This window comes from uncultured Holdemanella sp., from assembly GCF_958348295.1.
Taxonomy (GTDB): domain Bacteria; phylum Bacillota_I; class Bacilli_A; order Erysipelotrichales; family Erysipelotrichaceae; genus Holdemanella.
Genome location: NZ_CATVYQ010000004.1, coordinates 1 through 57,671, shown reverse-complemented (window position 1 = coordinate 57,671; position 57,671 = coordinate 1). Strand labels below are relative to the sequence as shown.

At 33.3% G+C, this 57,671-nt stretch carries 62 protein-coding genes, 2 tRNA genes, 1 pseudogene, 2 riboswitches and 1 other annotated feature (1 of these 68 running past the window's edge); of the genes and pseudogenes, 14 read left to right on the top strand and 51 right to left on the bottom strand.

What is annotated here, in order from left to right; genetic code table 11:
- Together rsmD and Q3907_RS01565 are read right to left on the bottom strand one after the other, a co-directional pair.
- A protein-coding gene (rsmD, locus tag Q3907_RS01570; RefSeq protein ID WP_301896898.1) for a 16S rRNA (guanine(966)-N(2))-methyltransferase RsmD crosses the window boundary here: on the bottom strand, positions 1-128 show its beginning. 424 nt of this gene lie to the left of the window's left edge; only the first 128 of its 552 coding nucleotides appear in the window; the start codon lies at positions 126-128; the stop codon falls past the left edge of the window.
- The gene (locus Q3907_RS01565; protein WP_295644425.1) at positions 125-1,333 is read right to left on the bottom strand and encodes an FtsW/RodA/SpoVE family cell cycle protein; all 1,209 of its coding nucleotides are present in this window, start codon (positions 1,331-1,333) and stop codon (positions 125-127) included. The genes rsmD and Q3907_RS01565 overlap by 4 nt, the downstream gene beginning before the upstream one ends.
- 97 nt (positions 1,334-1,430) lie before the next feature.
- On the opposite strand from Q3907_RS01565, the gene def reads away from it, so the two are divergent.
- From def to Q3907_RS01550, 3 genes are all read left to right on the top strand, one after another.
- Positions 1,431-1,982: a peptide deformylase gene (def, locus tag Q3907_RS01560; RefSeq protein WP_301896897.1), complete on the top strand. Its 552-nt coding sequence runs from the start codon at positions 1,431-1,433 to the stop codon at positions 1,980-1,982.
- A 74-nt stretch (positions 1,983-2,056) separates the two neighbouring features.
- Positions 2,057-3,865, top strand: coding sequence for a ribonuclease J (locus tag Q3907_RS01555; RefSeq protein ID WP_301896896.1), 1,809 nt, complete (start codon positions 2,057-2,059; stop codon positions 3,863-3,865).
- Between the two features lie 34 nt (positions 3,866-3,899).
- Complete coding sequence (locus Q3907_RS01550) at positions 3,900-4,739, top strand: metallophosphoesterase (RefSeq protein WP_295644423.1); 840 nt, start codon at positions 3,900-3,902, stop codon at positions 4,737-4,739.
- Positions 4,740-4,764: 25 nt separating this feature from the next.
- On the opposite strand, the gene codA is transcribed toward Q3907_RS01550, so the two are convergent.
- From codA to Q3907_RS01520, 6 genes are all read right to left on the bottom strand, one after another.
- Positions 4,765-6,000: a cytosine deaminase gene (gene codA / locus Q3907_RS01545; RefSeq protein ID WP_301896894.1), complete on the bottom strand. Its 1,236-nt coding sequence runs from the start codon at positions 5,998-6,000 to the stop codon at positions 4,765-4,767.
- A gap of 1 nt (position 6,001) precedes the next feature.
- Positions 6,002-7,219 carry a cytosine permease gene (gene codB / locus Q3907_RS01540; RefSeq protein WP_301896892.1) on the bottom strand — a complete coding sequence of 406 codons (1,218 nt, stop codon included), beginning with the start codon at positions 7,217-7,219 and terminating at the stop codon, positions 6,002-6,004.
- A 70-nt stretch (positions 7,220-7,289) separates the two neighbouring features.
- On the bottom strand, positions 7,290-7,817 hold the full coding sequence (locus Q3907_RS01535) for a class I SAM-dependent methyltransferase (protein WP_301896891.1): 528 nt from the start codon (positions 7,815-7,817) through the stop codon (positions 7,290-7,292).
- Positions 7,814-8,341, bottom strand: coding sequence for a macro domain-containing protein (locus tag Q3907_RS01530; RefSeq protein ID WP_295644415.1), 528 nt, complete (start codon positions 8,339-8,341; stop codon positions 7,814-7,816). Before Q3907_RS01530 ends, Q3907_RS01535 begins: the two co-directional genes overlap by 4 nt.
- Positions 8,338-9,219: a DNA recombination protein RmuC gene (gene rmuC / locus Q3907_RS01525; protein ID WP_301896890.1), complete on the bottom strand. Its 882-nt coding sequence runs from the start codon at positions 9,217-9,219 to the stop codon at positions 8,338-8,340. Before rmuC ends, Q3907_RS01530 begins: the two co-directional genes overlap by 4 nt.
- An 85-nt stretch (positions 9,220-9,304) precedes the next feature.
- The gene (locus tag Q3907_RS01520; RefSeq protein ID WP_301896889.1) at positions 9,305-10,054 is read right to left on the bottom strand and encodes a creatininase family protein; all 750 of its coding nucleotides are present in this window, start codon (positions 10,052-10,054) and stop codon (positions 9,305-9,307) included.
- 56 nt (positions 10,055-10,110) lie between these two features.
- On the opposite strand from Q3907_RS01520, the gene Q3907_RS01515 reads away from it, so the two are divergent.
- The 5 genes from Q3907_RS01515 (at position 10,111) to Q3907_RS01495 (ending at position 14,026) form a co-directional block, all read left to right on the top strand.
- On the top strand, positions 10,111-10,617 hold the full coding sequence (locus tag Q3907_RS01515; protein ID WP_295644408.1) for a phosphatase PAP2 family protein: 507 nt from the start codon (positions 10,111-10,113) through the stop codon (positions 10,615-10,617).
- Between the two features lie 78 nt (positions 10,618-10,695).
- Positions 10,696-11,619: an alpha/beta fold hydrolase gene (locus tag Q3907_RS01510; protein WP_301896888.1), complete on the top strand. Its 924-nt coding sequence runs from the start codon at positions 10,696-10,698 to the stop codon at positions 11,617-11,619.
- A gap of 44 nt (positions 11,620-11,663) precedes the next feature.
- Positions 11,664-12,140 carry a pyridoxamine 5'-phosphate oxidase family protein gene (locus tag Q3907_RS01505; RefSeq protein WP_301896887.1) on the top strand — a complete coding sequence of 159 codons (477 nt, stop codon included), beginning with the start codon at positions 11,664-11,666 and terminating at the stop codon, positions 12,138-12,140.
- A gap of 55 nt (positions 12,141-12,195) precedes the next feature.
- Positions 12,196-13,200, top strand: coding sequence for a hypothetical protein (locus Q3907_RS01500; RefSeq protein ID WP_301896885.1), 1,005 nt, complete (start codon positions 12,196-12,198; stop codon positions 13,198-13,200).
- 4 nt (positions 13,201-13,204) lie between these two features.
- Positions 13,205-14,026 (top strand): hypothetical protein, encoded by an 822-nt coding sequence (locus Q3907_RS01495; protein WP_301896884.1) that lies wholly within the window; start codon positions 13,205-13,207, stop codon positions 14,024-14,026.
- A gap of 84 nt (positions 14,027-14,110) precedes the next feature.
- On the opposite strand, the gene Q3907_RS01490 is transcribed toward Q3907_RS01495, so the two are convergent.
- Complete coding sequence (locus Q3907_RS01490) at positions 14,111-14,233, bottom strand: P-II family nitrogen regulator (RefSeq protein WP_366558665.1); 123 nt, start codon at positions 14,231-14,233, stop codon at positions 14,111-14,113.
- Between the two features lie 92 nt (positions 14,234-14,325).
- Positions 14,326-15,672, bottom strand: coding sequence for an MATE family efflux transporter (locus tag Q3907_RS01485; RefSeq protein WP_301896883.1), 1,347 nt, complete (start codon positions 15,670-15,672; stop codon positions 14,326-14,328).
- A gap of 133 nt (positions 15,673-15,805) precedes the next feature.
- Here Q3907_RS01485 and nrdI point away from each other — a divergent pair, with 133 nt between their 5' ends.
- Both nrdI and Q3907_RS01475 read left to right on the top strand, forming a co-directional pair.
- Positions 15,806-16,156 carry a class Ib ribonucleoside-diphosphate reductase assembly flavoprotein NrdI gene (nrdI, locus tag Q3907_RS01480; protein WP_003865572.1) on the top strand — a complete coding sequence of 117 codons (351 nt, stop codon included), beginning with the start codon at positions 15,806-15,808 and terminating at the stop codon, positions 16,154-16,156.
- A 2-nt stretch (positions 16,157-16,158) separates the two neighbouring features.
- Positions 16,159-16,692: a DUF3793 family protein gene (locus Q3907_RS01475; protein ID WP_003865573.1), complete on the top strand. Its 534-nt coding sequence runs from the start codon at positions 16,159-16,161 to the stop codon at positions 16,690-16,692.
- Positions 16,693-16,838: 146 nt separating this feature from the next.
- Here Q3907_RS01475 and Q3907_RS01470 read toward each other — a convergent pair whose 3' ends face one another.
- Entirely contained in the window at positions 16,839-17,870 is a 1,032-nt protein-coding gene (locus Q3907_RS01470) for a M20/M25/M40 family metallo-hydrolase (RefSeq protein ID WP_295645620.1), read from the bottom strand.
- Positions 17,871-17,913: 43 nt separating this feature from the next.
- Here Q3907_RS01470 and yaaA point away from each other — a divergent pair, with 43 nt between their 5' ends.
- A complete protein-coding gene (gene yaaA, locus Q3907_RS01465) occupies positions 17,914-18,624 on the top strand; it encodes a peroxide stress protein YaaA (protein ID WP_301896881.1) in 711 nt (236 codons plus the stop codon).
- On the opposite strand, the gene Q3907_RS01460 is transcribed toward yaaA, so the two are convergent.
- The 24 genes from Q3907_RS01460 to Q3907_RS01345 all read right to left on the bottom strand — a co-directional run bounded on the left by Q3907_RS01460 (position 18,619) and on the right by Q3907_RS01345 (position 42,363).
- Positions 18,619-19,596 (bottom strand): Gfo/Idh/MocA family protein, encoded by a 978-nt coding sequence (locus tag Q3907_RS01460; protein ID WP_301896880.1) that lies wholly within the window; start codon positions 19,594-19,596, stop codon positions 18,619-18,621. The genes yaaA and Q3907_RS01460 overlap by 6 nt on opposite strands.
- A complete protein-coding gene (locus tag Q3907_RS01455; protein ID WP_301896879.1) occupies positions 19,596-21,011 on the bottom strand; it encodes a HAMP domain-containing sensor histidine kinase in 1,416 nt (471 codons plus the stop codon). Before Q3907_RS01455 ends, Q3907_RS01460 begins: the two co-directional genes overlap by 1 nt.
- A gap of 61 nt (positions 21,012-21,072) precedes the next feature.
- Positions 21,073-21,732 (bottom strand): response regulator transcription factor, encoded by a 660-nt coding sequence (locus tag Q3907_RS01450; RefSeq protein ID WP_003865578.1) that lies wholly within the window; start codon positions 21,730-21,732, stop codon positions 21,073-21,075.
- Positions 21,733-21,747: 15 nt separating this feature from the next.
- Positions 21,748-23,082 (bottom strand): phosphoglucosamine mutase, encoded by a 1,335-nt coding sequence (gene glmM, locus Q3907_RS01445; protein ID WP_301896876.1) that lies wholly within the window; start codon positions 23,080-23,082, stop codon positions 21,748-21,750.
- A complete protein-coding gene (locus Q3907_RS01440) occupies positions 23,082-23,873 on the bottom strand; it encodes a YbbR-like domain-containing protein (protein ID WP_295563272.1) in 792 nt (263 codons plus the stop codon). Before Q3907_RS01440 ends, glmM begins: the two co-directional genes overlap by 1 nt.
- Complete coding sequence (gene cdaA, locus Q3907_RS01435) at positions 23,857-24,795, bottom strand: diadenylate cyclase CdaA (RefSeq protein WP_301896875.1); 939 nt, start codon at positions 24,793-24,795, stop codon at positions 23,857-23,859. The genes Q3907_RS01440 and cdaA overlap by 17 nt, the downstream gene beginning before the upstream one ends.
- Before the next feature lie 22 nt (positions 24,796-24,817).
- A complete protein-coding gene (locus Q3907_RS01430; protein ID WP_295645640.1) occupies positions 24,818-25,585 on the bottom strand; it encodes an HAD family hydrolase in 768 nt (255 codons plus the stop codon).
- A gap of 47 nt (positions 25,586-25,632) precedes the next feature.
- Complete coding sequence (gene ggt, locus Q3907_RS01425; protein ID WP_301896873.1) at positions 25,633-27,207, bottom strand: gamma-glutamyltransferase; 1,575 nt, start codon at positions 27,205-27,207, stop codon at positions 25,633-25,635.
- A gap of 545 nt (positions 27,208-27,752) precedes the next feature.
- Positions 27,753-28,415, bottom strand: coding sequence for a LytTR family DNA-binding domain-containing protein (locus Q3907_RS01420; protein WP_295645425.1), 663 nt, complete (start codon positions 28,413-28,415; stop codon positions 27,753-27,755).
- A 56-nt stretch (positions 28,416-28,471) separates the two neighbouring features.
- Positions 28,472-29,233, bottom strand: a complete 762-nt coding sequence (locus Q3907_RS01415) for a creatininase family protein (RefSeq protein ID WP_295563262.1) — start codon at positions 29,231-29,233, stop codon at positions 28,472-28,474.
- 2 nt (positions 29,234-29,235) lie between these two features.
- Positions 29,236-29,853, bottom strand: coding sequence for an ECF transporter S component (locus Q3907_RS01410; RefSeq protein ID WP_295645419.1), 618 nt, complete (start codon positions 29,851-29,853; stop codon positions 29,236-29,238).
- Between the two features lie 92 nt (positions 29,854-29,945).
- Positions 29,946-30,064, bottom strand: a riboswitch (FMN riboswitch).
- 58 nt (positions 30,065-30,122) lie between these two features.
- Positions 30,123-31,061: a PfkB family carbohydrate kinase gene (locus Q3907_RS01405; RefSeq protein WP_301896871.1), complete on the bottom strand. Its 939-nt coding sequence runs from the start codon at positions 31,059-31,061 to the stop codon at positions 30,123-30,125.
- 1 nt (position 31,062) lies between these two features.
- A complete protein-coding gene (gene uvrB, locus Q3907_RS01400; protein WP_301896870.1) occupies positions 31,063-33,036 on the bottom strand; it encodes an excinuclease ABC subunit UvrB in 1,974 nt (657 codons plus the stop codon).
- A gap of 47 nt (positions 33,037-33,083) precedes the next feature.
- Positions 33,084-34,499: a S41 family peptidase gene (locus tag Q3907_RS01395; RefSeq protein WP_301896868.1), complete on the bottom strand. Its 1,416-nt coding sequence runs from the start codon at positions 34,497-34,499 to the stop codon at positions 33,084-33,086.
- Positions 34,500-34,594: 95 nt separating this feature from the next.
- Complete coding sequence (gene ftsX / locus Q3907_RS01390; protein ID WP_295645408.1) at positions 34,595-35,497, bottom strand: permease-like cell division protein FtsX; 903 nt, start codon at positions 35,495-35,497, stop codon at positions 34,595-34,597.
- The gene (gene ftsE / locus Q3907_RS01385) at positions 35,494-36,180 is read right to left on the bottom strand and encodes a cell division ATP-binding protein FtsE (RefSeq protein ID WP_295645405.1); all 687 of its coding nucleotides are present in this window, start codon (positions 36,178-36,180) and stop codon (positions 35,494-35,496) included. Before ftsE ends, ftsX (Q3907_RS01390) begins: the two co-directional genes overlap by 4 nt.
- Before the next feature lie 17 nt (positions 36,181-36,197).
- Positions 36,198-37,559, bottom strand: a complete 1,362-nt coding sequence (locus tag Q3907_RS01380) for a murein hydrolase activator EnvC (protein ID WP_295645402.1) — start codon at positions 37,557-37,559, stop codon at positions 36,198-36,200.
- Positions 37,556-38,458 (bottom strand): permease-like cell division protein FtsX, encoded by a 903-nt coding sequence (gene ftsX, locus Q3907_RS01375; protein ID WP_301896866.1) that lies wholly within the window; start codon positions 38,456-38,458, stop codon positions 37,556-37,558. Before ftsX (Q3907_RS01375) ends, Q3907_RS01380 begins: the two co-directional genes overlap by 4 nt.
- A 117-nt stretch (positions 38,459-38,575) precedes the next feature.
- Positions 38,576-39,658, bottom strand: coding sequence for an iron-containing alcohol dehydrogenase family protein (locus tag Q3907_RS01370; protein ID WP_301896865.1), 1,083 nt, complete (start codon positions 39,656-39,658; stop codon positions 38,576-38,578).
- Positions 39,645-40,796 (bottom strand): hypothetical protein, encoded by a 1,152-nt coding sequence (locus Q3907_RS01365; protein WP_301896863.1) that lies wholly within the window; start codon positions 40,794-40,796, stop codon positions 39,645-39,647. Before Q3907_RS01365 ends, Q3907_RS01370 begins: the two co-directional genes overlap by 14 nt.
- Positions 40,797-40,864: 68 nt before the next feature.
- Positions 40,865-41,103: a binding site (T-box leader), on the bottom strand.
- 355 nt (positions 41,104-41,458) lie between these two features.
- Positions 41,459-41,581: a hypothetical protein gene (locus Q3907_RS01360; RefSeq protein WP_278737052.1), complete on the bottom strand. Its 123-nt coding sequence runs from the start codon at positions 41,579-41,581 to the stop codon at positions 41,459-41,461.
- A gap of 79 nt (positions 41,582-41,660) precedes the next feature.
- Entirely contained in the window at positions 41,661-42,140 is a 480-nt protein-coding gene (locus Q3907_RS01355) for a methylated-DNA--[protein]-cysteine S-methyltransferase (protein ID WP_366558660.1), read from the bottom strand.
- 56 nt (positions 42,141-42,196) lie between these two features.
- Positions 42,197-42,272: transfer RNA gene (locus Q3907_RS01350), tRNA-Ala, on the bottom strand.
- Positions 42,273-42,286: 14 nt separating this feature from the next.
- Positions 42,287-42,363 (bottom strand) — tRNA-Ile (locus Q3907_RS01345).
- Positions 42,364-42,510: 147 nt separating this feature from the next.
- Between Q3907_RS01345 and Q3907_RS01340 the strand changes: the two genes are divergently transcribed.
- Positions 42,511-44,052 (top strand): DUF2130 domain-containing protein, encoded by a 1,542-nt coding sequence (locus Q3907_RS01340; protein ID WP_301896861.1) that lies wholly within the window; start codon positions 42,511-42,513, stop codon positions 44,050-44,052.
- Between the two features lie 33 nt (positions 44,053-44,085).
- On the opposite strand, the gene Q3907_RS01335 is transcribed toward Q3907_RS01340, so the two are convergent.
- From Q3907_RS01335 to Q3907_RS01275, 13 genes are all read right to left on the bottom strand, one after another.
- On the bottom strand, positions 44,086-44,982 hold the full coding sequence (locus Q3907_RS01335; RefSeq protein ID WP_295645705.1) for a CPBP family intramembrane glutamic endopeptidase: 897 nt from the start codon (positions 44,980-44,982) through the stop codon (positions 44,086-44,088).
- 44 nt (positions 44,983-45,026) lie between these two features.
- Positions 45,027-45,533, bottom strand: coding sequence for a transcription repressor NadR (locus Q3907_RS01330; protein ID WP_301896860.1), 507 nt, complete (start codon positions 45,531-45,533; stop codon positions 45,027-45,029).
- The gene (gene nadC / locus Q3907_RS01325; protein WP_295645709.1) at positions 45,534-46,385 is read right to left on the bottom strand and encodes a carboxylating nicotinate-nucleotide diphosphorylase; all 852 of its coding nucleotides are present in this window, start codon (positions 46,383-46,385) and stop codon (positions 45,534-45,536) included.
- Entirely contained in the window at positions 46,378-47,670 is a 1,293-nt protein-coding gene (locus tag Q3907_RS01320; RefSeq protein WP_301896858.1) for an L-aspartate oxidase, read from the bottom strand. The genes nadC and Q3907_RS01320 overlap by 8 nt, the downstream gene beginning before the upstream one ends.
- Before the next feature lies 1 nt (position 47,671).
- A complete protein-coding gene (gene nadA / locus Q3907_RS01315) occupies positions 47,672-48,577 on the bottom strand; it encodes a quinolinate synthase NadA (RefSeq protein WP_301896856.1) in 906 nt (301 codons plus the stop codon).
- A gap of 159 nt (positions 48,578-48,736) precedes the next feature.
- Positions 48,737-49,246, bottom strand: coding sequence for a ferritin (locus tag Q3907_RS01310; RefSeq protein ID WP_301896855.1), 510 nt, complete (start codon positions 49,244-49,246; stop codon positions 48,737-48,739).
- Positions 49,247-49,310: 64 nt separating this feature from the next.
- Positions 49,311-49,772 (bottom strand): flavodoxin family protein BilS, encoded by a 462-nt coding sequence (gene bilS / locus Q3907_RS01305; RefSeq protein ID WP_301896854.1) that lies wholly within the window; start codon positions 49,770-49,772, stop codon positions 49,311-49,313.
- Positions 49,773-49,786: 14 nt separating this feature from the next.
- Positions 49,787-50,035: a hypothetical protein gene (locus tag Q3907_RS01300; protein ID WP_295561437.1), complete on the bottom strand. Its 249-nt coding sequence runs from the start codon at positions 50,033-50,035 to the stop codon at positions 49,787-49,789.
- Positions 50,036-50,098: 63 nt separating this feature from the next.
- Positions 50,099-50,641: a rubrerythrin gene (rbr, locus tag Q3907_RS01295; RefSeq protein ID WP_301896853.1), complete on the bottom strand. Its 543-nt coding sequence runs from the start codon at positions 50,639-50,641 to the stop codon at positions 50,099-50,101.
- A gap of 101 nt (positions 50,642-50,742) precedes the next feature.
- Positions 50,743-51,132, bottom strand: a complete 390-nt coding sequence (locus Q3907_RS01290) for an Inorganic pyrophosphatase (protein WP_295561439.1) — start codon at positions 51,130-51,132, stop codon at positions 50,743-50,745.
- A 76-nt stretch (positions 51,133-51,208) separates the two neighbouring features.
- On the bottom strand, positions 51,209-52,192 hold the full coding sequence (locus tag Q3907_RS01285; protein ID WP_295645719.1) for an asparaginase: 984 nt from the start codon (positions 52,190-52,192) through the stop codon (positions 51,209-51,211).
- Positions 52,185-52,694 (bottom strand): hypothetical protein, encoded by a 510-nt coding sequence (locus Q3907_RS01280; RefSeq protein ID WP_295561443.1) that lies wholly within the window; start codon positions 52,692-52,694, stop codon positions 52,185-52,187. Before Q3907_RS01280 ends, Q3907_RS01285 begins: the two co-directional genes overlap by 8 nt.
- A gap of 8 nt (positions 52,695-52,702) precedes the next feature.
- On the bottom strand, positions 52,703-53,836 hold the full coding sequence (locus tag Q3907_RS01275; protein ID WP_301896852.1) for a glycerate kinase: 1,134 nt from the start codon (positions 53,834-53,836) through the stop codon (positions 52,703-52,705).
- 175 nt (positions 53,837-54,011) lie between these two features.
- On the opposite strand from Q3907_RS01275, the gene coaBC reads away from it, so the two are divergent.
- Both coaBC and Q3907_RS01265 read left to right on the top strand, forming a co-directional pair.
- The gene (gene coaBC, locus Q3907_RS01270; RefSeq protein WP_295645725.1) at positions 54,012-55,208 is read left to right on the top strand and encodes a bifunctional phosphopantothenoylcysteine decarboxylase/phosphopantothenate--cysteine ligase CoaBC; all 1,197 of its coding nucleotides are present in this window, start codon (positions 54,012-54,014) and stop codon (positions 55,206-55,208) included.
- A 1-nt stretch (position 55,209) separates the two neighbouring features.
- Positions 55,210-55,977 (top strand): type III pantothenate kinase, encoded by a 768-nt coding sequence (locus tag Q3907_RS01265; RefSeq protein ID WP_295561447.1) that lies wholly within the window; start codon positions 55,210-55,212, stop codon positions 55,975-55,977.
- On the opposite strand, the gene Q3907_RS01260 is transcribed toward Q3907_RS01265, so the two are convergent.
- The 3 genes and pseudogenes from Q3907_RS01260 to Q3907_RS01250 all read right to left on the bottom strand — a co-directional run.
- The gene (locus Q3907_RS01260) at positions 55,974-57,158 is read right to left on the bottom strand and encodes a sodium:proton antiporter (protein WP_301896851.1); all 1,185 of its coding nucleotides are present in this window, start codon (positions 57,156-57,158) and stop codon (positions 55,974-55,976) included. The genes Q3907_RS01265 and Q3907_RS01260 overlap by 4 nt on opposite strands.
- A 48-nt stretch (positions 57,159-57,206) precedes the next feature.
- Positions 57,207-57,283, bottom strand: a riboswitch (Fluoride riboswitch).
- A 13-nt stretch (positions 57,284-57,296) separates the two neighbouring features.
- Positions 57,297-57,485, bottom strand: coding sequence for a hypothetical protein (locus tag Q3907_RS01255; RefSeq protein WP_301896850.1), 189 nt, complete (start codon positions 57,483-57,485; stop codon positions 57,297-57,299).
- Positions 57,482-57,671, bottom strand: a pseudogene (locus tag Q3907_RS01250) (hypothetical protein); the annotation flags it as partial. The gene Q3907_RS01255 and the pseudogene Q3907_RS01250, both read right to left, overlap by 4 nt.

Below are 57,671 nucleotides of genomic sequence, written 5' to 3'. Positions count from 1 at the left end.
CCACCATCAAATAAATTTCCTAAACTCGAAAAAATTGCACCTTTAATTTTATCTTGTGTCGGTCTAGTCGCATCATTTTTAGGACTTTTTAATGATCTAGAACCATATTTTCCTGCCACTATTCTCATGATAAACGATCCATCTCCTTTCGTCTGATTGAACAAATACAATTTTGTGCCAACCCCATCGTTAGCATAATAGATATCACGCTGGTTCCTCCACTACTAATAAATAATAATGGAACACCTGTAAAAGGAATCAGACAAGCAACTCCCCCTGCATTTAAGAAAAAATGCATAAATAAGTAAACTCCAGTTCCTCCTAATATAACCTTATACATATCTTCACTCGTTTTGAATGCATAATAAAACAAGCGATATTCAATAATTCCATATAAAATAACAATTCCTAACAAGCCAAAAACGCCTGTTTCTTCTATCAATACAGCCAAGATATAATCGTTGTCTGCCTGCGTTAAATATCCATATTTACGTGCTGAGTTTCCAATACCTTTTCCAACAATATTTGAACTTGCGATTCCATATAAAGAATTGGCAGGCTGATATCCATCTCCATATACATCAGTATATGGATCTTTAAAGTTCTCAACTCGTACTGCAATATGTGCAAACGGTGTACTTTTTAAGACTTCAGATCCAATATTTGTGAATCCAAATAAAGCAACAACTGCGATAATTACTGCATACACTAGGAATTTAAGTCTACGTTGCATATGTTGCAAAACAGGATATTTAGGAATCATAATACAAGACAAAAAAGTAAAGCTAATAATAACTAATGTTCCTATATCTTTTTGACAAAATATAATAATACAGATACAAATAAATACGATCCATGCTCTTTTAAAAAGTTTACCCTTATCTTTTAACATAGATGTTTTCTTCTTTGCACGATATAGACATGTAGCACATATAATAATAATGAATGGTTTTGCGAATTCACTTGGCTGCAAAGATATACTCCCAATCTGTATCCATGCATGACTTCCCCCAATTTCCGGAAATGCGAACGGAAGCACCATTATAAACAAACAAATTGGAATAATAAGTATTTCTAGCGCTGAATACCAACCAAAGCGAAACATTTTATTCATAAATAACATCGCAATATATCCACAAATCATAAATACACACTGCTTAAAAACTACTGTTTTTACAATATCCGGCGCATATGTAGTTTTACCAACATTAGTTGAAACTATTGTGAATGTACCAATCAACAAAAGAAGCATAACCGCCCAATTGATATATTTATCACACTTTGGATCTAATGCCAAAAGCGATGATTTTTCCCTCTTTTTTTGTTTGGACATGAAAATCCCCCTATCATAAATTCTATTTTATCATATTTTCAAAAATCATTTGTCAATAATTCGAAAATGCTATAGAATACATTCGAGGATGATTACTATGAAAATAACAAGCAAAGATATTATTTTAGATACAGATGAAAGAATTCGCATGCGCAGTGAACCTGTTACATTACCTTTGTCTAATGAAGATAGAGAACTTTTACAGGCTATGCTAGATTATGTACGCAATTCACAAGATGATAAACTTTCACAAGAAGAAGGACTACAACCTGCTGTTGGTATTGCAGCTGTTCAAGTTGGTGTTTTAAAACAAATGATTGCAGTTGTGGTTCCATATGAAGATGGTGTAGATGAAGTTGCATTAGCCAATCCAAAAATCATTTCTGAATCTGTACAAAATGCATATTTAGATAACGGAGAAGGTTGTTTATCTGTAAAAGGCGAACATCCAGGTCATGTTTTCCGTCATGCAAGAATCAAAGTTCGTGGTTATGATTTAATTCAAGATAAAAATGTTACTATATCTGCAGAAGGCTATTTTGCGATTTGCCTTCAACACGAAATCGATCACTTGTCAGGTACACTTTTCTATGATCATATTGATGCCAATAATCCTTGGAAAAGCGATGATGAGGCAGAAGTCATTTAAGCTTCTGCTTTTTTAAATTGCATAGCTTTGCTATAATAAAAATAGAGTCATTAATTTATAGAAAGAGGTCGAATATGCCAAAAACACAAGAACATACGTTTGGGCATGCATCGAACAAAAAACCATATCATGCAAAAAATCACGTTGAAAAAGGTGATACTTTGATCTATGCCTTAGGAGGCTTAGGTGAAGTTGGTAAAAATATGTATTGCTACGAACACGAAAATGAAATCTGTATCGTAGATTGTGGCGTTTTGTTTCCAGGTGATGACTTACTAGGTGTAGATTATGTTATTCCTGATTATCATCATTTGATTCGCATGAACAAAAAAAGAAAGTTTTTAGTAATTACCCATGGTCACGAGGACCATATTGGAGGAATTCCATTTTTATTAAAACAAGTCCAAATTGATGCAATCTATGCACCTCGTTTCGCAAAGGCTTTGATTCTTAAAAAGTTAAGTGAACATAAAGGACTAGAAAAAACAAAAATTATAGAAATCGATGAAAACTCAAGCATTACCACAAAATATTTTAAAGTTGGTTTTTTCAATACCATCCACTCAATCCCAGATTCTTTAGGTGTACATATCACATGTCCTAATGGATCTATTGTCCATACAGGTGACTTTAAATTTGACTTAACACCTGTAGGGACAAATGCAGACTACCAAAAAATGGCTTTCATTGGAGTTACAAAACCAGATTTATTGATGTCTGATTCTACAAACTCTGGTGTTGAAGATTTCTCTATTTCAGAAAGAAAAGTTGCTAATGAAATCCAAGATATCATGCGTAAAACAAAACAACGTCTAATTGTTGCTACATTCGCATCTAACGTACATCGTGTTGCCCAAATTATTGAGGCTGCTACTAAATTTGGTAGAAAAGTTATTGTATTTGGACGTAGTATGGAAAACGTTGTGGATATTGGAAGAAAAATGGGTACAATCAAAGTTAAAAATTCAGACTTTTTAAGTCCTGAAGAACTTGCTTATACACCAGATGATAAAGTATGTATTATCTGTACAGGAAGCCAAGGTGAACCACTTGCAGCTCTATCAAGAATCGCAAATGGAACACATCGTTTTATTCACTTAAAACCAGGTGATACAATCGTATTCTCAAGTAATCCAATTCCAGGAAACCAATCAAGTGTCAATCGTGTTATTGATAACCTGTTTAGATCCGGAGCTACAGTACTCACAAAATCTATTTTAAATAACTTGCATACAACGGGGCACGCTTCAAAAGAAGAACAAAAACTAATGTTGCAACTTGTACGTCCAACATATTTTATGCCAGTTCATGGTGAATATAAGATGTTGATGCAACATAGACAAACGGCTATGGAAACTGGTATTCCAAAAGATAACATCTTTGTATGTGCAAACGGTGATATCCTTATTTTAAGAGATCACAAAGTACTACAAAGTGATTGGCGATACCAAGGCGATGATATCTATGTAGATGGAAATGATATTTCCGGACTATCCACTGCTGTATTAAAAGATCGTCGTATTTTAGCTGACAATGGTTTAGTTGCCGTTATTTTAGCTATTGACTCTAAAGAAAATAAAATCTTAATGAGACCCGTTATCGTATCACGTGGATTTATCTTTATTAAAGATTCTCAGGGATTGATCAAAGAAGCTGAATATATTGTAAATAATTCACTTCAAGAAAAGATGAAAGAAAAAACAACTTTCTCTGAAATCAAAAACTGTGTACGCTCTACATTAGAACCATTCTTATATAAGAAAACACATCGAAATCCTATCGTGATTCCAGTTATTTTGAATTCAAAACAAACAATGGAAGAACTTCAGAAGAATCGTAAAAATTTCCACGGAAGAAAACCAAGAGTTACAAAGGCATCCTAGTGATGTCTTTTCTTTTTTATGTTAAAATAATGCCATGACAAAGTTTCAGAAACAAATGTTTATCATTATCACTATATTATTTGCGGTTGTCCTTAGTATGGCTTCATCTTTAACTATCGCAAAAAATCTAGAACCTGATAAATTAAACGTGCAATACAAAACATTACAAGATTCTAAAATTCCTGAATCCATGAACGATGTCTCTATCGTTTATTTCACAGATCTGCAGTATGGCAAGTTTGAAAACAAAAAAAGAGCTAATAAGCTCTTTGATAAAATCGAACATTTAGATCCAGACATCATTATTTTTGGTGGAGATCTATTTGATGAAACATGCCAAATGAATCAAGAAGACATTGATTATATTACTAGTAAATTATCAAAAATCACCGCGCCATTAGGTAAGTTTTGTGTGCTAGGAGAAAAGGATGAAGCAAATAGCAATGTTGTTCGTTCCATATTGAATCAATCCCAATTTGAAATCTTAGAAAACGAAACAATTCTTCTGACAAATCAAAAGAAAGATGGCATTACATTAAGTGCATTATCAAATACACCAGATCCAAGTAAAATTTCTACAGCAGATGCACAATATAACTTGTTAGTTACACATATGCCAGATACATTAATAAATGAAGATTTATCCACAAAATCCATATCCTTAGCATTATGTGGACACTCGCATGGGACACAAATCACATTCCCTATTTTAGGAGGATATAAAACAATAGATGGCGCAAAATCATTAAATCGCTCTCATGCTAAAAAGCTTTCCTTTCCATATATCATTTCATCTGGTGTTGGCTGCACACATGTAAATCTTCGTTTTATGTCGACTCCTGAAGTCTATTATTTTATGCTACAAAGTAAATAAACACAAAAAGGTCCTTATGGACCTTTTAAAATAGAATTTTTCGTGTTGCCGGTGTACAAGATGCGATCAATTTTCCATCTTTGTAAGATTTTAATACTGGCGCATCCAAATTTAAAGCTTCATGGTAATTTTTAGCATCCATCACGACAAAACTTGCCGGATTTCCTTCTTGAATTCCATAGCTATCCCCTAAATGCAAAGTTTTGGCTGCATTTGTCGTTACAAATTTATATGAATTTAAAATTTCTTCATATCCCATCATATGTCCAGTATAGATTCCCATATACACAGGATCACGCATATTTCCACTTCCCATTGGATTCCAAGGATCAAAAATATCATCCGTTCCAAAAGAAACATTACATCCAGCTTCTGTTAATTCCTTAACTCGTGTTAATCCACGACGCTTAGGATATGTATCTGCACGACCTCCTAAATGAACATTTACACATGGATTAGCCACGAAATTTATGTTTGACATTTTTAAAATACGCATTAATCGAATCATATAAGCATTATTATACGAATGCATAGCCGTTGTATGGCTGGCCGTTACTTGATCTTTCATGCCAGTTTCATAAGCAAGTGTAGCCACTGTTTCAAGTCCACGACTAGCTTCATCATCAATTTCATCGCAATGAATATCAATTAGCTTTCCATACTTTTGAGCTAATTCAAAACAAATTTTTAAAGATTCGACCGAATATTCACGCGTAAATTCAAAGTGAGGAATAGCTCCAGCTGCATCTGCCCCCAATTTCAAAGCTGTTTCCAACAATTCTTTTCCTTTTGGATAACTCAAAATTCCATATTGAGGAAAAGCAACAATTTGAATGTCCATGAAATCCTTCACTTCTTCTCTCAATTCCAAGATAGCTTCTAAAGCCGTTAAATTTGGATCATTGATATCTACATGCGTACGAACATGTTGAACACCATGACTTGCCTGCATACGAATGACTTTGTTTACACGATCCATCACATCTTTTTTTGTTAAAAACTCCTTACGTTCTTCCCAACGCTCAATACCTTCAAATAGAGTTCCCGACATATTCCAATGTGGTTGACCAGCTGTCAAACAAGTATCTAGATGAACATGAGATTCCACAAAAGGTGGAAGAATAAGTTTCCCTTCTAGATCGATCACTTCTTCTTGTGCATATGGCTCTAAATCCTTTTTGATTTCTTTGAATTTTCCATCTTCAATTCGGATACACTTTAATTCTTCATTATTTTCAATACATGCATTTTTTATTAACATTTTATGCCTCTTTCTTTCTTACATATCCAATAAAATAACATATGGCTGCAACTATCATCGCATTTACCGCTGCAATTCCCCAAGCAAGGACATTCGCAACAATAGCCCCAACAATAACACCAACAATATTGAAACTATTAAAATCACCTACATCCATATTATCTTTATATTTTTTTCTTTTCATAAAGAAATCCAAAATGACAATAATTCCGATTGGTGGCAACACACAATTCAGTATGTTAAGCCAACCTGTAAAATTGTAATACAACCAAATAGATAAGATAGTACCGATAATTCCTGCAATCCATGTTGTTATTTTCATTTGGATATTTGTGATATTACTAATCGCAAGACCACCTGTATAAAGAGCGTTATTATTTGTTGTCCAAATATTAGCTCCTAAAACAATAATAGCAGGAATGGCCAAGCCTTGTGCAATCATGACATAGAAAATGTCATCAGCACCTGTAAATGCACCTCCAATTGCACCGAAACAAAACATTAATGTATTACCAAAGAAAAACGCAATAACAGTTGTCCAAACCGCAATTTTATTATTCTTCGCAAACCGAATAAAATTCGGTGTCGCTGTCCCTCCAGAAATAAAGGAACCAATCACATATCCAATTCCTGTAAACACACTGATTTTTCCAGCCGATTGTGCAAACACAGACACAAGACCACCACCATCAGTCGTGGCGGTAACCATTGAATAGACACCCAATACAACAATTAAAGGAACAGATATCGTACTTACGACTTCTAATGCCTTCATACCTGTAGCAGCTGTCAAAGTCATCAATAATCCAGCTGCAATTGTCAATACCCATTCATTGATGCCTAAAAGTTGTGCTGTTGGAATTGAAAACATCGCTACACCAACGCCAAACCATCCAATTTGTGTAAACCCTAGAACTAAGCTTGATAAATAAGAACCTTTCTTACCAAAAGCTTTTCGACAAAGCAAATCCATTGTTAGTCCTGTGTCAGATCCTATATAGGCTAATATTCCACAATAAATAGATAAAATAATACCTCCTATGACACACGCTAAAACAAATTCTTTAAAATCCAAACCATTTCCTAGTTTTGCTCCTACACTCATACTTGCAGAAAAGAAAGTAAATCCAAGCATGACAAAAAACATACTTCGAAACCCTTTTCTTGCACTTTCTGGAACCGCTTCTAATGAATAATCTTTATCTTTTATTTCTTCCATATATACTCCTTCATTTCAAAATTCACTATATGATTTTAACAGAAAAAGGTACCTATATACAGTACCTAAATCATCTTCTTTTCTCAATTAATAATAGATATGGACAATGATCCACCAATAAATTCTGCACCTTCTGTACCTGAATCGTTGTTTGTGTTTTTAAAAACTCTTCTACACAAATCGCCTCTTCTTTACCCGTATCATGTGGATACATCACAAGTGCCATTCTTCCTTTTACTTTTAAAAGGTTTAAAGCTTGTCTGACAGCACTTACACTTGAGGAAGATTGGGTTGTAATTTTAAGATCTCCTTTAGGAAAATAACCAAAATTAAAGAGAATCGCATCCACTTCTTCATGAATATATTCTTCCATATGTTCATGTCCAACATTATAGAAACAAGTTCTTTGATCATCCAATCGTTCTTTTGTACTTTCAAAAACATCCCTTTGAATTTCGAAGCCATAAACTATACGTACATTCTGAGACAAAAAGAAATCTGTATCTTTTCCCTGCCCTAATGTAGCATCTACACATATTGCTTGTTTATGAAGGGCTGGCTTTAAAAATTCATGAGATAAATCAACCATGGATTTCATCGTAATCTAAGTGCCTCTTTATATAGCATATAATCTTCTGTCTTATCGCAAACAAAACATACATGAATTACCTTTGTTTCTGGAAATTTATTCATCAAGCGTTTCACTGTTCGAATTGCAACTAAGCAAGCCTCATGATTTGGATATGCATTGATACCTGTAGAAATACATGGAAAAGCAATATTAATCGATTCCATATCATTTTTGCGCATATAATCATAAGCTAATGCCATACTATTCCAGTAACAAGCTGCCAAATATTCATCTTCATTATGTGCTCCATCAATATAGCGTGGTCCACACGTATGAATAACAGCTCTACATGGTAAATTAAAAGATTCTGTCATTTTAGCTTTTCCTACTTCTAAACCATTCAATTCTTGACATGCCTTCATCATTTCACTTCCTGCTTGATGAAATATTTGTGAGCTTACCCCTTGCATTGGTAAAACTTGTTGATTTGTTGGATCCACAATCAAATCAAAATCCAATAAAGATATATTTCCTTTTAATGTACTAATCATTTGTCTTCTCCCATCTTCGTCATTCGACTCGATAACTTTTGTGCAGAAATAGAAACCGCATGAAATTGTGTTGTCAAAGTTTCCAAGGTCTTTTCTGCCTTTATACTTCTTTCTACAAGACGATTCGCATCTTCTTGAAGCAATAATATATTTCTTTCTATCTCTTCCATATGACTTGTCCTATAAAAATCTTTTGTACTTGATAATAAGGTCATCACTTCTGCCACAAGTGTTGTCGGAGATACTAACATCACATGTTTTTGAAGGGCATATGTGAATAGATCATCGCATTTTGCGCATACAAATTGATAAATAGCTTCACTAGGCACAAACAATAAGGCATAAGGCATTGTATCCATAGTGATGTATTTATTAGCGACATCATCAATATGTTTTTTCATATTCATTTTAAAAGGTCTTAAATATGTATCCATATCCTCTTGAAGATTCAAATAGTTTTCCATCGGAAACTTTGAATCAATACATAACACTTTATTCGTAGCCGGCAAATGAAAAGCGCAATCCGCAATTTTACCATTAGGCAGAGTATACTGCATAGAATAAATGGATGGATTTTGACCACAATATACACTTAGAAGCATATCCAATTGATATTCTCCCCAATTTCCTCGAAGTTTCGTATTTGTCATAACTTGATTCATACGATACAAATAGTCTTCCATTTGATTCAAACTCATTTTAGATGTAGCCTGATTCTTCTGTACATCCTGTACTTGCTTTAAAAGATATTCAAAATTCTTTTGAAGAATCAATGAATCCGAATTTACCTTTTTTTCTTCTTTCAATTTATTTTGCATCAACAAAACAATTAAACATACAATCACAACGCATAATAATATTAAAATAATGATTTCCATTAAAGCCTCCATACGAAAAGAAAAGAGACAAAAGATATTTGTCCCCTATTTGTATGTTTATTATAGTTCAACTTTTAATGAATTACTACATCTTTTGAAATTCTTTCATGTATTCCACAAGAAAATCAGCCGTAGCCTCAACCATCTCTTTACCCCATTCATATGTTGCATATTTAGGATGATCCTTACCAAACCAACCATTATCACTACTTAAGCGATTGCTTCTAGGAACAGGAATATCCACGCCTTTAAAGTTTACCGTTTGAGCATTGGAAGCTGTTAATTCAGATGTAAACTGATTTAAATTTGAATCTTCTATCTTATCTTTTTGAACTAGACTTTCATCCACATACAATATAGCTGCCGTTTCCTGACCTGCACCATGGCCTCCAGCCCATTTGGGATTGATTTTTCCGGCGATGGTCCACCAATCAAAAATTGTACCTACTGCACCCTTTTTATATAAATGACGACACACTTTACTTAGTGCATGACTATTTCCTCCATGACCATTTAAGAACACAAAATGTCTAGCACCACAATCATACAATCGATCACTGATTCTTTCCATAACCATTTCTAATAAGTCACTGCCAATCGATATTGTACCTGTATATTCTGTATGAAAATCCGCATCCCCATAAGGCAATGTTGGTGCAATTAATACATCACTTTGTTTTTCTACAAGCTCTAAAATCTTATTAGGAATCATTGTATCTGTTCCTAATGGATTATGGATTCCATGATTTTCTGTACTTCCCGTTGTCAAAATCACCATATCATGATCCTTAAAATATTCTTCACAATCTTTCCAACTCATTCTTTCTAGTCGCATAGCTTCACTTCCTATCTGTATATATGTATAATACTCCTAACGAAAGGAAAATTTCCATGGATATTCAAATTTTATTATTTATACAAGAAAATATACGAAACTATATATTAACACCATTCTTCACTTTGATCACAAACGAATATTTTTTATATGCAATTTTAGTAGTCGTATTAATTTATATGTTTAAGAAAAATAGCCAAACTCGAAAACTCGCAAAAGAAACAATCATTGCCTTTTTAATTTGTACTGTATTATTCATTGTATTAAAACTCATATTTCAAAGACCTAGACCCTTTGATGCGTTTAATGAACTTGTTCCATTAGTAGATAAACCTAGTGATTATTCATTTCCATCTGGACACACCGCATCTGCCTTTATTTGTGCCTTTATGGTGTATGATGGTCTTCCCAAAAAATACAGTATTCTAATCATCATACTCGCAATTCTTGTTGCCTTTTCTAGACTCTATGTAGGCGTACATTATCCAACGGATATTCTTGCAGGTATTATTCTTGCGTACATTGTTTATAAATTCATGAAAAAGACTATGTCAGCTAAATGACATAGTTTTTTTGTAGGAGTATAATAAAAACAGATATAGTACGAGTTAACATTACACAAAGAAAAGGAGGATTATTGTATGTTACACGAAGTATCTTTTACATCATATAATGAACGTGATCAAGTGCAAGGCTGGATTTATGTTCCTGCCTGCAAACCGAATGGAATTGTTCAATTGATTCATGGATTTGGCGAACACTCAAGGCGCTATATTCATATGATATCGGCTTTTCTAGATGCTGGTTACATTGTCGCAGCTGATGATCATGTAGGTCATGGAAAAACCGCAATGGTAAATAATGTCTGGGGTGACTGGGGAGACAAAGGATGTCACACCATGATGGAAGATGAACACACATTGAAGAAAATTGTATGTGAGAAATATCCAAATTTACCTTACTTCTTATTTGGTCACAGTATGGGTTCATTTATCACAAGAGATTTTATTGCGAAATACGGAAATGAATTAAATGGTGCAACCATTTGTGGTACAACAGGCATTTTCCGTGGTGCTAAAGAAGTTAAAGAAAAATTGAAAGAAATCATTGATGCAGGACACGGTGAAGAGTCGGATCCTAATATTGTTAGCTCACTTATGGGCTGGATGTGCGAACGTTGTGGTGAAGTTCAAATTGGAAATGAATGGATTTGCCACGATCCATATGTGCAAATTGATCATGCGAAAGATCCTTTTGATGCCTTCACAAGACCTACAAGTAATCGTTCGATTTATGATTTTATCCAAATGATGCTTGTGATTGAAGGAACACAATGGGCCAAAAAAGTACCAACCGAATTACCTATTTACAATATTGCCGGTGATCAAGATCCAGTTGGTGAATATGGTCTTGGAGTTTGTCAAGTCAGCAACTGGCTTGTTGAAACTGGACATCATGTCACTACTAAATTGTATTCTGGTTATCGTCATGAAATTCATAATTATGCAGAAATCAAAAATGAAGTGGAAGCCGGAATCATTGAATTCATGAATTCGAATCTATAGAGGTGTAATTCAATTTACACCCTTTTTCATTAAAGGAGATACCTATGTTTAAGACAATGCGAAGATTTAAACAACAATTAAGCCAAGAAAAATGTATTGAAATACTTACCAATGAACCACATGGAGTATTATCTTTAATCAGTGATACGGGATATCCCTATGGTTTTCCTATCACACATTGGTATGATGAAAAGACTGGAAACATTTATTTTCATGGGGCTAAAGAAGGACACAAGATGGATTGTTTAAAACAATGCGATAAAGCTAGCTTTTGCGTCATGGATAAAGGTTTTAAGAAAGATGGTGAATGGGCTATTCATTATCAGAGTGTAATTGTATTTGGAAAAATTCATACTGTAAATGATCCAGATAAAATCAAAGAAATATGTACGCAACTCTGTTTAAAATTTACCGATGATCAAGATTATATTGATCATGAATTAAAATATTCAGGTCCTAGCGTACAATGTTTTGAACTCGTTCCTGAACATATAACCGGAAAAATCGTCAAAGAATCATAATTGAGTTTCATGTCCTTCAATGTTACTATTAATATAATAAAGTTGAGGAATTATTATGGCAACACAAGCAACATTAGAGCAATGGAAAGAACTATATGATTTAGCTATCGAAATCACCAAATTAAAGCCATGGAACACTTATTGGGACATGGATTTAATTGCGGTAGAAACAAAGAAAAATGAAGAACCCAACTTCGTATCAATTATGGGTAAAGGTGGCACTTGCACAGGTATCAGTGTCTATCGTGGCATGGAAGGATATAGTGATTTTTGTCAAATCAGCAATGACGACTATAACGTACCTGCAACATTTGTGATGTCTGATCAAAACTGCATTACTTGTTATTGGGGAAATCGTGATGAGGTGGATGATGATATGTATTCTATCATTAAACAACTCGGTCTACGATTTCGTGGAAATGGGAATTGGATCTATTTTAAGACTTTTGAGAAGAAAAGTTTCCCCAGTCTACCAAACTATGGTGAAGTTAAAATGTTGATTGAAACTTATAAAGGATTAATTGAAACATTAAAACATGAAGAATATCAAGAATCTATATTTCAACAAGGAGATATTTTATATACACAAAAAGATGAAGAAGACAACTGGTTCTCATACACAGTGCCAAGACCAATAGAACCTGATAGATACAATACAATCTATATCAATGACGCAAATTTAATTGAACATTTTAAAACCGTCAAACCTAGTGATTTAGAACTTGCGATCGACATGGATTATATGATGGTACCTACAAATGATGCAGGTTTTGAAAGACCTATTAATCCATTGGCATATATTGTATTTGATTTAAGAAATGATCAAATTTTACACTTTGATTTAATTCACCCAGATCAAGAGGATTATGAAGTCATTATGAATAATTTCTTGGGTGCAATCGAACATTTTGGTAAACCTAAACATATATATGCTAGAAATCCATACATTCTAAACTGGCTTGATTTTATTTGTGAGAAATTAGATATTCCTTTAGTTGAAGATGATTTAGAGGAAATCGATGATATATTTAATATGTTAAAACATATGGATATGGAGTAATGAAATGAAAAAGAAACTACAAAAACAAATGGATTCCATGATGGAAATGACAATGGACGCAATCACAAACAATAAGAAATTAGTACCTGCATTAAATGAATTATTCAAATATGCACCAGAAGATGACAAATACCAATTTATCTTACTTCATGAAATTGCCAATCAATACTTACATGAATTATTAGATATTGATTCTGAATTCCATGATTACTCTTTTGAAGAAGGTATAAAGCTTTGTATTGAAGAAAAAACGAACTATTTAAAAGAAAGATTTCAAGTTTGTACCATTCAATTTCAATTGGATGATATCACAAGAACAATTGTATTCCCTAAAAGACTACCTTTAGCAGATATGACCTATTTTGTGATGTCTAGTTTAGATATTGTTTGCAGCTACGACTTCATGATCAATTGCGAAGGGGTTGATTATTCAATGGAAGAAATGAAGATGTGTTCTATTGCCGATTTATGTTTAGAAAAAAATGACATGTTCTTACTATCATTCTTCGATTCTGAAACGGATGAATACTTTCCAGTGACAGGAAAACTCATCAATGAAGAACTAAATAATAAAGAAATCGAATTAGAGCGCATTCATATACTTGAAGCTAAAAACGATGGACCTTGGGTAGAAGAAGATGAACATCGTTCTTTAGATGAACAAAACGATCAGTTGGTTTCTGGATTTTTCTTTAATAAAATGTTCTATGAAAGACCCGATCTATTTGAAGAATTAGAAAATGGTAAAGACATTGAAGAACTGCTTTTTGAAATGATTGATGAAGAATTAAATGATGATGTATTTGATACAGATTTATTAAACTGAAAAGGATCGATATTAAATTCGATCCTTTTCTTATGGCTTGTAATGAATAAGAGAAAAAAGCAATTTTACAAGCCAAGATATATATTATTCTTCATATTTTAATGCATCTTTACCACGAGTAGATGTTGAAATACGAACAACATCAACAACATCATAGACAAAGATTTTTCCATCCCCGATATTACCAGTATTTGAACCCTTACACAAAGAAAAAAGGCATTTACAGTCCATATATTTCATGAACTATAAGCGCCTTTGCCTTATGTATGTACGTATTTTATTCTCTATGAAATAGTTTGTCAACTGTTTTCTGAAACATTTTGAAAATTTCTTTCCATATGATAATAACTCGGAATCAAAATGACAACAGCACCAACCCACGCCAATACTTCTACCGGATATAATCCAGATTTACCAAAAAAGATAGGTAAAACTAAAGCGCCTGAAATTCGCATCATTAATTCAAATAATCCCGACACCATCGGAATAAAAGCATTCGATAAACCTTGAATTGTAGAGCGATATGCGTGCAACATATATAAAATTGGAAGGAAAATGGTTAAACATCTTAAGAAAGTTAATCCGTATGTCATCGCCTCTTTAGCTCCTTGGCTTGTATTTGAAATAAAACAAGAAAGGAAGAATGGCCCAAAGAACCATAGTATTATAGAAATCAAAATGGAAGTGGCTAAAGATAGTAACACAACTTTTTTTACACCGCTCTTAATACGATCATATCTTTTTGCACCATAATTTTGTCCCGTATATGTAACCATGGCATATCCATAAGAAACAGCCGAAATTTCAAGCACTCCATATAATTTATTCATAGCCGTAAAACCTGCAAGAAAATATGTTCCATATCGATTTACAGCACTTGTTAAAACCATGCCACCAATCGCAATTAAAACATTCTGTAAAGCCATAGGAATACCCAGTCTAAACTGGTTCATATAATACGACAAATCTCTACAAATTGAATTTGGCATATATTCCTTTAACTTTAATACATGATATAAACAGAAACATCCAGCTAGAATTTGTGCAATCACTGTTGCAACACCTGCTCCAATAATGCCCCACTCAAGTCCCATGACAAACAATACATCTAAACCAAGATTACAAATACTGGCAATGATCATGGCATGCAATGGTGTTTTTGAATTTCCAAAAGCACGTAAAATACTTGCCAACGCATTGTAGAACATAGTCGCAAATAAACCAATATAAATTACGTGTGTATAAGCCAATGCACGATCCATAATGTCAACCGGCGTCTTTAATAGCACAAGAATTCTTGGTAATAATGGATAAATAATAGCTAATAAAACTACAGTCGATATGATCGCATTGACAACTAAAGCAGAAATACACTTTTGAACATTACTCTTATCATGTGTACCAAATGCATGAGATACAGTAATTGAAAAACCTTGGGCAAGCCCAGTTACTACAGCTATTCCCATCCAAGTAAGCCAATCACAACATCCAATAGCCGCTAACGCCTTAACGCCTAAATGTCTTGAAACGATGATTGTATCACACACTGTATAGAGTTGTTGAAATATATTTCCTAACATTAAAGGTAGAGAAAACAAAATAATTAGTTTTAATTCATTTCCCTTCGTCATATCTTTTACTTTCATAAAACACTCTCCTGTCAAACAGAAACAGTATATCATAAGATAAATTTTTTCCAACAAAGTTATTTGCAACTAACTCATCATGGTATATACTATAGGCAGTTAGAAGTGACTAACTATTAAGGAGGTAACCCATATGAAATATGCATACGCAAGCCGTACTGGCAATGTCGAAGAAATTGTGAATTCGTTAGGTATCGATGCTCTTCGCATTGATGATGGATCTGAAAACATGGATGAACCATACATCTTATTTACATATACAGATGGATATGGCGATGTTCCTGCAGAAGTAGAAAGCTTCTTAATGGCCAATGGTACCTTGATTCAAGGCGTAGTTTGTTCTGGTGATACAGGTTATGGTGATGCTTATTGTCAAGCCGCAGATAAAATCAGTGATGACTATGGTTGTGAAATTCTATATAAAGTAGAAAATTCGGGTACACCAGAAGATATTGAAAACATCAAAAAAGTGATTGGAGCTTAATTATGCCTAAGCAACGTTTTGAATCTTTATTGGCCAATTATTGTGCTCCAACCTTGAAGCAATATAAATATGCCAATATGTTTCACCTTCCAAAAGACGATGATAGTATTCGATTATTGATCAAACACTATAATCAACAATTCAATTCTAAAGGAATCTATTTTATTCTTATAGAACAAGAATCTCAATACACCATTTATGTATACAATTCCAAACTTAAAGACTATATTTCCTCAAATGCAGTTCAAAACTTTTTAAAATCCTATCAATATCCAAATACTTTTGAACTGTGTATACAAGAACTCAAAAAAAGACTTAACACAAAAAACTTTCCTCATGAAATAGGTGTATTTCTAGGATATCCATTAGATGACGTAATTGGATTTATTGAACATAAACCATACTACTTAGTTGGCGATTGGAAGGTGTATCAAAACGTAAATGAAGCAAAGAAACAATTTGATGTATTCAAACAAGCGAAAGAACAAATGTTAAATGAAATTCATAATGGATATGAATTATCTCAAATTATTTAATATTTTGTTTCTATCGACCAATTTCGTGATATTGGTCTAATAATTTAATTATAGATGGTATATTATATGTATGGTTATAAATATCATTTCACATTAAATAATAACCAAAAGAAAGGATATCGAAAAAAATCGATATCCTTCTTTTATTATTCACTTAAAACATAAGCCTTGGTTAGTTTTACACAATCCTCAATAGCTTGAACACTCGTTCTTTCATAGCCATGAGAATTCATACAACCAACACCAAATACCGCAGGTGTAATATTATTTCCAGCACGAATGGCTGCCGTGGCATCCGAACCAAAGCGATAATATGTATCTACGCAATAATGAATATCATTAGCTTTAGCCAAATTGATTAATTTTGTCGTTAATTCCCAATCATAAGGAGAATAATTATCACTCGCTCCAATCGATACTTTCTTTTCCGAACCATGATTATCCGGACCAATCAAGCCAATATCCAACGCAACATATTCACTTACTTCACTAGGAACATATGCACCACCATGCCCAATCTCCTCAAAGATAGGAAACGCAAATAATGTATTATAAGCAGGCGTCAAATTTTCTTCTTTTAATTGACGCAATACTTCAATCACAGCTGCAACCATAGCTTTATCATCAATATGACGTGATTTAACAAAACCAGATTCAGTACGTTTAAAACGTGGTTCGACACTAATCAAATCCCCATGCTCGATACCTAAATCATACACATCCTTAGCACAACTTACGTCTTCATCTAACAAGATGGCTTCATTAAACATATCACGCTCACGACTTCTCGCATCATCAAACACATGAGTAGAATGTGACTTACAAATCACCATACCCTCATATGTTTTACCACTACGTGTATGAATATATACATTTTCACCTTCAATATTATGAAAATTGACTCCACCCAAGTTTTTCACTTCGATCCATCCATTTTCCATCACATGCCGAACTTGCAAACCAATCGTATCCAAATGTGCACCTACACATACTGTCTTACTTGAATCTTTACCTGGTATGCGAACATAAGCAGTTCGCTTATTATCAAATTCAAGCTCATATCCTAGATTTCCAACCATTTCACTTAATTTTTTATGAATTTCAGGATAGAAACCGACGACACTTGGCGTATTGATCAAATCCTCTAGATTTTTTAACATTTCTTCTGTTTTTACCATAATCTTCACTTCCTTTTCTTAAAAGTTATTATACAATAGTTGTATGAAAATAATTATATCTCCCGCCAAAAAGATGAAAATAATTGATGATGTTGTTATTCAATGTACAACCCCTTTATTTCTATTAAAAACAACTAAACTTTTACATCACCTTCAAAGTTTAGATTATGAAGAATTAAAATCATATTTAAAATGTTCCGATACAATTGCCAAAACTACATATGAACAATTTCAAAATATGAGTCTAGACAAAAATTGTACACCTGCCATACTTTCTTATTCCGGCATTCAATATCAATATATGGCTCCTCATGTATTTACAGATGATCAAATGAAATATATTCAAGAACATCTTTATATTCTTTCCGGTTTCTATGGATTATTAAAACCGTTAGATGCAATTACACCATATCGTTTAGAGATGCAGACAAAATGTCCATTCTCATTGTATGACTATTGGAAAGAGGATCTTGCCAAACAAATCGATGAACCAATTTTAAATCTTGCGAGTGAAGAATATGCCAAAATCATTCGAAAATATAAACCATTAGTGGATGTTCGTTTTATTGAAGAAAATGGTAAAGAAAAAGGAGTGTATGCCAAGATGGCTAGAGGGGCCATGATTCGCTATCTCGCTGAAAATGAGATTGAAGACATTAAAGATATTACTAGCTTTAATGAACTTGATTATGTTTTTGATGCGAGTCAAAGTACAGAAAAATCGTACATATTTCAAAAAAAGCTATCTTCATGATAGCTTTTCTAATAATTCGACAACCATTTGCGTTTGTTCCTTATATGTTATATAAGATTTATCATCCTTATTTAAGATAATGTCCATAAAATCTTTGCATTCATACAACATATGATTTGGCTGTTCAACACTAATTTTTTCTTTTGTATCTGTAGCTTTTTTACCAATCTGATCCTTCTTTGGAGCATCAAAGAAAACATCTTTACATACGCCACTACTTGCACCAGAAACAATCAATGTTCCCTTATCCCCTTGAAGATATACCGCATTGGGGCTTGAACAATCTTTAGCTCCTGTGCAAGTTGCGATAAAATCTGGATACTCCATAATTATAATTCCGCTTGTATCAATGCCATTATATCCAACATTCTTAAAATAATGAACATCTTTCGGTTTACCAAATAATCCCGTCACAAAATGAAGATTATATACATTGATATCCATTAGTGCACCACCATTAAATTTCGGATCAAAGGCATTCGTTTGATTATGATCTTTATATCTTTGATATTTTGATGAATATTGCGAAAAGTTGCATTGTACCATCTTAATATTTCCACAATTTGATAGATTTTCCTTAATAATTTGATAATTTGGAAGATGTACATTTGTGATGGCTTCAAAAATATAAACACCATTCTTTTTAGCAATTTCGAATAGTTCATTACACTCCTTTAAAGTCGGTGTAAAAGGCTTCTCATTAATAACATACTTCTTGTGTTCCAAAGCCATTTTTGATTGTTTATAATGCAATGAGTTTGGACTTGCTACATATACAATGTCTACGTTTTCATCATTCAACATTTCTTCTAAATCCGTATAATACTTTTGAATACCATGTTTATCAGCAAATTCTTTAGCTCTTTCTTGCGTTCTAGAATAAACACAATATAAATTATATCGTCCATCTAAACGCATTGCTTCAATCATACGATCCACAATAACACCTGAACCTATTGTCGCAACATTCATTATACTTTTTCTCCTTTGGTTTTTACCCAGTTATTTTCTTTTTTCTTTCTTTGTTTTTTTACTTTTCGATAAATAATAAAACGAACTCCATCTTCACTATTCTCACCTTTTACGATATAGTGATTGGCCTTACAAACTTTTGAAACAATTGAAAGACCCAATCCAAAACGACCACCTTCGCCTTTTTCATAAGGCCTAAACAAGAATTCTATACGATCTTCAGGCATTTTGGGCCCATCATTACTGATACATAACCAATCTTCACGAACCTCAATTTTGATGTAAGATTTTGCATATCTAAATGCATTTTCCATGATATTCTCAATGGCTACACGCCATGCTTCTATCAAGCCGTCAAAGAAAACCTCTTCTACATCCGTAATAACTTGAATTTCGGGACGTAGTACAGCCGAATTTAATACAACCTGCTCAACAACGTCCTTCATATTTGTGACAACACCTTCGGCATCACTAGCTACTAAATATTCAACACGATTCATATATAATAAAGAGTGAACTTTATTTTCTAGTCGTTGCGCATTATCTAAAATAACATCAACACTACTTTCAAGTGTGCCATATGGATAAATTCCGTCTTTTATTGATTCTGCATACGATTTAATAGTCGCAATCGGTGTCTTTAAATCATGTGAAATATTATGTATCATGTCTTCTTTTGCCTTATCTTGCTTTTTTAATTCATCATTCATCTTCACAATCGCAGTTGCCATTTCACCAATTTCATCATTTCGATTTAAATGAAGCTCAACTTCTTTACCATCTTTAATTTGTTCAATATAATTTCGAATCAAATTTAAAGGATGGATTATAGAGAATACCCACATTAAAATAATCAAGAAAACGATCATAAACGCAATCACAATAACATAAACAGTTGAATCAATTAAAGAATCTCTAAACTGTGTTGCATACGTATCATCCATAAAGCTTGCCAAAATAATATCGTCATGACAATATATCAAGCGATAGTAATACTTCGAATTTGCGACAGTAATCGTTCCTTGTGAAACATTATTCGTCTGTGAATCCATCTCTTTAGATTGTTTTAACAAATACTCATAAACCTTGCGATTAACTGGCTTTTTATTAGAATTCTGATTTGATATAACATTCATTTCATCATTTTGAATTATACAATTTGTCTGTACACTATCACTTGCTAAAAAAGCATAAATGTCATCTAAACTATTGTTTTGTTTTGAATCCACTAAACCAACAATCGGGGTTTGTCGATTTAGAATCAACTCATACATTTGTTTCGTAATGGTTCGATCAATATTATCGCTGACAAACACAAAGAAAAACATGATAAAAAACATCAAAACCGTCAAAATAATCGAAAGAATTTGTCGTGTTAATGACATTTTTTGAAAATAAAAAGAAGGTCCCTTCATAAAAATATCACCTCATCACTATCATTTTACCATAAGAAAAAGAAAAGGGGATACATTTGTATCACCCTAAACGATATCCATATCCATAGATTGTATGAATATTTAGATTTGGAAGTTTTTTACGTAAACGACGCAAAGTATCATCTACAACTCGATCACTTCCAAAATAATTTTCATCCCAAACATTTTCTAAAATCTTATCACGAGAGAATGCGATTCCTTTATTTTTAATAAACATCATCAACAAATCAAATTCTTTTGTCGTTAATTCAATTTCCACATTATCCGCATAGATCTTTCTTTGTTCTTCATCCAATTCATAACCATCAATACTAATACGATTATTGTCATCACGATATGCACGCTTGATAATATTGTTAACTCTTAATACAAGTTCTTTGGGTGAAAATGGTTTTGTGATATAGTCATCACAACCTTTTTCTAAACCAATAATACGATCAAATTCTTTATCACGCGCAGACATAAAGATAACAGGCGTTTCTGGTCCTTGTAGACGAATTTCTTCAATCAAATCAAATCCAGATTTATCATCCAACATAATATCCAAGATCCACAAATGCACATCATCATCTACGACATGAGCACTCGCTTCTTCATATGTATAATATGAATGAACTTCATATCCTTCTTTACGTAAATATTGGGCAACTAAATTATTGATGTCTTTTTCATCTTCAACAATGTTTATGACTCTTTTCATAGGGTCACCCTCTTTCTAAAAATTATTTGCTTCTAAAAAATCTGTAACACGCTTTACATATTCAGCACACAATTCATCTGTTTTAGCTTCTACCATGACACGAATCAATGGTTCGGTACCACTTGGACGAACTAAGATACGTCCTTCATCACCTAAATCTTGTGCTACTGAATCCACTACTTCTTGTAACTCTTTACTTTCTAAACATGCATTTTTATCTTTAACTGTTACATTTTTCAACAATTGAGGATAAATAAATAATCCTTCACTCAATTCTTGTAATGATTTACCAGTAGCCTTCATGATTTCTAAAATCTTTAAAGCCGTCATTAAACCATCCCCAGTTACTTCATGTTCTAAGAAAATAATATGTCCACTTTGTTCTCCACCAATATAGTAATCATTTTTCTGCATTTCTTCAAACACATACTTATCACCAACTGCTGTTTGAATATAGTCAATCTTATTCGCATCTAAAGCCTTGTATAAACCTAGGTTAGCCATAACTGTAGTAACAACCATATTCTTATTTAAACGATTAACAGATTTCATGTAACGAGAACAAATGTATAGGATGTAATCTCCATCACACAATTCTCCATCTGAGTTAACCATAATTAATCGGTCCGCATCTCCATCAAAAGCTAAACCAATATCATAGTCGCCTTCGCGCATCATTCTTTGTAAAGCTTCAGGATGTGTTGAACCACACTTATTGTTGATATTAATACCGTTTGGAGAATTACTGATAGCATCTACAGTAGCTCCTAATGAATCTAATGTTTCAACAGTTGTACTTGTAGCAGAACCATTTGCCAAATCGCAAAGAATTTTCATACCTGATAAATCTACAGGAACACATTCCTTTAACCAGCTCATATAGATTTCTAGTCCATCTTCCCATTCAAAATATTCACCAATGTGATCTCCGGTAACAAGATTTAAATCTGTTAAACCATCCATATATTTTTCAACTTCAAGAAGTAATTCTTCTTCCATTTTTTCCCCATTGTGGTTAAAACATTTGATTCCATTATCATAGTATGGATTATGACTAGCACTAACCATGATTCCACAATCAAAGCGTTCTTTACGAACCAAATAAGAAATTGCTGGAGTTGGACAAACACCAAGTAAATATACTTGTGCTCCCATACTTGTAGCACCTGCTGCAAGACCTAACTCAAACATATCTCCACTCAATCGAGTGTCTTTTCCAATTAAAATTTTTGCATGTTTTTCTTTTCCGTAATACCACCCTAAATATTGTCCAATTTTAATAGACATATCTAAAGTTAAACCTTCATTTGCTCTTCCTCGAACTCCATCTGTTCCAAAATACTTACCCATTACTCTGAATCCTCCTTGTCTGATGTATTTTTAGCTAATTTCACATTTGCATGTACCGTCTCTGGCGATAATATAACATTTACACGATTGCCCTTGGCATCATATGCTGCCAAAGTTGCATTGGCCTCGAAATCTTGAAGTTGTCCAGTACAATCAATCAATGCCTTTACAATGCGAATTGAATTCAATTGATTCTGACTCGCTGTAATTTTAACAGTCATTGTATCCAATGTAGGCGTATCAAAATCACTTACCTTTTGATTTGTTCCTACTAACAATTCTGGTTGAATTGTAAATGTTTTTGTAACCTTTTTAGAAAGCGTAACATCTATCGTTGCCGGATCAATCACCGCTTCGATTTTCTCTGGCAAGTTTTTAACCTTTAAATTAATGATGTTTTCACCTTCAGAATACTTCTTTAAATCCGCTACAACTTGTACACTACCTTTCGAACGAAATACCTGTATGCTAGTAGAATCGCCAGTTAGTGAAACATCCACTGTACTAGGCACACCAGCTATATCATATTTTTCTGTATCTGCCAATACTTCAACAGCTACATTTCTTAGATCCACAGTTGTTCTTGTATCATTAAACAATTTTAAACTAATATCTTCATAATTGATTACAACACAAATCATAATGGATAAAACTAAAGAAATAATTACTGATCCTTTTTTATCAAAAAGCACACGGTCAACGAGTTTACTGACTTTTTGAAAAACTAAAGTCAATAAACCACGTAACTCATTAAGCCATACAGAAGGGCCTCTTTTATTTGGAGATTCCATGTTGATCGCCCTCCTTCTTTTGTTCAATTAAATTTACAATTTCAATTGCCTTTACACGCTCATCTTTATTTGTATCATCTTCTATTTTTTTCGCACGTTTGCTCATAGATTTTGCTTGATTCAACATAGGAACAAGAATCGAAGATGTGTTTTGAGTTGAATTTTGAACTAACATATTCGTTAAATAACGCTGCAATCCTTCTGGTGGATATTGGGTTAATTGTCCATTTACTGCTACGGAAATATTTCCTGTTTCTTCACTAACAATAATAGTTATTGAATCTGTTATTTCACTAATTCCTACAGCGGCTCTATGCCTAGCCCCATATTTACTAGGCAAATCTTTAGTGGTTGGAGGAAAATAAGCTGCTGCACAAGCTATTTTATTTCCCTGAATAATTACAGCACCATCATGCATTGGTGTTCCATACTGAAATATAGTCCCTAATAATTCAGTCGAAACTTCAGAATCCATCACAATCCCTGTACGAATAAAATCAGACAAGCTCTGTGTTCTTTCAATAGAGATCAAAGCTCCTGTTTTTGATTTTGACATTTGTGAACATGCCTCTACCAATTCATTGATCATTTGTTGAATCTGTGAAACTGAAACATCCGTTGTCAAAATTGCAGTTGTTTTACCTACCTTTTCTAACATACCACGAATTTCTGGCTGAAAAACAACTAAAATTACAACAACACCCCAGTTTAAGAACATTTCAATCAAATAATTCAATGCATTTAAACCTAACCATACAGCTAAAGCCTTGACTAAAACTATAATCAATACACCCTTCACAAGTTGAATTGTACGTGAATTATTACGAACAATTCTAAGACCAGAATATATCAATCCCCATACTACTAAAATATCCAATAATAATCGAATTAGGAATGTAATATCAGATAAGGATAAACTCATCTAAAATACCCCCCTTATTTTTTTACATATTTTTTGAAATCAAATCACTTACAGAATCATATACTACTTGAGCATGTGCTTTTACATCTTCATCTGCACAAGACATTACAGACCCATGTACACCAAATTCAATTAATGGAATATCATTATGTCCATCCCCAATTGTATATACATCTTCTTCATTAATGTTGGCATACGCAATCAAGAAATCTAAACCTGTTGCCTTTGAAATACCTTTTGGCACAATATCAACGACAAAATTATTTGGATAAGCAACAACTTGTTCATAATACAAATCATTGATCTTGCTGGCTACTTCTAAAGCCGAATCTGTATCTTCCATAGATAAAACAATTTGTGCAAAGTGTGACATATCTAACAATTCAGCCTCAGTAATATCTGGTTTCAAGTTTGGATAGCGGTGATCCACTGCATCGGCCTGAAGTACAATACGATGACGATGAACGCCATCATTTACAACATAACTAATAACACTCTCTAATTTTTTAATATTGTGTAAAATATCTACACAAACATCAAAATTCAAATAGTTTGATAATAATACTTCTCCTTTTTCATCAAAAACCATACCACCATTGTTTGTTATTAAATAATCGCATGGTAGATTAAACAATTTTACTTGTGCATCAATGGATTCTTTTGAACGACCTGTGACAATCACAAATTTATTTCCTTTATTTTTCCATTCTTCAATCGATTTTAAATCTTCTGGCATTACATCCTGTGCATAACGCAATGTACCATCATAATCTGTAGCTAAAAGCTTCATGTGTATTTCCTCAACTTTTCTATTTAATATAATTTTATCACATATTTTTAATAACAAGCAATATTACTATCTGTCCTTGACTCACAACCTGCAACATAAACACCATTTTCTAACCGAACAACGATTTGTCCACGCCCAAACATAGCCAATTCTGGCTCAATTTCAATTTCATGGCCTCGTTTTTTTAATTCTGAAATGATATTTTCATCAAATCCAGGTTCAACAATAAATTTCATGTTTTCCACCCACTGAAATCGCTTGGCATCCAAAGCCATTTGTGGATTCAAATGAAAATCAATCATATTTGTAACAACCTGCATATGACCTTGAGGCTGCATATAACCTCCCATTACACCAAATGGACCAACTGGTTTATTATCCTTTGTTAAAAAACCAGGAATAATTGTGTGATATGTCTTTTTATGTGGCATTAAATAATTCACATGATTAGGATTCAAACTAAAATCATATCCACGATTTTGTAAAGATATACCATCTACGACTATCCCACTACCAAAACCCATATAATTTGATTGAATATATGAAACCATGTTGCCATCTTTATCTGCCGTACATAAATACACGGTACCAGAACCATGTGGCTTATCTACACAAGGTGGCAAAGCACAACTTGTGATTTGTTTAGCTCTTTGTTTACCATATTCAACACTTATTAAATCATCAACTGACACATTCATACATTGTGGATCTGTCACATATTCCTTTGCATCCGCAAATGCCATCTTTAAGGCTTCCATTTGCGTATGTACACACTCTGCATTACGACTTTCGAAATTAAAATTATTTAAAATGTTCAAAGCCATTAAAGCAACGATTCCTTGTCCATTAGGTGGTAATTCCCAAACTTGATAGCCATGATAATCCACATGAATTGGTTCTACCCATTCAGCAACATGATCCATCAAATCTTTCTTTCGTAAAAAGCCCCCAAATTTTCTTGACTCTTCATCAATACGATCTGCTAATTCTCCATAATATAACGCATCTGTATTTGTATTGGCAATCTTTTCAAGCACATCCGCAAGTTTTGGCATACGAATGAATTGTCCAGGCTCCGGAGTTTTTCCCTCAAACGTGAAAGTATCATACCAACCTTTAAATTCATCACTGTTAGGGATTGCACTAATCGCCTTTTTCCACATACGAGCAATTTCAGGACTTACTGGATATCCATTTTTTGCATAATCAATAGCTGGTTCTAATAATTGTTTAAATGGCAAAGAACCAAATCTATCGCTCAACGCTTTCCACCCCTTTACAGCACCAGGTACTGTAACAGGAATCCAACCGCGTTTAGGAATTTCATTGATTTTATCAGCAGAAATCAAATAAGGAGAATGTCCTGAACTATTCATTCCATACATTTTATCTTTCATCCATACAATTGCAAATCCATCGGATCCTAATCCATTTGAACAAGGTTCTACAACAGTTAAACAAGCTGCTGTTGCAATTGCCGCATCTACAGCATTTCCACCAGCTTGAAGCATCCTTAAACCGGCTTGTGTAGCTAAATTATTCCCTGTACAAACTACTCCATTACGCGCAATTATATTCATTCTTTTAGATGAAAACGGGTTATCATAATAATTAATATTCATATTTTTATCACCTCCACCATTATACAAGAAATAGAGCAGACATTCCATCTGCTCTCATTTATTTATTCACTTTTTAAATCAGATAACTTTTCTACCTTATCCAATTTCTTTTACCATCCCTATTATAATTATCTATTCATTTTCCTTAAGCATTTTCTCAAGTATGACCATATATGAGTATCTTAAGTTCCATAACCTAGACTGGATGGTATTCTTAACATTCGAAGTACTCTATCCTTTCTGTGATTATTCACCTGATAAAACCCCTTTATCAAAATCCTATTTCCTTTTCTTGTTAAGTTCCATTGAATGTTTTTTCTAGATTTCCTCTAGCTTAACCTTTGGAGCCTTCTCTCCATAGCTTCAACTTTTTATAGTTAAAACTTTCCGTTTCAACTCTATGTTATTGTCATCTTCTCACCGCTCTCTTTTTGTCTCAAGAGAAGTTTTCTCTGCTCTTACTTCTCTTTACACTTTCATTATATACAACAAAAATCAAAAGAAAAGGCAAGTGGTAAAACTCGCCTTTTTACTGGAAAAATTGGTTATTTCATCGATATCTTTCGCTTTTTCCCTCTTGAAACAGGAATCAAAACTTTATTTATAAGCTCAACTTCATCTTTATACCAAGCTACAATATATTTTGAATTTACTATATATGATACATGTACTCGTAAAAAGCCAAACTCCTTAAAAACTTCTTCAAGTGCATTCATACTGTCACGCTTATGAAAAACGCCTTTTTTTGTATAGAAATACACCATCTTTTCATTCTTTTCCAAATAATAAATATCTTCATACGAAAGATTCATACGAACTCCATCATAATTAAATTCATATACATGACTTTGAATACATTGCGAACGAATCATTTGATCATAAGCTGAAATATCTTCTGCAATATTTTCCTTTGAAATATAGAATACACGACTTCTCTCATCATTTGCCCGTATTTTTATTGGATTTTCACAAACATAAATAACAATTGCATTTGGATTATCATGTACAAATACACTTTCAATACGACTTGTCTTAAACATTTCATCAAACACAAATAATTGATAGTCTTCTTCCTTCATCCGTTTTGCGAGATCACTCGCCTTTAAGTAATGACGAAAACACCAATCCTCATGCATAAACAATTTAGATAATTGAAAAACGATGTCCTTTGTTTCTTTTTCATATTCTAAGATGGCTACTTTTATCATACTCATAATTATAAGGATTGAAATCATTTTACGCAAATGTAAACTGTTTCAAAAAACTATTCTTTAAAGTCACGAATTAAAATAAGATCTTTAACAATTGCTTTTGCACTAATCGTTAAAATAACTTCTCCCTTTTCTTTAGTGGCCCCCTTAGGATCACCACCAATTCCAATAGGTTTTCCTTGTTCTGTTACCCAATCTGTACCTAACCAAGACAAATGCGTCTGCATCGCCTTATTTTTAGGGATACCCTTTTCACTAGTCTCTAATTTAACCAAACTTTCATCAATCGCCATAACCATGGAAGTTTCCATCTCTCCACCATGAAAATCAAATGTATTACCTTTTGAAATTGTTGCTTGCACTTCTGGATTGTCAAATGCTCCTGAATTTAACACAAATGGATATATACCAAAATCACTTCGAACTTCTCTAGAAATAAGATTCGCAACCGGTGCATTTCCACCATGACATACAAGTAATACTAATTTTTGAAAGCCATGATGCGCTAAGCTTTCGCAAATATCATACAACATATGATAATACGTCATTGGTTTAAATGTAATTGATCCACAAAAATTTTTATGTTCTGTACTCAATCCAATCGGAATTACAGGAAAAATTAATAGATTTATGTCTTCATCTCTTAACTCTTTTTCAATATAATCACACATTGCCCCAGCAATCAGTGTATCCGTACCAAGAGGTGCTTGATTTCCATGTTGTTCTAAAGCTCCTAACGGAATTAAAACAATTGTATTTTCCCGATCGATTTGTTCCATTTCTAAGCGTGTTAATTCTTGATATTTACAAATCATACTTATTTTGCCTCATAGATAAATTTAAAGTTTGGACGAATCGCAGCAAGTCTTTCCATTAAGAAATACCCAACGATGTAGTTAACTGATATTTTGATCAAGTTAAATGGAATTGTTGCAAGTGCAATAAATGAAGTTAAATCTTTAATACTTGGATTTACAGAACCAACCATTTGTACAACCGAATCTAATGGCATACCCATAGCTTTGGCATACAAAGGTAAAGTAATACATGCATTGCAGAAACATGCAAATATCGTACGCACTAGAATCCCTACAAGCAATGAAACAACGACAGCCTTCCTTGTTTTATTCATTTTCTTATATACAAACCAAGTTGGAAGTACAAATAGTACAATACCTAAAAGATTTGCCAATTCACCAACATAAGCCGTATTTGTTCCTACAGTCACAACCTTTACAACTAACTTAATCACTTCAACTAAAGTTGCAGATACAGGTCCTAAACTAAATAGGGCAATAATACTTGGCACATCACTAAAATCAATCTTATAGAATGGTGGCATCATCGGCAACGAAAATTCCAGTGACATCAACGCTCCGGCAAGTCCTGCAAGCATTGCAGTTAATACAAGTGTTTGAACATTCCATTTTTTCATATTCTTCCTCCTTTTGATTCTGATAAGCTCTTCAAAAAGGAAAACCCCAAGAAAAAATCTTCTCGAGGTTTCAAAAAATACAAAAAATACTTTTGTGTCTTCTACCATCCAGACTATACTGTCGGTCTTGGAATTACACCAAGTCAGCCACTTGCGTGGGTCGCGGACTTTTACCGCCGGTAGGGAATTACACCCTGCCCCGAAGAACTCATTGAATCTATGTTCGTGAATAATATAGCACATCAATATATTGAGTGCAATACATTTGTTCATTTTTTCACAATATCAAATTTATCTTGCGAAAAACAAGGACATACATTTTCACACGAAGCTATGACAGAACTAGCTAAATGACTACCTATCTTCATAGCCTCAAGCATACTCTTACCATAAGTTAGTCCAGCACTTGTCCCAGCACAAAATGCATCTCCTGCTCCTGTTGTATCCTTTACCTCGATTTGACGAGCCTGACAAAAGCCGCTTTCACCATTGTTTTTCACATATAAAGATCCCGCTTCACCAAGTGTTACAATCAAAGAGTTAAATCCGGATTGCTGCAGTTCATCAATCAATGTATGACTTAATTCTTCTGCTGATATCTCTTTAAAATCTCTTGAAAAAAGAATACTCGATTCTAATTGATTACAGATCAAACAATCAAATTGCTTCAAAAGATCTTTTCTTTCAATCGCAATATTCATATTGCTGACAACACCAAATAATTTTTTATTATGTTTTTGACATAAATAAACAACTTTTTCAACAATTTCCTCGTCCATATCTATTTCAGCCACCACAGAATCGCTATTTTCAATAATTGCGTCTCCATTTTCTTCTAAAATTGAATAGATCGGCATTAAATTCGGACGATGAGATATTGAACCCGCTAATTCTCCATTATGATCAAAAACAGCTAGCCATGTACCCATACCGTTTTCGATAGATTTCATATAATCTGTATTCACATTTCGATTTTGCAATCTCTGTTTAACATCTTCTCCTAATGCCGTATTATCAACAATACTAACAAATGTTGAGTTTAAACCTAAATTTGCAATATCTTCTACAACATTTCGTGCTACACCACCATGAATATACTCAATATATCCTGCATTTCTCCCATCAGGAACATATATATCTTGTGGAAAGCCTTTAATATCCACAAAAATCGCACCTACTACGACAATTCCATTCTTTTTTTGAACCACGTTATTTTTCACCTTTCATCTCAAATAAGATATCTCTTAATTGTGCTGCTCTTTCGAAATCTAAAGTACGAGCTGCCTCTTTCATTTCCTGCTCCAATTCTTTGATCATCTTTTCCTTTTGTTTTACCGGCAATTTTTTCTTCTTCAAATACTTAGCTGCCATTTCCTTTGTTTCTTTAGAACGAACGACATCATGGATTGGTTTGATAATTGTCTTTGGAACAATTCCATGTTTTTCATTATATTCCATTTGAATCGATCTACGTCTTGCAGTTTCATCCATGGCTTCCTGCATACTTTCTGTTATCTTATCTGCATACATAATAACTTTACCTTGCGCATTACGTGCTGCACGACCAATGATCTGAATTAAGGACCTTCGTGATCTTAAAAAGCCTTCTTTATCTGCATCTAATATTGCGATCAAGCTGACTTCTGGAATATCCAAACCTTCTCTTAATAAGTTGATACCTACAAGTACATCATATTTACCTTGGCGTAAATCATGAATGATTTCAGTACGTTCAATTGTCGTGACTTCATGGTGTAGCCAAGCTACCTTTAGATCCAAATTTTTTAAATAAGAGGTTAAATCTTCCGCCATTCGAACCGTTAATGTCGTAATCAATGTTCTTTCATGTTTTTCAATACGCTCCTTGATTTCATCCACCAAATCATCAATCTGCCCTTCAATAGGACGCACTTCGACTTCAGGATCTAATAATCCTGTTGGACGAATGATTTGTTCAACAATTTCTCCATGTGTTTGGTCCAATTCATAATCTCCTGGTGTTGCAGATACAAAAATCGCATTTTTAACCAATCCTTCAAATTCATTGAAACGTAGTGGTCGATTATCCAAAGCACTTGGAAGTCTAAAGCCGTAATCAACTAACACTTGTTTTCTTGCACGGTCTCCATTATACATACCGCGAATTTGTGGTAAAGAAACATGACTTTCATCAACTACTAATAAATAATCATCTGGAAAATAATCAAATAATGTATAAGGACGTTCTCCAGGTTTTCTGCCGTCAATATGTCTTGAATAGTTTTCAATGCCAGGACATACACCAAATTCTCTCAATGCCTCTACATCATAGCGACAGCGTTGTTCTAAGCGCTCTTTTTCTAATGGCTTCCCTTGTTCATCAAAATACGCTAATCTTTCCTCAAGTTCTTCTTCAATTGTATCTGCAGCATGATTAATAATATCCATACTTGTCGCATAACCATTAGCTGGATAAATAATATACAATTGGTATGACTGATTCACATGTCCCGTTACCGGATCTACTTCACAAATTCTTTCAACCTCATCATCAAACATTTCAATACGAATCAAATAACGATCCGTATGACCAGGTGTAATTTCAATCACATCTCCACGAACTCTAAATGTTCCACGTAATGGATCCGTATCATTACGCTTATATTGTTGATGTACTAACGCTAGCATCAATTCATTTCTTTCAATGATTTGACCGCTTCTTAAAGTAAAAATCATGTGACGATATTGTTCTGGATTACTAGCTCCATAAATTGAGGCAACACTAGCTACAATAATTGTATCTCTTCGTTCCAAAACACTGTTGACAGCTGCCATTCTAAGCATGTCTAATTCTTCATTTGTCTTCGTGTTTTTATCAATATACGTATCCGTTTTTGGCAAATAAGCTTCTGGCTGATAGTAATCAAAATAGGATACAAAATATTCCACGCGATTGTGTGGAAAGAATTCTTTAAATTCCGAATATAATTGGCCTGCCAACGTTTTATTGTGTGCAAAGACTAAGGTTGGTCGATTGACTTGAGCAATCACATTTGAAATGGTAAATGTTTTTCCAGTTCCTGTAGCCCCCAGCAATACTTGAAACTTTTTATCTTCTTTTAAACCAGAAACTAATTCTTTAATCGCTTCTGGCTGATCTCCACTCGGTTTATATTCAGACACTAATTCAAACTGATCTTTCATAGCTTCACATCCTTCTTCTCCATTATATACAAAAAGTAGGCTTATACCTACTTTTGAGCCTCTTCGATCGCTTTTTGTCTTTGTACATCATCGCTAGGTGTTTCATTCATCTTCAGCAATACTTTTTCTACCAATAAATCCCAAGTCGTCTTGTCGCAATCTCCTGTAGCTTCTAAGTCATTATCCTGTTGAAAATTGACTAAGCCTTGAGAACTTGTATTTGAAAAATATGTGTCGGTTCGATCTACACTATATCCTAAATATTGTAGATATACCTGAAGGGCTTTGGCATTATCATCCACACTATCTTTTTTAATAACATCCTTTTTCTTGAATTTATAATACGATGTTGTCTTAACTTCACCAAGCTCAACTTCAATATCTGGTTTAAACCCTTTTTTATTAATACTTGTTCCATTTGGCGTATACCATTCTGCCACAGTATATTTAAAACTTGTGCCATCTGAGAATGGTACAGTCACCTGTTCTGTACCTTTACCATAAGATGTTGTGCCAACAGTAGTGACTATATCGCCTAAATTATCTTTTAAAGCACCAATCAATACTTCGGATGCACTTGCCGTATTTTCATTTTGTAGAACAACAATTTTATCCATTTTAACTTGGCTAAATTCATTCTTTGTCTTTTGTTTAGTAATTTTACCATTCTTATCTTTTTCTTTAAAAACAACGGATTTAGATGGAATCAAAGAACTTGAAATTTCTAATGCAGCATTTAAATAACCGCCACCATTATTACGTAAATCCAGCACTAGTTTTTTTATTCCTGCTTCTTGAAGACGTGACATTGCCTTCGAGAAATCTTTTCCGCTATTCTCTGAGAAACTAGATAATATGATTTCTCCATAGCCATCATAAATATTACAAACAACCGTCGAATCAAAAGTGCCTGGTATCAAATTTGTCGTGTATTCTTTTCCGTCTCGAAGATATTTTATTTTTACACTCTTTCCTTCATGAGATTTGATATATTTAATGATAGAATCCGAATCATTTTCACTACAGTTTAAATCATCTATTGAAATAATCTCATCATTTGGCTTTAATCCTTTTTTATCAGCAGTGGAATTAATATATACATTTGAAACAACAAAATGTTTATTTTCATTCAAATAAAATGATATACCCAGACCCACATTACTTCCTTCAAGACTTGTTGAAAAAGCTTTAGCTTGCTCTAAATTGAAATAATTCGTATGTGCATCTTTATCAAGTGTCGTCATTCCCGTAATTGCTTGTTCTATTAATGTTGAATCTAGATTTTTTATTTTGTTAGAATAATACCAATCTGTATTCAAGATAGAATAAATCGTACCAAACTTTTTTTGTTCTTTACTATCTACAGAGGATGTATGATCTAAAATCATAGGTACACTGATTCCAGCACCAAAACATGCAATACATAATAATACTATTAATATTTTTTGACTCTTTTTACTCATAAACTCATCCTATTCTAAAACAAAATGGGGCGAATTCAACGCCCCAATAATTCTATACAAAAGTATACGAAACAATCTATTATTCTGCAATCCTTTTATCTTTTCATTTTCAAATATTTTCTTGCTGCCAACAAAGAGGCAAAACCACCAATCAAAACACCCGCTAAAACAATAGATGATCCTACTTGAAAATTAATTACATCTGGTTTAAACAACGCAAACATCGGTGTAAATAATTGTCCATTTAGACTTGTGTAAAGCTTTTGATATCCAAAATGAACAATTAAATATGGAATAACAGATCCTAGTAAACCAATAATGATTCCTTCCACAATAAACGGATTACTGATGAAGCCATTTGTTGCTCCAACAGTTCGCATAATCAAGATTTCATCCCTTCTCGAATCAATCGTTGTACGAATTGTGTTATATATCAAATACAATGATAAAACAATCAACAATGCAACAATACCGATTCCTATTTTTTGAATCATATTTAACATTTCAACTAATGAAGTCACACTGTCACCCCCAAAAGCAACACTTGCAACTCCATCAATATTTTTGATTTGTTTGCTAGTCTCATTGATTGAAGAAGCATTTCTCACAAAGACAAAAAATGCATTCGATAATGGGTTTGAATCTCCTCTATAAGCCTTGAAAGCAGATCCTTTTTCTTTAATCATCAATTCTAATTCATTATCTTTGGAGGAAAAATCAACATTTTCAACATTCTTTAATTTTGATATTTCATTTTTGACATCATCAATAGAACTTTCATCTGTAATGTCTTCATTTAAAATAACATGAATACTCAAATCTTTTTGTACACCATTTGAAAAATAATCAACATGAAATCCAATAATTAAAAGTGCACCAATCAAAAGTAATGTAATACCTATCGCACTAATGGCAGAAAAACATAACATTATATGTCTTTTCATTCCTAAAAAGGCATATTTAAGTTCGTATAAAAAAGTTCGTAACCCTTTCATCATAAACTCTTGTACCCACCTACATTCGAATCGTGGATCACATATCCTTTATCTAACATAATTGTACGTTTTTTAAATCGATCTACCAAAACCTTATCATGCGTAACCATCATAATTGTTGTATTCAATTTTTTGTTGATTTTCTCAAGTAATGAAATTATTTCTAAACTTTTTTCGGGATCTAAGTTTCCTGTTGGTTCATCGGCAATCAATACTTTAGGCGTATTAGCAATGGCACGTCCAATCGTTACACGCTGTTGTTGTCCACCAGATAACTCATCAGGATAACTTCTTGCCTTTTCTTTCAAATCAACCAAATCCAAAACTTCAAATACACGTTTACGGATCTGTTTACGAGGCATCCCCACAACTTCTAATGCAAATGCAATATTTTCATAAACCGTTAATTTTGGCAACAAACGATAATCTTGAAAAACACACCCAATATTTCGTCTATAGTATGGAACTTTTCTATGTTTTAAAGCTCCTACATTTACTCCACCAACAATAACAGTTCCTTCATCTGGAACTATTTCACCATTTAACACTTTAATTAATGTGGACTTTCCAGAACCTGTAGCACCAATCACATATACAAATTCACCTTTATCGATATGCAAATTGACATGATTTAAAGCATGTACCCCATTGGGATATGCTTTTGATACATCTTTTAAATCAATCATAATGTTCCTCCTATTAACTAAAAGAACTTTTCTGGTCTTTCTCTACACGGTGCAGCTTTACCTGCTTCACAAGAAGTACTTGTGCCAGACCATCCTGTTCCCCAAGCAAAATCAGCTCCGGAACTAAAACGCGCAACAGCATCACTAACGGACATTGACCCTAGATTATAAACCTCAACATGTGTATGTGCTCCACTTGAATTTCCTGAATTTCCAGACAAAGCGATTGTTTGTCCCTGTGAAACACTTTGACCTGCACTAACATAAATATTTTGAGATAAGTGTGCAAAACTTATGGCATATAATGTTCCATTCACATTACATAACATTTCAATGGTATTTCCTCCACCAGCAGGATATCCACTCCAGTTACCTAAATAACCTGTGTTACTTCCCACAGGAGCTGCAGCATATAAGATAACTCCGCTAGCAGGAGCTACAACTACAGTCCCAATTGGTGCAGCCCAGTCTAACCCTAAGTGAAGTCCTCCACCTGGATATGCCCAAGTACCAGCACTTTTACTTCCACCTTGTACAGGGAACACAAAACCAGATACAGATTCAATTGAACCTGAAAAGTTTGTTGAAATCACAAAATCACGAATACTATTCATATCAACTTGTGCTGATCTTTTCTCTGCTTCAAGCTGTGCAATTTGTTTTTGATATTGCTCTACAAGAGTATTATAAGATTCCTCTAATTCTGTTGCCTGTTGTTTTTGCGATTCTAATTCTGTTTTTTGATTTTTTGCATCTTTATCTAAACGCTTTTGTTCGTCTTGCTGCAAAACCAATTCTTTTTTCAATTTATTCAATTTTTTTATTTGCGACTGATCATCTTCAGTGATTCTTTCAACACCAGAAATACGACGAAGCATATCACTCAAACTATCTGATCCCATAATCAAATCAATAATCATATTTGTACCAATTGTTGTTTGTTCATTTTTCATTCGCGTTTCAATTTGGTCATTCCAAGCTTCAATCTCGGATTCTTTAGCTTCAATTTTATCGTCCAGTTCTTCAATATTTTTTTCAATCAATTCAATCGATTTTTCTTTTTCACTGATCTGCGTTTGTAAATTCGCAACTAAATCCTTTTGTTCCTTAGCAAGCTTCTCCATTTTTGACGTATCATTTTGCAAAGAAGCAATACTTGAATTATAAGATTCAATATTCTTTTGAAGATCTTGTCTTCGATTCTTTTGATATTCTTGAAATCCTTGGCAAGCTTTTATACCTGATTCCGAAGTTTGAGCTTGACTACACTTGGCATACCAAGCTTCTGTATTTGAATAATCTTCAGCTGAAACGGGCATAACTAAAGAGCAAGCTAATGTTAAACTTAAAAAACCTGCACCAATTTTATATTTTTTCATCGTGTCCACCTCAAATATTTTCTAACTGCTAAATAACTTCCTAACATTCCAACAACCATTCCAATTAAAAGAATACTTAGTGAAGTATATAAAACAAACGGATATGGTTTTAGCATACTCATCATATCGCTAAAAAACATTCCATCCATCACATGATATAAACCTGTATATCCAAATATACAAATTAAAACGGGTCCTAACGCCCCCCAAAAGCCGATAAAAATCCCTTCTAAAACAAACGGAAAGGAAATATACCAGTTGTAGGCCCCTACCGTACGCATGATGGCAATTTCATCTTTTCGAACTAAAATTGTCATTTTAATCGTATTTCGAATTAAAAATATCGCAATAAATACCATTAATCCAACAAAGACACTACCCCAAACTCGAATGTTTTTGAATAAACTAATCATTGTATTGATTGCACTACCGCCATAAGTTGCGTTAACAACTCCATCCATTTTAGATATTTTCTTTGTCACTTTTGAAATTTTTGTATTATCTTTTAATTCTACATTTAAAACATCATATAAAGGATTTTTGTCATCTCCCTTATATTGTTCAAACATAGCACCATTTTCTTTGATTAGTGCATCCAGTTCATTTTCTTTACTTGAATACTTCACTTTCTTTACAGAAGTCATTGAAGAAATAGAACCTGATATATCCATTATTTCTTCTTTATCTAATGTTGGATTTAAAGATATTTGAATCATGAATTCACTTTCAATTTGATTTGTGAACCCACCAACATTCATATATATAACAAATATAAACAAAGCCATTAGCAAAGCAATACCAATCGATATTATTGAAGAAAATGTCATCGAGAAATGACGATGCATATCTTTGCTAGCACTACGTACTAGTCTTGGTAAACTTTTAAAAAACAATAACATAGTTATCACCTACAGCGTTTATTATACCATATGAAGCAAGTTAATATACAAATCACAAAATTTCACATACACTTTAAAACTAAAATATATACAAAAAAAGATCGATTTCTCGATCTCTTATAAGCTTTGACCAACTGCATCTGCTTTTTTAATAGCGGCAATAAACTCTTCTTTTGTGAATGGGAAAGGTGCATTTTTCCACTCATTTGTTTTCGTAGCCGCTTGGGTCAAAGCTTCTAAATGGCTTTCATTCAAATCTACATCAGCCAAAGTCACTGGTAAGCCAATTGATTTATTGAATTTTGCCATTTTCATTAAGTTTTCTTCATCTTTGGCATATGCATATAATACTAATACACCAAAAGATACAACTTCACCATGCAAGTGGTGTCCATCTCGAGCAATTGAACAACTTCCATTATAGAAGGCATGCGCAATGCTTGAATTATAATAATATTCTGGTTGATTTGTTAAGTTTGAAACATATCCAGTGGATACAACAATATCCAAGGCAATGGCTTCAATTGCTTCAGAGTTTTGATTATTTTCACAATCCGCCATACCTTGTTTACCATATTTCAACAATGGCTCTGTACAAGTTTTAGCTAATGCCAAACCCATTGTTGCTGTATGATCTAAAGTCTTTCCTTTTGTTGCGAATTCAACTTCACATTGTTTAGACAACGCATCCCCAATTCCGGCCCAGAAATATTCACTTGGCGCTTTTGCGATAACATCAGGATTGATAAAGATATGTGCTGGACAATGAGGATATGAATAGTGGTCCAATGCTCCATTATCGTCATATACTACGGCAATGGCCGTAGCGGCGGAACAGTTTGAACAAATTGTTGGGAATGAGAAGACCATCTTGTCATTCATTTCAATCGATGCGGTTTTACAAGTGTCAATTGCTTTTCCTCCACCAATCGCAAAGATAACATCTGCTTCTTGTACGTTTGGATTTGAAGTTAATTTATGTACGTTTGTCATTGTACATTCAATACCATATACAATTGAATCTGTAATAATAATATCAGTCTCTTTAATGGCTTCACGAATTCTTGGCTCAGCCGCCGCCAAAGCTCTTTTACCACCAATCAACACAACCTTTTTAACGTTGTATTTTTCACATACACTACCGATTTCATTATAACAGCTTTCTCCGACTGAATAATTAGACATTTCAATTGTTTTCATAAACTTCGACTCCTTCTTTTACTTTAACACTTTTTGTATGATAATTCTTATATACACCTACAGTTAAGAATGGAACAATGATAATTGCGATAGCTAAATATCCACAATAACCATATCCATATTTGATAATGTTTGTTAATCCAGCCATTGAAATCGTCATAGATACCACAATAATAAATGCAGATACAATAATTCTTTTCTTGACTGGATTTGTAACATTTTTTAAAACATGAATATTTTCAAAGCGAGCCACAAATCCGAATGTTGTTGTTACTGCTGTAGAAATTAAGCATAGTAATAAACAAATACCATATACAACAACCATCCAGTTGGCATTCATTGCATTTAAACTTGTCAATGTAGGTAGAGTTGTTTCTCCATAAACACCCTTCCAAGAAATTAACATCAAAACACTTAAAACTAATGCAACAGCATTCATCACAAATGAGATCCACATCGCTTTTGAACAAGATTTACGATCCGGTAAGATAGCTCCACAAGCAACGATTGTTGGTAATGTCACACATTGAAAGCCTGCATATGTAAATGCATTTAAAATAGCTTTAGGCATGTTCATAAAACCATTCACAGTAAAATCTTTTGCTAAAATAGCTCCAATATTTTGACCTTTCATGATTCCCATACCATAAATAACAATAGCTGTCACCAAAATTGCCATACCCATATATGTACTGGCCATACGAACTACATTGGCACCAAAAATTGTTAAGCAAAGAACCACAATTCCAACCGCAACGACACAAGCATAATAATTAAATCCAAAGTATTGTTGTAATGCACTAGCAGCACCACTGATTGCTGCTGCAACTGCCATCAAAACCATGATATTAAAAAAGATCTCAAATAAAATTTCCAACTTATCGAATGGATGATATAAGTTTTCAAACAATTCCTTTGCACTTGTTAAATTTCTCTGGTTATACATCACCATGGCTTCTCGCATTGTCAATATCAATAGCAACATAGCTATTATGGCACTCACAATACCAGTCCATCCTAAACCTACATAATATGTATTTGCCTGATTTCCTGTGGCAAATCCACCTCCAGCATGTGCTGAGAACAATACGGCGCCTACCGAAAATATCGCCATTTTTCCAACTTTTTGTGCTTTCATACATTTCCTCCTATAGTGTGCACAACAAGCTAACAAAAAAACCAATCGTTTCTTGCTGCCTGTTAGACAGAAGAGACGAAAGGTTAGAATTACAATACTTCCGCGGTACCACTCTTCTTCATTCATTTAAGAATGCACTCATTTCAGATGCTATCACATCCTGCTTTATTAACGTTAAGCATACGTCCAAGTCTTATCAACCTGACCACTCCATGGTAAGTTCAAAGTTCAATCTTTCATGTCTTGCACCGACCGACAACTCTCTAATAAAGACCTTCCTTTTACTACTCCATCTCTTTGTGTTTTGTGCGTTAATAATAACATCACATTTTCAATTATGCAAGCATTTTCTTACATTTATTTTCAGTAAATTCGAATCTACGTTTTACATCCATTAAAAAAAGGTACACATTATATGTACAACTCCAAATTTTAGTAATTTTTATTTCTTTTCAATTCCATCTGCATAATCCAGTTAAATACCTAATTTAATCCAAACAATCTAAAGATAATTTATATTTATATTTATATTTTATTATAAAGTTTTAAATTTTCTGTTATAATGTATTTGGCATTGAAAGATAAGAAAGAACCCCTAGGGACTGCAATCCCTAGGGGTTCGCTTTTTTGGGATTCGGCATGAAAGATAATACTGCTTCTACTTAACAGCGACTATAATAGCTAACGTCACTAAAAGTATGACGTAAAGCATCACAAGATACTCCACAAGTAGTATTCTGCACATTCATGCCAAACCGCAACATGTTTGTGCCTTTTCCTTTCATAGAAAGACTTTTGCCTCCTCCTCAAAAAGTACACACGCGTATGCACTTTTCATTATACAGAAGCAATGTGAAAACAATATTAAATACCATTCTTTTTTTCTAATTTCAATAAATTTTCTTTTCTTTCGATTCCACCTGCATATCCAGTCAAATTATTATTTGAACCAATCACTCTATGACAAGGAATCAAAATTGATATCTTATTATGTCCTACAGCACCACCCACTGCCTGTGCTGACATTGTTGGTGAAAACATTCTTGCGATGTCCTTATATGTCATAGTTTTACCATAGGGTATTTTAAGAAGAAGTTGCCAAACTTTCTTTTGAAACTGTGTTCCAATTAGATGCATCTTAGGTAAAGTCTTTGGTTCTTTACCTTTAAAATAAAGATTTAACCATTCTTTCGTTTCCTTTAACACAGCTGTTTCTTTTTCAATAGGTTCTTTTAAACCATTCGCATAATACTTTTGATTTTCAAACCAAACACCAATCAATCCAATTTCATCGGCAGCCAATAACATTTTCCCTAATGGTGAATCATAATATTGTATATACATAATCAATCCTCTAAACAAGAAAAAAAGTCACCCGAAGATGACTTACATTTTAAAATTGGTGGAGCGTATCGGGATCGAACCGATGACCCCCTGCGTGCAAGGCAGGTGCTCTCCCAGCTGAGCTAACACCCCATATCTTCAGCAAATGGTGGGCCTGAATGGACTTGAACCAACGACCTCACCCTTATCAGGGGTGCGCTCTAACCACCTGAGCTACAGGCCCATTCGCTGAATGCCTATTTAATATACCATGTGATTTTATATTATGCAAGTCTTTTTTTGATTTTTTTTAAATATTATAATTAATTTAGTTTTAGACATGAATACTGTCAATTTATTGATTATAATACAAATAATATGGAGGTAGCTTATGAGTCAAATAAAATGTCCAAATTGCGGAACCGTATTTCAAGTTGATGAGAGTCAGTACCATGAAATCTTACAACAGGTTCGTAATGAAGAATTTGAAAAAGAATTAAATGAAAGACAAAAAAATTCCAATCAAATCATTCAATCTAAATTAGAAAAAGAGTATGAGTCTAAATTAAATCAGAAGGCTTTAGAAATCAAAGAACTTCAGGCAAATAAAGAACTTGAAATCAAACAGCTACAATCGGATTTTAATCAAAAACAAAATGATAAAGAACAAGAAGTCATTTCATTAAAAGAAAAACTAGAAGCGAGTACACAATTAACAAAATCTGAAACACAAAAAGAATATCAGGAGCAATTAAATCAAAAAGATTTAGAGATTTCTAAATTAAATGCCAAGCTTGATCAAATCCTTTCACAAAATAAAATCAACGAATCTAAGACTGAACAAGAATATAAATTACAGCTGCAGGCAAAGGAAAATGAAATTCAAGCCTTAAAGAACAACATTTCAAACAACGAAAAAGTATTAAAGGCAAATCTAGAAAATACATACCAATCTCAGTTAAATAAAAAGAATCTTGAAATCCAGTCTTTAAAACAAAATATGGATAAGGCAAAGGTTGAAAATGAATTGAATGTAAAGAGTATTAAACAAGACCTACAAAATCAAATCGAGCAGGATAAAATGAAATATCAGCTTCAAGAAAAGAGCTTGCAGGAAAAATATGATACTTTACTACAAACCAAAGATGAGCAAATTGCCTACTATAAAGATTTTAAATTGAAACAATCCACTAAGATGATCGGTGAATCTTTAGAACAGCATTGTGAAATTGAATTTAATAAGCTTCGTGCGACGGGTTTTCAAAATGCATACTTTGAAAAAGATAACGACGCTCGTACAGGATCTAAAGGTGACTATATCTATCGAGAGTTAGATGAGAATGGTGTAGAAATCATTTCCATTATGTTTGAAATGAAAAACGAAAATGATAAAACGGCTACAAAACATAAAAACGAAGATTTCTTAAAAGAATTAGATAAAGATCGTAATGAAAAGAATTGTGAATATGCTGTTCTTGTTTCTATGTTAGAACCTGAGAATGAATTGTATAATACAGGCATAGTCGACAAATCGCATCGCTATCCAAAAATGTATGTGATCCGTCCCCAGTTCTTTATTCCAATGATCACCATTTTAAGAAATGCTGCATTGAATTCTATGCAGTATAAAAATGAATTACAGTTGGTGCGTAATCAAAATATTGATATCACAAATTTTGAAGAGAGCATGAATGATTTTAAGCAGAAGTTCTCAAGAAATTACGAATTGGCTTCTAAAAAATTCAACATAGCTATTGAAGAAATCGATAAAACAATTTCACATCTTCAAAAAACAAAAGAAGCTTTATTATCGAGTGAAAGACAATTACAGTTGGCAAATAATAAAGCTGAGGATCTTACAATCAAACGTCTAACGCGTAACAATCCTACAATGAAACAAAAATTTGACGAATTAAAGAAAGACAACCAATAAAGGACATTTCCAATAATAGGAGATGTCCTCTTTTTAAAACATATTCATGAATAATGAAATGACAATCCAAAGAATCGTAAATATTAAATACAGAATGTTGGGGATTCGCTTAAAGAATCTCGCATACCAATTATCATTTGTCTTCTCTTCTTTAATAAATTCATTGATTTCTTTTGACTTTAATACCACTGTGATTAATCCATAAATCACTAGTGACAGTACTAAAACTGTAATCATAATATTATTTGAATAAGCCGACATTAGAGCTAAAAAGTTATTACCTGCATGAGCTAATATAGTAACTAAAATACTATCCGATTTAAGGTACATGTAACATAGTACTAGACTCATAAAGAAAGCAGGTATGGCTTGCGTCATATTCAAGTGTAGCAATCCAAATAATAATGATGTCACAACAATGGCGAACATTTTATTATATTTAGACAATGTTTGCAGAATCATACCTCTAAATATCAATTCTTCAAATATAGGTGCAAGTATGACAACACTGATAAAAGTAAAAGTGTTGTAGAGTAAACTTCCATTTAATGAGAAATCTGGGCTTGTATCCGGTAATCCAAATTTTGATAATAAAACACCAATAATACCTATCGCATAATTCAAAAAATACATCATGGCAACTGTATCTATTGTCTCTTTGGGTTTAAATGTAAACTTCAAATCTTTGATACCTCGTTTAAAAGAATTACTCATAAACCATAACAGGATGATTCCAGATATAAAAGAAATCATCATTTCTATACATGCATTGATTGCAGAATAATCATAATACAAAGAATACATGATTAAAGGCATGGCTACAAAGCTAAACAAAAAAGAGAGTGTCAGCTGCATAATGATATATAGCCATAATGAGCTGCCTATTTTACTCATTTCTTTATCAGGCATAAATTTTGGTGGTTGTTCCATAAAAATCACTACTTTCTAAATTCATTCTATCATAAAAGAGGCCATTAGGCCTCTTGTAAAATATGAAGTTTTCTTAATGATTCCTCAATTGAATCTAAATCTTCCTTTGATTGTGCACTCACCGTATGACAATGATATCCGCTCGTTAAATCTGTTAAAGGCTTTGCCCGATTCTGTGAAATAGAATCGATAAATTCTTTGACTTGTTTTCTAGAACTAATATTCATCTTTGCCTCTAACTTGCCATACACATTGTGTTTGACAAATACATTTTCAATACAGCCACCACAATCTACGATTGCATTCATTTCTTCTTCCATACAATTATTCAAATGGTAACATGAAAATACTCTTCGAACTCTTTGAGGTGAGCATACATATCCTTTGTGTGTCGCATAAATATGAACATTTCTTGCCTTTAATAAAGCAATATCTTGCACAATGACTTGTCTTGATACACGAAATTTTTTTGAAAGTGCACTTCCAGAAACTGGCACCTCACTTTTTGAGATTGTGTCATAAATGGCTTGAAGTCTAGCTTCTTTTTCCATTTATTTCACCTGCAAGTTTTTTAAAGACAAATCTAAAATTGGTGCTGAATGCGTTAGGGCACCACTTGAAATATAGTCCACACCTAATGCTGTTAATTTTTCAATATTTTCTTTTGTGACATTTCCAGAACATTCTGTTTCGGCTCTTCCATCGATGATTTCAATTGCTTTTTTCATATTTTCAACACTCATGTTATCCAACATAATTATATCAGCACCAGCTTCAACAGCTTCCTTAACTTGTTCTAAAGTTTCAACTTCTACTTCAATTTTACGAACAAAAGAAGCATAATCCTTTGCCATCTTAACTGCATTTGTGATAGAACCAGCCGCAGCAATATGATTATCTTTTAACATAACACCATCTGATAAGTTATATCGATGATTGTTTCCACCACCAACACGAACTGCATATTTTTCAAAAACACGCATATTTGGCGTTGTTTTTCTTGTATCTAATAACTTTGTCTTTGAACCCTTTAAGTAAGATACGACACGATTTGTATATGTGGCAATACCACTCATTCTTTGAAGATAATTCAAAGCCGTTCTTTCTCCTGATAAAAGAACACGAATATCGCCAAATACTTCAGCTAACAATTGACCGTTCTTAACAGCGTCCCCATCTTTTACATAGAATTTTACTTTCATGTTTTCATCTAACAAATAAAAGACTCTTTCAAACACTTCAAGACCTGCAACAATTCCATCTTCTTTACAGATCAATTGTACCTGCCCATATTGATAGGAAGGCATCACTGCATTTGTTGAAACATCTTCACTTGTAATATCTTCCTGCAAAGCTTGGATCAATAAGTGATCCACATTTAAACGCATTGTATTTTTATCCACGAGCTTGCCTCTCTCTTTCTATTTCTTCAAGTACCATATCATGGTACATCTTTTCTTGATTTGATAATTGATGTGACTTAGTCGCATTTGCCAAACAATCAAAATCACTTGTATAAGCCGGTTCCTTTTTCAATAAATCAACAACTGCTCTTTTACCCCACACTAAAGATTCAAGTAATGAGTTACTAGCCAAGCGATTTTTTCCATGAACTCCATTACAGCTAGTTTCTCCTACCGCATATAAGTGTGACATAGAAGTACGCGAATCTTTATCTACATGAATTCCACCCATAAAATAGTGTTGAGCTGGCGTAACTGGAATCCACTCTTTTGTACAGTCATATCCTTCTTCTAAGCACTTTTCATAAATATGAGGAAAATGGTTTTTGATGATTTCTTCACCCAAAACTGTCATATCCATCCAAACATAAGGCATATCATCTTTTTTCATTTGTTCACGAATCTTTTGTGTCATGATGTCACGTGGCAATACTTCATTCGCAAAACGCTTTCCGTCTTTTCCATAAAGCTTTGCACCTTCACCACGAACCGATTCACTAATAAGGAAGGCTCTTCCTTTTTTCTTTGTATATAAAGTTGTTGGGTGAATCTGTACATAATCCACATTTTCTAACTGGATACCATGTTGAATGGCAATCGCGATGGCATCTCCTGTTAAGTGTGGATAATTTGTAGAATGATTATACAATCCTCCAATTCCTCCACACGCAAAGATCGTATAACCTGCTTCAATGCACATTTCATTGTTGTTGGCATCTTTTGCCAAAACTCCATAACAAACATTATCTTTTTCAACAATGTCTGTCATCGTTACATATTCCATGATTGTAACATTCTCTAACTTACGAACCGTATCTAATAAAGTGGATGTGATTTCTTTTCCTGTAATATCTTCATGGAATAAAATACGTGGTTTAGAGTGTGCTCCTTCACGTGTGTAATCTAGTTCTCCATCTTTAGTTGCAAAATCAACACCATATCCAATCAATTCATTAATAATATCACGACTCGAATTGATCATGATTTCAACAGATTCTTTACGATTTTCATAATGTCCTGCCTTCATGGTATCTTCCATAAAAGAATCAAAATCATTTTTGTCTCTTAATACACAAATTCCACCTTGTGCTAAAAATGAATCACTATTTTCAGCATCTGATTTTGTCAACATAATGACCTTTTTATCACTTGGAACATGCAAAGCTGCAAACAATCCACTTGCTCCGCTTCCAACAATAACTATATCTGCCTCTAATTTTTCCATACTATTTTGCCAACTCCAACATTCTATCTAATGATTTTTCAGCCATAGCCTTCACTTCTTCATCTACAAATACTTCGTTTGTTTCATTCAACAAGCAATCATAAACTTTTTCTAAAGAAACCTTCTTCATATTCATACAGATCAATTTATCTGTTAATGGATAGAAAGTCTTCTCTGGTGAGCGTAACTGCATTTCATGAAGGACACCAAGTTCAGTACCAATCACAAATTCTTTACTTGGATTATCCACTGTATATTGAATCAATTCTGAAGTACTCCCTGCAAAATCTGTTGCCTCAACAACTTCGTTAACACATTCAGGATGTACGATAATTGGAACATTTGGATGTTCTTCACGTGCTTTTTCAACATCTTTTAATGTCACACGCTTATGCGTAATACAATATCCATCATTTAAAATAATATTCTTTTCAGGTACTTGTTTCTTTACATAAGCTCCCAAGTTTCCGTCTGGAATAAAGAAAATATTTTTATTTGGAAGTGAACGAACGATCTTCACTGCGTTTGAACTAGTTACACAAATATCAGCCATTGTTTTTAATTCAACCGTTGAGTTGATATAACATACAACCGCTAGATCTTCATATTCTTCTTTCATTTTCTTAATGACAGCTTTACTTGCCATATGTGCCATTGGACAATCTGCATTTAAATCTGGCATTAATACTTTCTTTTCTGGATTTAACATTTTAGCACTTTCACCCATAAATTTAACGCCCGCAAACACAATAATATCTGCATCTGTTGTTTTAGCTTTCTTTGCCAAAGCATAAGAATCCCCAACGAAATCAGCTACATCTTGTACAGCTCCATCTACATAATAATGCGCTAAAATAATCGCATTTTTTTCCTTTTTTAATTTCAATACATCTTCCTTTAAAGACATGGAATTTTCCTCCCTTAAAAATTTTATCGTTTTGAATTATACACCCAGACTTTACATCTGACAAGACAGTTGTAAAGTCAATATTATATAAGTTATATATCACAATGAAATAAGCACGAAAAAAGCGATGAATCAAAAATCATCGCCTTAGTTTTTTGTCTATAAAATGCTTGGTGCAATATATGTACGAGTTTTGTACTCTGCATCTAAATCATACAAACCCTTGGCATCGTGTCCAAACAATTCAAATCGAGAAATTAAATCCGAAGCATTCTTTTCTTCTTCTCCTTGTTCTTTGACAAACCAATCCAAGAACTGCATAGTTCTAAAATCTTTTTCTTCATAAGCTGCTGCGTAACAAGTATGAATCAATTCAGTTACGTATTGTTCATGTTTTAAGCCTGCCTTTAACGGATCACTTAGTTCATTTAAAGTAATATTTGGCTTATTAATAGCTTCCAAAACAACACTATAATCATTGTCTTGAAGATATTGCATCATCAATTGAGCATGTGCAATCTCTTCTTGCACTTGTACATGATACCAATTTGCGAAACCCTCTAAACTTTTATCATGATAATAATTTTCGAAATCCAAATACAAATAAGCAGAATATAATTCTTTATTAACTTGATTATTCAACAAGTTCGCTACTTTCTTACTCAACATAGCACATTCCTTCTTTCTGGCTACATCATACTCCTAGCAACAAGAAAAGCGTAGTGATATGCTCTCACAACGTTTCATTAACAGATTTCATTAAATTATCTACATCTTTATCGTTTGGATGTTTTAAAGCCTCATCAAAATTCTTCAACATTTCAGGATTCGATTCAAACTTTGTACGGATTGCCAAAGGCATCTTACCTTGGCACATCCAAGTTCCCTTTACACAATTGGATGCATCTAAATGGCTTTGAACATTTTTTAAAATCATCTCAAAATATTCTTTAGACTTACCAAAACCAGCTGTTCCAAACAAGAAAACATTTTGATTTCGTAGTGTAGAAAGATATTGTTTCATTTGATCATCACAATCTCCCTTGTCACACCAGAATCCAATGCATAATAAATCTACAGGTTCTAAATTTTTTGCATCTTCTACAGATACACAATACTTTGATTCCATAAAATTCAAACTGTTTGCCAAAGATTGTGTATTTCCTGTTTTTGAACTATATACAATTCCTATCATAAAATATATCCTTTCTACAAGTAGCGATTTCGCCATGCATAATACTCTTCATCTTTTTCCATATCAATACCATGATCATTATCATAAACTTCAAATGTATTCTGTTGAAATAATGAAATAAAATCATTTCTTGAAAGCTTTGAATGCCACTGACTATGCCATATATAAATTTTTTCTTTTTCCATTTTAATCAACGCACGATTCTCTAAACATATTAGTGCATGATTGTCTTTTAATTTTTCAATTGCCTCTATTATTTCCATAGAATTATTTTAGCACAACTTTCAAGGATAAGAAAAGACAGCCTAAGCTGCCTCGAGATATTATTATTCGTAATGATCTTTTAATTCTTGGAAATATGCTTGTGGATGATTACATACTGGACATACCAATGGAGCTGTTTCACCATAGTGAATGTGTCCACAGTTTAAACAAATCCATACAGTTGAAGTTGATTTTTTAAACATTGCATTTTCTTCTACATCTTTCAACATAGCTTTATAACGAGCTTCGTGATGTTTTTCAATAGCACCTACACCTTCAAATAAGGTAGCGATATCATCAAATCCTTCTTCACGAGCTTCTTTAGCCATTGTTGCATACATATCAGTCCATTCGTAATTTTCACCAGCTGCCGCATCTTTTAAATTTTCTGCAGTTGTTGGCACCTTTCCACCATGTAAAGCTTTAAACCATAATTTAGCATGTTCTTTTTCATTATTGGATGTTTCAGTGAAAATGTTCTGAATCTTTACATAACCATCTTTTTTAGCTTGTGAAGCATAATATTGATACTTAACACACGCCTGAGATTCACCTGCAAAAGCAGCCATTAAATTCTTTTCTGTTTTAGATCCTTTTAATTCCATAATTAAGACCTCCTATCTACTCTTATTCTAGAACAACTAGCTTTATTTTTCCATTAAATTGCATAGAAAAAAGACAAATCCTAAGACTTGTCTTTCATTCTTTAATCATTATTTGACCAAGAAGGCGTCTCATTACCTCTACGTACTAAAATAGCCTTTTGGAACTCTGTTTGATCTAAGAATTCTAGAATACGCATTGTTTCTTCTTCTGTACAACCCACTAATAATTTTACAATACAATCTTTTTTCAAAATGTCAGCTGTAATTACAATCGCATCTACATTATTTGTTGCGATAGAACCTTTGAAAACGTCAATTGGTTTTTGATCTGAACCAAATGTATCTGAAAGAAAACCGTAATCCACAGGATAAACTAAATTTGTAAATTTATAGTGAGTACTTCCTTTGGGTCGGTCAATCGTACAACTGCTAGATAACAATAGCGTATCAAGTTTTTGCCAAAAGTATGCATTATTTTCTAATTGCTGCATAATAACCTCCTATCTTGTAATAGTCTATTAATTATTATAGCATTTAGAAAATATTTTTCAATATGAGAAAATTTTTTCAATATTCTTGGAAGAATGATTTAATTGTTTCATGGTTTTTAGTACAATTTAATGCCAACATTAATAAAATTCTAGCTTTTTGTGCTGAAAATTTGTATGCAGGAATTGTCACTTGTTTTGAATCAAATACATCTGAATCAAAAACAGCTCCCTCTAACACACGACTTGCACGTACAACTGTACATTCTCCTGTATAGTTTTCTAAAACATCTTTTATCTTTGTAGGATAATTACCAGAACCTGTACCGGCCAATACTAAGCCATCATATTTATTTAACATATACTCTAATAATTCTGAATCTGAATCTGTATGTACATAAAAGATTTCTACTTTTGGTAATGTTTCAAATTCCATCTTTGAAAAAATAGTTTGAAATGTATGTTTTTTAAATGGTGCACTCAACAAATATACATGATCATCACGCATATAACCTAGAGAACCAAATTCTCCCATTTTAAATGCATCTGTTTTGTAACTATTCGTTTTTTGTAAATCTCTTCCTGAATAAATTGTATCTGAAATAACAGCTAAAACGCCAGCTTGCCAAGCTTCCATATGACAAGCTAAAGCTACGGCTTGATATAGATTCATAGGTCCATCTGCACTTGTTGCAGTTGCAGGTCGCATAGACCCTGTTAAGACAACAGGTTTATGACATGCCAATGTCAAATTCAAAAAGAATGCTGTTTCCTCCAATGTATCTGTTCCATGTGTAATCACAATTCCATCAACATAGCGATTTTTTTCTAGTTCGTGACAAATCTTTCTTAATTCAACCCATTTATCTAGGCCCATATCATTCGAATCCACATTACATAGTTGAATCGTATTCAAATTAGCTAAATCACAAATCTGTGGAATACTCTGTACAATTTCTTCTACATCAAATGTGCCTGCTTGATAATTGGCACTTTTACCTAAACTTCCACGCCCCGCAATCGTACCACCAGTGGCTATAATTGTAATATTTTTCTTATTCATATGTTTCTAAAAACTCCCAGAACTCTTGTGTATCCGCATTATCAAAATCAATTGTTGAATCCACATCCCACAAACTAATCGAATTATCATTTTCGTTGTATCCAATCCCAGCATGTTTAGCCTTACCATTTTGTATAACATACAATGTTGGTGTATACAAGAAATAAGGGGCCATGTCTAATATGATTTTACCATCTTCTGTTGAGCTTTTAAGTTGTTTAGAGTCTGCACTGACTTTACTAAATCCATAATCTGTTGAATCAATTTTATAAAGGATTAGATTAGGATGTTCATCTTTTGTTTTGTCAATATATTCTTGTAAAGCCTCACAAAAAGGACAATTCTCTCGTTCAATAATTACCACAAAAGATTCCTTGTTATCTAATTTCTTTTGCAATTTAGTTGCCGAAATCTCCTTGATTTCAAAAGGTGTTTTTGCCCCACATCCAACAAGACTTAAGCATAGTACAAAGGCACATAATAAAGTGAATATCTTTTTCATTAAAAAACCTACTTTCTAATACCATCCATAAATTTAGTTAAACTAAATGCCAATGCCTCTAGTTTTTCATTACCTGTTTGTAAAGCCATTTGAAAAGTCATAGCACGATCTGCACTTGAAAAGATTCCAATCATACCCTCATCATACATATCTTGATAGCCTAATCCCAATGCACCACTTAAACAGATACATGGCACATTGTATGCTCTAGCAAGATGTGCAATACCTAAAGGAAGTTTACCATATAATGTTTGAGCATCTGTTTGTCCTTCTCCAGTAATCACTAAATCTGCATTTTGAAGATGTTCTTTTAAGCCAGAATATTCAACAACTAAATCGATTCCAGGAACCATCCTTGCTTTCATAACCCCTAATAATACAGAACCTATACCACCTGCTGCTCCAGAGCCTTCAAATTCATTCACATTTACGTGAAATGTTTGTTTCAATTTTGAGCAATAATGAGTCATACCTTTTTCAACTTCATTCATTTGATTTAAATAAATCCCTTTTTGCTTGCCAAAAATATATGTAGCCCCATTTCTACCTAACAAATGATTTTTCACATCACACGCACAAATAATTTCAATTCCTTTTGGAAGTCTAGCATATCGCTTATCAACAAAAGCAATTTGAGTTAATGCATAAACACTAGGCACCAGCAATTCTCTTTTCGAATTATAAAAGCGAATACCAAACTCACTTAGAATTCCCATACCACCATCATTAGTAGCACTACCGCCTAAACCAATGATTATTTTTTTACACCCTCTTGTAATCGCATCCTTCATCATAATACCTACGCCTCGACTCGATGCGATCATTGGATTTCTTTTTTCTTTTGGTGTCATGTTTAAGCCTATACAACTTGCCACATCCATTATGGCAAGTTCTCCATCTTGTGAAATACAGTAATTCGTAAACATATTTTTTCCATAAGCATCTACAGTTAATACTTCTGTTGTTTTTCCTTTAATAATTTCACAAAAAACCATGGCAGTTCCTTCTCCTCCATCAGCCATAGGAAAAGTCAAAACTTCATGTTCGCAATTCGCCTTTAAAATACCATTTTTAATATTCTCTTCTACTTCTTTTGAAGACATACAGCCTTTAAAAGAATCACACGCTACTATTATTTTCATGCGTTTATTTTACCATAAGCCTTGAAAAATAGACACTTTTTTCAAAATAGTAGAAAACAAAATATAAAATATCCTTTTTTGTAAGAATAAGTGCCTTGAAAACAAGGTATTCATATGGGATAATACTTTAGTGAAAAAAATCATACGTGATTTTATTCACAAAGGAGACCATATCATGGAAAAAAAACATGTTGTTATAGGAGTGTCTGGTGGAATCGCAGCTTATAAAGCCTGTGATCTTGTCAGCAAACTATCCAAAAAAGATTATGAAATTAAAGTTGTCATGACAAAGCATGCACAAGAATTTGTCAAACCAATCAACTTTGAATCTTTGAGTAAACATAAATGTGAAGTTTCTTTATTCGATGAAACAAATGAAGATCCAATTGCCCACATCACGTTAGCTAAATGGGCAGATATCATAGTATTAGTTCCTGCCACTGCCAACATCATTGCCAAAGTAGTTCATGGAATTGCAGATGATATTGTTTCAACAACTTTCTTAGCTTGTCATACTAAGAAATTAATTTGCCCAGCAATGAATGTTCATATGTATGAAAATGAAGTTACTCAAAGAAATATTAAACTTGCCAAAGAGCTAGGATATAAATTTGTAGAACCAGTTGTTGGACATTTAGCATGTAATGATACAGGAAAAGGTAAACTTGCCGATGTACAAGATATTGTGACTGCCATTGATCACGAATTTGAAATAGAACAATCCTTAAAAGGAAAGAATGTTTTAGTTTCTGCTGGACCAACACAAGAAGCCTTAGACCCTGTACGTTTTCTAAGCAATCATTCAAGTGGTAAACAAGGTTATGCGATTGCAAAAGCAGCCAAGGCACTAGGAGCTAATGTAACATTAGTTACCGGGCCAACCGCTTTAGAAGATCTTAATGATGTAAATATGGTGCACGTAACAAGCGCTCAAGATATGTTTGATGCAATCACCTCAAGACTAGATGATCAAAACTATATTATTATGGCTGCTGCGGTTGCAGATTATAGACCTGAAATTGTTGCAGATCAAAAAATCAAAAAATCTGATGAAGAAGTCACTTTCCATTTTGTGAAAAACCCAGATATCTTAGCTTACATTGGAAAACACAAAAAAGAAAATCAAGTCATTTGTGGTTTTGCGATGGAAACACAAAATCTAGAAGAAAATGCTAGAAAAAAATTAGAGGCTAAAAACTGTGATATGTTAATAGCGAATAACTTATTCACAAGTGGCGCAGGCTTTCAAACAGACACAAATGTTGTAACATTATTAAGAAAAAATACTTCTCAACATTTACCTAAATGTTCAAAAGAAGAATTAGGATTTAAAATATTAGAAACAATGAAAGAGATTGAGATGGAGAAATAAAATGCTTGTAACAGTAGATATTGGAAATACAAACATCACTATTGGTATTTTTGACAAAGATGAGTTAATCGGTACATATCGATTAACTACAAAAGTTAGAAGAACGAGTGATGAATATGGCTTTATGTTAAAAAACTTCTTAGACCGATCAAATGTACACGAAAAACAAATTGACGCAGTTATTGTTTCAAGTGTTGTTCCTAAAGTAATGCATTCCTTCACAAATGGAATTAAAAAATTCGTAGGTATGGAACCTCTTATTGTAGGTCCTGGTATAAAAAGTGGAATCAGCGTCCAATTAGAAACCCCAAGAAATGTAGGTGCCGACCGTATTGCAGATTGCGCAGGTGCCTTTAACGAATATGGCGGACCAATCTTAGTTGCCGATTTTGGAACAGCTACTACATATGATTATGTAGACGAAAATGGTTGCTTTAAAGCTGGTGCCATTGGTGTTGGTATTGAAACAGGAGCAAATGCTTTATGGGGGCAAACCGCTCAACTTCCTGAAATTGAAATCAAACGCCCTAAAACAATTTTAGCTAGAAATACACAGACTGAAATGCAAGCAGGCGTATTCTATCAATTTTTAGGTGGTGTTGAATATACCATCGCTCAATTCAAAAAAGAAGTTGGCAAAGATTTAAAAGTCATTGCGACAGGTGGTTTAGGAAGAATTGTTTGCAGCTATACAAAATCAATCGATGTCTATGATCCTAACCTGATTTTTAAAGGATTAAAAGTTATATATGAAAAGAACAAAGACTAATTCAATCTTTGTTCTTTTTTTAACCATTTTTTATATGTATGTTCAATTAAAAATGCCCCTAATGGCGCTGTAATCAAGATGGATAAAACAGCTACAGTCAATACAATTTGTCCGCATTCTAGTCCTGCAGCCAAGGGAACTGATCCTATCGCAGCTTGTACAGTTGCCTTAGGACAATAGGCAATCATACAAAATAGGCGTTCTGATTTTGTTAGTGATGTTTTTAGTAAACAAATAAACACACCAATCATTCTAAATACAAGTACCCAAAATACTAATAGAATAGCCATTACGCCTGCTTTTAATGCATAAGAAATGTTTACACAAGCACCGACTAACACAAATAATAAGACTTCCTCACCAACCCATAACTTATTAAATTTAACAGATAATCTTTTAGATACAATCGAATGATTTCTTTGTAAGAAGATTCCCATAAACATAATCGCAATCAAGCCTGAAAACGGAATTGGCAATACATCTTCAAGTGTTACTAAGATAAATGCAACACTTAATAAAACTAGAATTTTAACTGTATCTCGCATATGGTTTTTCTTAAAGAAAATCGCAAGTCCTTTTCCCAATAATGCTCCACATATAATACCTGTTAGAATGGATAGTGGAATATTCACAAAGCTTAAAACATTAATACTTTCACCTTGAGCTAAACCAAGAAATACTGTAAACATCACAATCACAAATACGTCGTCAACACTAGCTCCAGCCAAAATCAATTGGGGAATGCTTTCCTTTGTTCCATATCCTTCTTCCATAAGTTGTAACATTTTTGGAACAATGACTGCAGGACTCACTGCTGCAACAACACTTCCCATTATGGCAGCATCCAATAAAGAAATTCCTAATAAATTTGGTGCTAAAATAATCATTCCAACCATTTCAAAGCATGCTGGCACAAAACACATCAATATGGCTGGTCTTCCAACTTTTTTTAAATCACTTAGATCCAGATTCAATCCAGCTCGCATCAATATAATAATTAATGCAATCTTTCTTAATTCACTTGATATAATCAATAATGAAGAATCAATCAAGCCAAGACAATAAGGCCCTAAAAGAATCCCCGTAAATATCATTCCTAATAACCCAGGTAATCCTATCTTTTTACATAACCAAGATAAAAATATTCCTACAAGAAAAATATAAGATAAACTTATCAGCATTTAATCTCTCCTTTCAAAACGCAGAAAAGCTGATGGTTTCCGCGTTAAAAAAACACAGAAGTCATCAGCCTATAAAAAGCGGTTTTAGTATTAAACTACGGGAAAACTTCATTCCCAATAAAAATTATACTACAATTTTTAAGTTCTCATCAATAGAGTTTTAATCAATTCTTCACTCACTGAGAAAATTGATGCGATAACTTTAACACTGAAATCTTTATCTAACATGGTTTGATATACTTCAAATTGATTTAGTGCAATGCCTTTGTTGAACATTTCCTCAACACTTTGTAAAAAATGGATGTGATTGCACATCCATTCAATCAAATATTCTTTTTTAGTTCTCTTAATGCATTTAAGTCTAATCCGACAATCTCAGATATTTCTTCAAGCGTTTGATTATTTCTTATAAGCATTTTAATCGCTATTTTGATTTGTGTATTTTTTACACCACGTTTAATGCCTTGCTCAAGCCCTTGCTTGATACCCATCTGGATTCCTTTGTTTGTGGAT

What these genes read in the sequence shown, in the direction of transcription:
- Q3907_RS01565 (WP_295644425.1), bottom strand. Translation starts at nt 1,333, where the DNA reads ATGTCCAAACAAAAAAAGAGGGAAAAATCATCGCTTTTGGCATTAGAT.
- def (WP_301896897.1), top strand. Translation starts at nt 1,431, where the DNA reads ATGAAAATAACAAGCAAAGATATTATTTTAGATACAGATGAAAGAATT.
- Q3907_RS01555 (WP_301896896.1), top strand. Translation starts at nt 2,057, where the DNA reads ATGCCAAAAACACAAGAACATACGTTTGGGCATGCATCGAACAAAAAA.
- Q3907_RS01550 (WP_295644423.1), top strand. Translation starts at nt 3,900, where the DNA reads ATGACAAAGTTTCAGAAACAAATGTTTATCATTATCACTATATTATTT.
- codA (WP_301896894.1), bottom strand. Translation starts at nt 6,000, where the DNA reads ATGTTAATAAAAAATGCATGTATTGAAAATAATGAAGAATTAAAGTGT.
- codB (WP_301896892.1), bottom strand. Translation starts at nt 7,219, where the DNA reads ATGGAAGAAATAAAAGATAAAGATTATTCATTAGAAGCGGTTCCAGAA.
- Q3907_RS01535 (WP_301896891.1), bottom strand. Translation starts at nt 7,817, where the DNA reads ATGAAATCCATGGTTGATTTATCTCATGAATTTTTAAAGCCAGCCCTT.
- Q3907_RS01530 (WP_295644415.1), bottom strand. Translation starts at nt 8,341, where the DNA reads ATGATTAGTACATTAAAAGGAAATATATCTTTATTGGATTTTGATTTG.
- rmuC (WP_301896890.1), bottom strand. Translation starts at nt 9,219, where the DNA reads ATGGAAATCATTATTTTAATATTATTATGCGTTGTGATTGTATGTTTA.
- Q3907_RS01520 (WP_301896889.1), bottom strand. Translation starts at nt 10,054, where the DNA reads ATGCGACTAGAAAGAATGAGTTGGAAAGATTGTGAAGAATATTTTAAG.
- Q3907_RS01515 (WP_295644408.1), top strand. Translation starts at nt 10,111, where the DNA reads ATGGATATTCAAATTTTATTATTTATACAAGAAAATATACGAAACTAT.
- Q3907_RS01510 (WP_301896888.1), top strand. Translation starts at nt 10,696, where the DNA reads ATGTTACACGAAGTATCTTTTACATCATATAATGAACGTGATCAAGTG.
- Q3907_RS01505 (WP_301896887.1), top strand. Translation starts at nt 11,664, where the DNA reads ATGTTTAAGACAATGCGAAGATTTAAACAACAATTAAGCCAAGAAAAA.
- Q3907_RS01500 (WP_301896885.1), top strand. Translation starts at nt 12,196, where the DNA reads ATGGCAACACAAGCAACATTAGAGCAATGGAAAGAACTATATGATTTA.
- Q3907_RS01495 (WP_301896884.1), top strand. Translation starts at nt 13,205, where the DNA reads ATGAAAAAGAAACTACAAAAACAAATGGATTCCATGATGGAAATGACA.
- Q3907_RS01485 (WP_301896883.1), bottom strand. Translation starts at nt 15,672, where the DNA reads ATGAAAGTAAAAGATATGACGAAGGGAAATGAATTAAAACTAATTATT.
- nrdI (WP_003865572.1), top strand. Translation starts at nt 15,806, where the DNA reads ATGAAATATGCATACGCAAGCCGTACTGGCAATGTCGAAGAAATTGTG.
- Q3907_RS01475 (WP_003865573.1), top strand. Translation starts at nt 16,159, where the DNA reads ATGCCTAAGCAACGTTTTGAATCTTTATTGGCCAATTATTGTGCTCCA.
- Q3907_RS01470 (WP_295645620.1), bottom strand. Translation starts at nt 17,870, where the DNA reads ATGGTAAAAACAGAAGAAATGTTAAAAAATCTAGAGGATTTGATCAAT.
- yaaA (WP_301896881.1), top strand. Translation starts at nt 17,914, where the DNA reads ATGAAAATAATTATATCTCCCGCCAAAAAGATGAAAATAATTGATGAT.
- Q3907_RS01460 (WP_301896880.1), bottom strand. Translation starts at nt 19,596, where the DNA reads ATGAATGTTGCGACAATAGGTTCAGGTGTTATTGTGGATCGTATGATT.
- Q3907_RS01455 (WP_301896879.1), bottom strand. Translation starts at nt 21,011, where the DNA reads ATGAAGGGACCTTCTTTTTATTTTCAAAAAATGTCATTAACACGACAA.
- Q3907_RS01450 (WP_003865578.1), bottom strand. Translation starts at nt 21,732, where the DNA reads ATGAAAAGAGTCATAAACATTGTTGAAGATGAAAAAGACATCAATAAT.
- glmM (WP_301896876.1), bottom strand. Translation starts at nt 23,082, where the DNA reads ATGGGTAAGTATTTTGGAACAGATGGAGTTCGAGGAAGAGCAAATGAA.
- Q3907_RS01440 (WP_295563272.1), bottom strand. Translation starts at nt 23,873, where the DNA reads ATGGAATCTCCAAATAAAAGAGGCCCTTCTGTATGGCTTAATGAGTTA.
- cdaA (WP_301896875.1), bottom strand. Translation starts at nt 24,795, where the DNA reads ATGAGTTTATCCTTATCTGATATTACATTCCTAATTCGATTATTATTG.
- Q3907_RS01430 (WP_295645640.1), bottom strand. Translation starts at nt 25,585, where the DNA reads ATGAAGCTTTTAGCTACAGATTATGATGGTACATTGCGTTATGCACAG.
- ggt (WP_301896873.1), bottom strand. Translation starts at nt 27,207, where the DNA reads ATGAATATTAATTATTATGATAACCCGTTTTCATCTAAAAGAATGAAT.
- Q3907_RS01420 (WP_295645425.1), bottom strand. Translation starts at nt 28,415, where the DNA reads ATGATAAAAGTAGCCATCTTAGAATATGAAAAAGAAACAAAGGACATC.
- Q3907_RS01415 (WP_295563262.1), bottom strand. Translation starts at nt 29,233, where the DNA reads ATGATTTGTAAATATCAAGAATTAACACGCTTAGAAATGGAACAAATC.
- Q3907_RS01410 (WP_295645419.1), bottom strand. Translation starts at nt 29,853, where the DNA reads ATGAAAAAATGGAATGTTCAAACACTTGTATTAACTGCAATGCTTGCA.
- uvrB (WP_301896870.1), bottom strand. Translation starts at nt 33,036, where the DNA reads ATGAAAGATCAGTTTGAATTAGTGTCTGAATATAAACCGAGTGGAGAT.
- Q3907_RS01395 (WP_301896868.1), bottom strand. Translation starts at nt 34,499, where the DNA reads ATGAGTAAAAAGAGTCAAAAAATATTAATAGTATTATTATGTATTGCA.
- ftsX (WP_295645408.1), bottom strand. Translation starts at nt 35,497, where the DNA reads ATGATGAAAGGGTTACGAACTTTTTTATACGAACTTAAATATGCCTTT.
- ftsE (WP_295645405.1), bottom strand. Translation starts at nt 36,180, where the DNA reads ATGATTGATTTAAAAGATGTATCAAAAGCATATCCCAATGGGGTACAT.
- Q3907_RS01380 (WP_295645402.1), bottom strand. Translation starts at nt 37,559, where the DNA reads ATGAAAAAATATAAAATTGGTGCAGGTTTTTTAAGTTTAACATTAGCT.
- ftsX (WP_301896866.1), bottom strand. Translation starts at nt 38,458, where the DNA reads ATGTTATTGTTTTTTAAAAGTTTACCAAGACTAGTACGTAGTGCTAGC.
- Q3907_RS01370 (WP_301896865.1), bottom strand. Translation starts at nt 39,658, where the DNA reads ATGAAAACAATTGAAATGTCTAATTATTCAGTCGGAGAAAGCTGTTAT.
- Q3907_RS01365 (WP_301896863.1), bottom strand. Translation starts at nt 40,796, where the DNA reads ATGAAAGCACAAAAAGTTGGAAAAATGGCGATATTTTCGGTAGGCGCC.
- Q3907_RS01360 (WP_278737052.1), bottom strand. Translation starts at nt 41,581, where the DNA reads ATGAAAGGAAAAGGCACAAACATGTTGCGGTTTGGCATGAATGTGCAG.
- Q3907_RS01355 (WP_366558660.1), bottom strand. Translation starts at nt 42,140, where the DNA reads ATGTATATACAATATTATGATTCACCATTAGGGAAAATGTTATTGGCT.
- Q3907_RS01340 (WP_301896861.1), top strand. Translation starts at nt 42,511, where the DNA reads ATGAGTCAAATAAAATGTCCAAATTGCGGAACCGTATTTCAAGTTGAT.
- Q3907_RS01335 (WP_295645705.1), bottom strand. Translation starts at nt 44,982, where the DNA reads ATGGAACAACCACCAAAATTTATGCCTGATAAAGAAATGAGTAAAATA.
- Q3907_RS01330 (WP_301896860.1), bottom strand. Translation starts at nt 45,533, where the DNA reads ATGGAAAAAGAAGCTAGACTTCAAGCCATTTATGACACAATCTCAAAA.
- Q3907_RS01320 (WP_301896858.1), bottom strand. Translation starts at nt 47,670, where the DNA reads ATGGAAAAATTAGAGGCAGATATAGTTATTGTTGGAAGCGGAGCAAGT.
- nadA (WP_301896856.1), bottom strand. Translation starts at nt 48,577, where the DNA reads ATGTCTTTAAAGGAAGATGTATTGAAATTAAAAAAGGAAAAAAATGCG.
- Q3907_RS01310 (WP_301896855.1), bottom strand. Translation starts at nt 49,246, where the DNA reads ATGTTGAGTAAGAAAGTAGCGAACTTGTTGAATAATCAAGTTAATAAA.
- bilS (WP_301896854.1), bottom strand. Translation starts at nt 49,772, where the DNA reads ATGATAGGAATTGTATATAGTTCAAAAACAGGAAATACACAATCTTTG.
- Q3907_RS01300 (WP_295561437.1), bottom strand. Translation starts at nt 50,035, where the DNA reads ATGGAAATAATAGAGGCAATTGAAAAATTAAAAGACAATCATGCACTA.
- rbr (WP_301896853.1), bottom strand. Translation starts at nt 50,641, where the DNA reads ATGGAATTAAAAGGATCTAAAACAGAAAAGAATTTAATGGCTGCTTTT.
- Q3907_RS01290 (WP_295561439.1), bottom strand. Translation starts at nt 51,132, where the DNA reads ATGCAGCAATTAGAAAATAATGCATACTTTTGGCAAAAACTTGATACG.
- Q3907_RS01285 (WP_295645719.1), bottom strand. Translation starts at nt 52,192, where the DNA reads ATGAATAAGAAAAATATTACAATTATAGCCACTGGTGGTACGATTGCG.
- Q3907_RS01280 (WP_295561443.1), bottom strand. Translation starts at nt 52,694, where the DNA reads ATGAAAAAGATATTCACTTTATTATGTGCCTTTGTACTATGCTTAAGT.
- Q3907_RS01275 (WP_301896852.1), bottom strand. Translation starts at nt 53,836, where the DNA reads ATGAAAATAATAGTAGCGTGTGATTCTTTTAAAGGCTGTATGTCTTCA.
- coaBC (WP_295645725.1), top strand. Translation starts at nt 54,012, where the DNA reads ATGGAAAAAAAACATGTTGTTATAGGAGTGTCTGGTGGAATCGCAGCT.
- Q3907_RS01265 (WP_295561447.1), top strand. Translation starts at nt 55,210, where the DNA reads ATGCTTGTAACAGTAGATATTGGAAATACAAACATCACTATTGGTATT.
- Q3907_RS01260 (WP_301896851.1), bottom strand. Translation starts at nt 57,158, where the DNA reads ATGCTGATAAGTTTATCTTATATTTTTCTTGTAGGAATATTTTTATCT.